This is a genomic window from Hydrogenophaga sp., assembly GCF_026125785.1.
In the GTDB taxonomy this organism is placed as follows: Bacteria; Pseudomonadota; Gammaproteobacteria; order Burkholderiales; family Burkholderiaceae_C; genus Hydrogenophaga.
The window spans coordinates 113,885-170,263 of record NZ_JAHCKL010000006.1 but is presented as its reverse complement, the minus strand read 5'-3'; the positions used below and the strand labels follow the sequence as shown (position 1 = coordinate 170,263).

Below are 56,379 nucleotides of genomic sequence, written 5' to 3'. Positions count from 1 at the left end.
TGATCGGGCTGGGGTTTACCGGCTATTACCTGGCGAGTTTTCTGGATTTCTGGGGCTTGCAGTTCATCAGCGCCAGCCTGGAGCGGCTGATCCTGTACCTCAATCCCACGCTGGTGCTGATCCTGGGCTGGCTGATCTTCAGGCGGCGCATCACGGGCCTGCAGGCGGTTGCCATGGCGGTGAGCTATGGCGGGGTGCTGCTGGTGTTCGGCCATGAGGCGGGCTTCCAGGGACCCCATGCCGTGCTGGGTGCGTTGCTGGTGTTCGGCAGCGCGTTCAGCTACGCCATCTACCTGGTCTACAGCGGCGAGATGGTCAAGCGCCTCGGGTCAATGCGGCTGGTGGGTCTGGCCACCAGCGTGGCGGCCGTGTTGTGCCTGGTGCAGTTCGTGTTGTTGCGGCCGCTGAGCGCGGCGGTGGTGGCGCCGGAGGTGCTCTGGCTTTCCCTGCTCAACGCCACGCTGTGCACTTTTGCGCCGGTGGTCATGGTGATGATGGCGGTGGAGCGCATTGGCGCCGGGTTGTCGGCGCAGGTGGGCATGATCGGCCCCATGTCCACGCTGGCCATGGGTGCGCTGATTCTGGACGAGCCGTTCAACGCGTGGATCATCGGCGGTACGGTGCTGGTGGTGTCCGGGGTGTTTCTGGTGACGCGCTTTGGTGCGGCGGCGGCCGCGAGCCGGTGAGGTGTTTTCTGTTGTCGAGGAGTTGAGCGATGGATCTGGGTATCAAGGGCCGCTGGGCACTGGTGGGTGGCGCGAGCAAAGGCCTGGGCCTGGGCTGTGCGCAGGCGCTGGCGGCCGAGGGCGTGAACGTGGTGATGGTGGCGCGCGGCGAGCCCGAATTGGCGGCGGCTGTGGCCGGTGTCCGTGCGGCCACGGCCGGTGCGGTGCAGGTGCTGGGCGTGGCGGCGGACATCACCAGCGCCGCAGGGCGTGATGCGGCGCTGTCTGTGAGCGGTGGGCCGGGGCAGGACTTCGACATCCTGGTCAACAACGCCGGCGGGCCGCCGCCCGGCGACTTCCGGAACTGGGACCGCGATGCCTGGATCAAGGCACTGGACGCCAACATGCTCAGCCCGATCGAGCTGCTCAAGGCGACGGTGGATGGCATGGCCCAGCGCGGTTTCGGCCGCGTGGTCAACATCACTTCGGGGGCGGTGAAGGCCCCGATCGACATCCTGGGTCTGTCCAATGGCGCGCGCAGCGGCCTCACAGGTTTCATTGCGGGCGTGGCGCGCAGCCCGCTGGCCGCTAAGGGCGTGACCATCAACAACCTGCTGCCCGGTGCTTTCGACACCGACCGCCTCAAGACCACCATGCAAGGGGCTGCGACCAAGACCGGCCAGCCCATCGAGGCGATCGCCGACGCACGGCGCAAGACCATTCCGGCGCAGCGTTTCGGTACCCCGCAGGAGTTCGGGGCGGTGTGCGCCTTTCTGTGCAGCGTGCACGCGGGCTACATCACGGGGCAGAACATCCTGGCCGATGGCGGTGCCTACCCGGGCACGTTCTGAGGCGCCTCACCGCCGCGAGGACACGAGAATGCCGCCGACGATGAGCACGAAGCCGACGGCGTGGTAGAGCCTGGGTGGTTCGCCCAGCAGCAGGGCGGACAGGAGTGCCGCGAACAGCGGCGTGAGGTTGGAGAAGAACGAGGCCATGGCCGGGCCCATGCGTGTCACGCCCGCACCCCAGCAGCGGTAGGCCAGCAGAGAGGGGCCTATGGCCACGTAGGCCAGGGCGGCGAGGAGCGGCCATCCCCATTGGATGTGCGAGGCGCCTTCGGGCAGCGGCGGCAGCGAGAGCCATTCGCCGGCCGAGAACAGACCGGACCAGGCCACGCCCATGACCACCTGCGCGAGCAGGAAGGCCGCCCAGTCGGCCTTGATGTGCGAGGGCTCCTCGCCCGGCTTCGGACGTGCCAGCAACCAGCTGTACCAGGACCAGAGCAGGGTGGCCAGCAGCATCCAGGCGTCGCCTGGCACGAACTGCAGCGCGCGCAGTTGCGCGGGCTCGCCACGCGACAGCACCACCAGCACGCCGGCAATGGACAGCGCCGCTCCCAGCGCGGCACGGCGCGAGACCGGCTCGCCATAGAGGAGACGGCCCACGAGCAGCATCCACACCGGCATGCTGGCCGCCACCAGCGTGACATTGATGGGCGTCGAGGTCTTGAGCGCCAGGTACTGCAGCGAGTTGTAGCAGCCCACGCCCAGCAGGCCCAGCAACGCGAAACGCCGCCAGTGGGGCCAGAGCCCGCGCGCCCCGGGCCGCAGTACCCAGCCGGCCAGCGGCAGCAGAAGCACCAGCGCGATCAACCAGCGCAGGAAGTTCAGCGTGATGGGGGGCACCACGCCCTGCATCATGCGGCCCACCACGGCGTTGCCGGCCCAGAGCAGGGGCGGCGTCAGCAGGAGCAGGGTGGTGGCGAGGGTCAGGCGCTGGCGAGACGAGGGTGCGGACATAGGCTGTGGACTGTAGCGCCAGCTGCATGCCCGCCGGATGCCAGGGGGTGCTCGTCCTGGATGGGAGCGCCGGCGTGTTTCGTGGCAGCATCGCCGTTTTCAACCGACACACCCGATCGAGGAGACCTGACATGAGCGAACAGAGCAGCCGCGCGGTGCGCATCCACGCCACCGGCGGGCCGGAGCAACTGGTGATCGACTCCGTGAGCGTGGGCGACCCAGGCCCGGGACAGGTGCGCATCCGCCACCATGCGGTCGGCCTGAATTACATCGACGTCTACCAGCGCTCCGGCCTGTACCAGCTGCCCCTGCCGCTGGCGTTGGGCATGGAGGGCGCGGGCGTGGTCGAGGCGGTGGGCGAAGGCGTGACCCACCTCAAGGCGGGCGATCGTGCGGCCTACGCGGCCAATCCGCCGGGCAGCTATTGCGATGTGCGCCTGATGCCAGCGATGAACGTGTGCCGCCTGCCCGATGGCATCGACTTCGAGACCGGTGCGGCCATGATGCTCAAGGGTCTGACGGCGCAGTACCTGCTCAAGCGCACGCGACCGGTCGAAGGGCTGGAGGCGGGCGACTTCGTGCTGTTTCACGCCGCGGCTGGCGGTGTGGGCCTGATCGCCTGCCAGTGGGCGAAGGCGCTGGGCCTGCGCCTCATCGGCACCGCGGGTTCGGACGAGAAATGCGCGCTGGCCCGCGAGCATGGCGCGGCCTTCACCATCAACTACCGCTCCGAGGACTTCGTCGCGCGCGTCAAGGACATCACCGGCGGCCAGGGCGTGAAGGTGGTCTACGACTCGGTGGGCAAGGACACCTTCGAGAAATCGCTGGACTGCCTGCGGCCTTTCGGCCTGATGGTCAGCTTCGGCAACGCGTCCGGACCCGCACCCGCGTTCGCCCCCGCCATCCTGGCCGCCAAGGGCTCGCTCTACGTCACGCGCCAGACCCTGTTCTCGCACATCACCACGCGCGAACGCACGCAGTCCATGGCCGACGACCTGTTCGCGGTGGTGCAAAGCGGTGCGGTGAAGATCCGCATCGACCAGCGGTTCGCGCTGGCGGACGTGCAGGCGGCGCACCGGAGCCTGGAGGCGCGGGCTACCACGGGGTGCACCGTGCTGTTGCCTTGAGGTTCTGTTTCTGTTTTGGGTTTGGGTTTCACAGACCCCTGGCCCCCCCCTATCCCCCCCCGCCCCTTTCCGCCCCCCGCCGGGGCGGAAAGGGGAGCCTTGGATCTGGTTTCTTCACGCCGGCTGCGGGCTACTGGCGTGAGGTCGGCCACGGGTCTGGGCGCCACGGCCCGGGCCTGCGGTTGGGGCCGCCGGCTGACGGTGTGGCACCCACCCGCTCGCGCGCTTCGCGCTGGCTCGTGACTGGCACGCGAAGCGGCCAGCGTTGGCATGTGGGTTTGTCGGCCGGCGGCCCCAACCGCAGGCCCGGGCCGTGGCGTGAAGCAGCGTACCTGGCGCACCGCCCGTAGCCCGCAGCCGGCGCGCCCAGGTCAAATCCAAGGCTCCCCTTTCCGCCCCGGCGGGGGCGGAAAGGGGCGGGGGGGATAGGTGGGGGGCAGAGGTCCATGAAAAAACAACCCTCCCAAACCCAAAGCCAGGACATCAAATCACCCCATCCCGCTCCATGTCCTGGATGGCCGAGCGGCCATAGCCCAGCAACTCCCCCAGCACGTACTCGTTGTCCTCGCCGTACAGCGGCGCGCCACGGTCAGGCAGTCCGCCCATGTAGGCCGGGGTCGCGGACAGGCGGAAGGGCATTTCGGTCACCGGCCAGGTGCCGATGCGCGGTGCGCTCACTTCGGTCATCCACTGCTGCTGCGCGAGCTGCGGATCGTGGTCGCAGCGGTCTTCGGCGGTCTGGCAGACGCCCGCGCTCACGCCAGCGGCCTGCAGCAGCGCCATGCAGGCGTACGGCTCCTGCGTGCGGGTCCACTGCTCGACCTGTTCGTCCAAAGCGTCCTGGTGGGCCAGCCGGCCGGCCAGCGTGGCGAAACGGCCGTCCCGGTCCAGGCCACTGAGGCGTGCGAACGCATTCCAGGCCGGTTCGGTTTCGCAAGCGATGGCGATCCAGCGGTCTTCACCCTGGCAGCGGTAGGCGCCGTGGGGCGCGCAGGTGTCCCAGGGTGCCCGGTTGCCCTGGCGGCGCCAGGCGCGCCGGTGCAAGGCCCAGTCCAGCACGCCCACGCCGCAGACCATGAGGCCGCTCTCGCACTGCGAGGCGTCGATCCACTGCCCCTGGCCGGTGCGCGCGCGGTGCAGCAGGCCCCCCAGCACGGCCTGCGCGAAGCTGTAGGCGCCGATCCAGTCGAGGTAGGAGAAGCCCCAGCCGGCGGGCGGTGCGGGTTCGGGCAGGCCGGACATTTCCGACAGGCCCGTGAAGGCGGCGGCAATCGGGCCCACGGTGCGCATGCGGCCGTACAGGCCGTGCGCGCCCATGCCGGACTGCTGCACGTAGACGATGTCCGGGCGTATGGCTTTCATGGCGTCGTAGCCCAGGCCCCAGCGCGCCATCACGCCGGGCGAGAAACCCTCGGCCACCACGTCGCTCATGGCCACCAGCCGGCGCGCGATCTCCAGGCCGCGCGGATCGCGGATGTTGAGCGAGAGCCCGCGCTTGCCGGCGTTCTTGTGGTTGAAGTGGCCACCCATCTCGGGCAAGGGGCTGCCAGGCAATGGTCCCTTGGCCATGCGGCGTGCCTCGCGGCCGCCCTCGGGTGCGTTGGCGCCCATGCGTGCGTCGGCGTTCGCCTTCCATTCGACCTTGATGCACTCGGCGCCCAGCGCGGTCACCATGCGCGTGCCACCGGCCGAGGCCAGGAACCAGGAGAAGTCCAGGATGCGGATGCCCTGCAGGGCGAAAGGTTTGCCTCGCGCGGACAGGCGCGCCGGTCGCGGCGCCGTCGGCGGGGCCGCGGCGTCGCGCGTGGCGCCGCCGCACCATTGGGCCAGCACCTCGGCCGTGTGCTCGCCCAGCCCAGGGGCACGCCGGCGCGCCTGCCAGGCGGTGGTGTTGGAGAGCCACTTGCCGCGCGGGTAGGGCAGGGCGCGCCCCAGTTCGGGATGGTCGATCCAGGCGTAGCTGCCGCGGGCCTGCCAGTGCGGATCGTCCAGGTTCTCGTGCGGCTTGCGCAACGGCGACCACATCAGCCCTTGCGCCTGCGCGGCTTGCCAGGGCAGGTCTTTGTAGAGGAAGCAGCGCACGAAGCGCTGCACCACCTCGAAGACATGCGCGCGATGTTCGTCGAAAGGCACGGCACCAGGGACGTCGCGCTTCTTCGGGTCGCGCTGCCCGTCCGGCATCTGCAGGTCGTGGTCCATGCCGTGTTCCTGCAGGAAGCGCACCAGGTTCGCCTCGTCGCCGGCGGTGACCATCCATCCCAGGTTCCAGCGCCCGTCCTTGGTCTGTGCCAGCGGAGACGCGCGGTTGGGCACTTCGGCGGAGTGGCGGCAGGTCTGGCGATACTGCGTGGCCGCACGCATGACCCAGTTCATCAGATCCATCTCGGTGGAGGTGGCCACGGCCGTGTGCACCGCGCAGCCCACGTCCTGCCCGCGCCCGCTGTGCTCGCGCGCCAGCAGCGCGCCCAGGATGCCAACCACCGCCTGCTCGCAGGCAATGTGGCTGGCGTGGAAGGCCTGCGGCGCGATCGGCGGCACGTCGTAGCGCCCGGTGGGGTCGGCGTCGTAGCCGCAGTTCATCATCACCCCACCCAGCGCCAGGTGCACGAGGTCGCTGCCCTTGTGGTCTTTCCAGGGGCCGTCGTCGCCGAAGGGCGTGATGCGCGCGGTGATCAGCGCGGGAAACCGTTCGCCCAGCGCGTCCACGTCCAGGCCGGTGGCGCTGGCGACGGATTCCCGCGTGTCGGCCAGCAGCACGTCGGTGTGCGCCAGCAGGCGCAGCAGGGTCTCGCGGCCCTCCCCGGTGCCGGCATCAAGCACCAGAGAACGCTTGTCGCGGTGGTAGGTCCAGAAGTAAAGCGACTCCTGCGGCGATGCCTCGGCAAAGGGCGCCATCCTGCGCGAAGCGCTGCCGCCTGGCGGCTCGATCTTCACCACGTCGGCGCCCATGCCCGCGAGCAGCAGGCCCGCGTAGTCCAGCGTGGGCCCACCCATTTCAAGGACCTTGAGGCCATGCAGCAGGCCGGGCGCATCCGCAGGCTGGAACGCGGCGGGGTCCTGGTGTTTGTCACTTGTCTCCATTTTTTCTTTCAATCATTGATTGGATGGACCAATTAGACTACGATACGGGTCCACTGTGCATGAACTTGAAAAGGCCGGAGACATGAAGAACTTTTTCCCCAAGCTTTTGTTCGGCGCCGGCGCCCTGCTGGCCATGGCGAGCACCCCGTTGCATGCCCAGCAGCCGGCGACCTACCCGATCAGGAGCGTGACCATCGTGGTGCCGTTCACCGCCGGAGGGGCCACCGACGTCTCCGCGCGCCTGATTGCCGCGCTGCTGACCAAGCAGCTCGGCCAACCCTTCGTGGTGGAAAACCGCACCGGCGCCAGCGGCATGATCGGCATGAATGTGGTGGCGCGGGCTGCGCCCGATGGCTACACCCTGGGCTGGGGAGGCAACAGCCCGATGTCGGTGGCGCCGCACCTGAGCAAGACGCCCATGTACGACCCGCTGACGGCCTTCGCGCCGGTGAGCCTGGCGGCCATTTCGTCCTGGATCATGACCACGCGCCCGCAACTGCCCGTCTCCAGCGTGGCGGAACTGGTGGCGCTGGCCAAGTCGCAGCCGGGCAAGCTGACCTTCGCTTCGTCTGGCAATGGCAGCGCACCGCACCTCATCGGTGAGCTGTTCAAGAGTTCGGCCGGCATCGATATGTTGCACGTGCCGTTCAAGGGCGAGATCGATGGCTTCAACGCCATGATGTCCGGGCAGGTCGACATGATGATGGGCTCCACCTCGGCGGCGTCCCAACTGGTCAAGGCCGGCCGCCTCAAGGGGCTGGCCGTGACCACGCCCAAGCGAGATCCCGCGGTGCCCGACCTGCCCACCGTGACCGAGGCTGGCGCGCCGGACCTGACCTTCGAGATTTTCTTCGGCATGCTCGCGCCGGCCGGTACGCCCGCGCCCGTGGTGGCCCGGCTGGCCGAAGCCATGAAGGTGGCGGTGGCCGATCCCAGCTACAAGGAGACCATGGCCAAGGCCGGCGTGATCGCCACCAGCAGCACGCCCGAGGAATTCCGCGCGCTGCTGGTGCGGCACAACGACCGCTGGAAGGACATCATCCGCCGCAACAACATCTCCACCGACTGAGCGACACCCCATGCCCGATCCCCAAGCGGCCGTTCAGGCCGACACCTATGCGCTGCGGGACCTGAGCTTTCCCCGCGTGCTGGCTCGCCAGGTCGCCGTGCGGCCGGACAAGGTCTTCCTGACCGAGACCGCGGGCGGCCGCCGCTTCACCTACCGCGAGATGGACAACTGGTCCAACCGCGCGGCGCACGCGCTCGCCGGCTTCGGCGTGACGCGGGGCAGCCATGTGGGCGTGTTTCTGGGCAATTGCGCGGAGCACATCGCGCTCTTCCTGGGCATCGGCAAACTCGGCGCGGTGTCGGTGCCGGTGAACACCGCCGCGCGCGGCGAGCTGTTGCGTTACTACCTGAGCCAGTCGGACTGCGAGTCGGTGGTGGTGGAGGACACGCTCGTCGAGCGCCTCAACGAGGTGCTGCCGGACCTGCCCGGGATCCGCCGGGTGATGGTGGTGGCCACCGGCGAGGCCGGGGCCGCGCCGGTGCGCGCCGATGGCCGCCCGGTGGCCGACTTCGCCGAGCGTGTGGCGATGTCCGACGATGCGCCGTGCGGCCAGGACGTGCGCTGCTCGGACCTGCTGATGCTGGCCTACACCTCCGGCACCACCGGTCCTTCCAAGGGCAGCATGCTGTCGCACGCGGCGGCGCTCACCTACGGCACCAGCGCGGCCGAGGCGCAGGGGTACCGCGCGTCCGACGTGTTCTATGTCTGCCTGCCGCTGTTCCACAACAACGCGCTGCTCGCGGCCACTGGTGCGGCCATGGTCTGCGGGGCCTCGGTGGTGCTGTCGCGCCGCTTCTCCGTCACGCGCTTCTGGGGCGAGATCAGGGATCACCGCGCGACCATCACCAACTTCCTCGGTGCCATGTCCAGCTTTCTCTGGAGCCAACCCCCCAGCCCCCAAGACGCCGACAACGACCTGCGTCTGGTGAGCATGGCGCCCACGCCCAAGTACGCGGCCGAATTCGAACAGCGCTTTGGCCTGCGCGCGATGAACAACTACGGCCTTTCGGATTTCGGCATGGTGACCTCGTTCACCGAGCACGATCCGCGCGACAAGCTGGGCTCCATCGGCCGCCAGCGCCGCGGCTTCCAGGTTCGCATCGTGGACGACGACGATTTCGAGGTCGGCCCCGGCGAGGTGGGGGAGATCGTGATGCAGAGCGACGAGCCCTGGCGTGCGGCCACCGGCTACTACCGCATGCCCGAAGCCACGCTGGCCGCGCACCGCAACCAGTGGTTTCACACCGGAGACCGTGGCATGCGGGACGAGGACGGCTTTCTCTGGTTCGTCGATCGCAAGAAGGACTGTATCCGCCGGCGTGGAGAGAACATCTCGGCTTTCGAGGTGGAGCAGATCATCGCCACCCACCCGGCGGTGGCCAACGCCGCCGTGGTGCCGCTGGCCACGAGCAACAACGACGAGGAAGTCGGGGCGGTGGTGGTGCGCAGGGACGGCAGCGCGCTGGACGAGCGGCAGATCATCGAGCACTGCCAGCGCAACATGGCCTACTTCATGGTGCCGCGCTATATCCAGTTCCGCGCTGAACTGCCGACCACGGTGAACCAGAAGGTGGAGAAGTTCAGGCTGCGCCAGGAGCTCGAGCGCGACCTTTCTTTGGCGTGGGACCGCGAGGCGGCCGGCGTGCAGGTTCAGCGCTAGCGGCGGGCGCGGTCGATGCCGGCTTGCCCGGCGGCAGACCACGCGCCTTGACCATGTAGCCCTGCTGGAGCTTGGTCAGGGCGGAGGCCATTTCCTTCACGGCCTTCTCTGCATCGCGCTTGCGCAGGTGGTTGAGCAGCCGCTTGCGTGAGGGCAGGGTGTAGTCCTGGTCCTCGGTCGGGCCGATGGCCTTCACGAACTGGCGCGTGATTTCCATGATGCCCTCGGTCGTGGCCAGCAGGATGGGGTTGTGCGTGGCCTTGGCGAGCAGCACGTGAAAAGCCTGGTGGTACTTGGTGCGCTCCTCGAAGCTGCCGGCCTTGTGCATCTCCTCGGCCATGGCCACGTTGCGCTCCAGTTCGGCCAGGTCCTCGTCGGTCATGTTCTCGCAGGCCATGCGGATCACGGCTGAGCTGATGGAAATGCGCGCCGCCGTGAGGTGCTCGGGGGTGATGGCGCCCAGGAAGTACAGGTCGCGCATGCCGTTGACCACCGCGTTGGAGCTGCCCGGCAGCACGAAAGCGCCACCGGCGGAACCCAGCTTGAGCTCGATGAGGCCGCTGAGTTCGAGTGCCCGCAACGCCTCGCGCATGGTGTTGCGGCTGACGCCGAACATCTGCGCCAGATCGCGCTCGGGTGGCAGTTTGTCACCGGGCCGGAGCTTCCCTTCGGAAATGTTGCGCCGCAACTGGCTCGCCACTTCCTGGTAGATGCGTTGGGGACTTATCGGCTGGATGCCGAAGCTGGAGGTGGGAGCGGATGTTTTCATGTCGCAATCGTAGTGGCAAAGGATGGTTGTTGCCCGGGCAATTTCTATTGCTTCATTGGTTGGTCCAATGATATATTGACGAGATGCTTGACGCGATACTTTCCCAGACGGTCAACGGGCTGGTGCTGGGTTTTCTGTTCATCCTGATCTCGATCGGGCTGTCGATAGTCTTTGGGCTGCTGGGCATCGTGAACGTGGCGCACGGGGCATTCTTCGCTCTGGGCGCTTACTTCGCGCTGACGCTGCAGCGCGAGTTTGGCTGGGCGGCGGTGGTGCTCGCGCCCCTTGGGGTGGGGCTGGTGGGCATCGTGGTGGAGCGCGTGCTGGTGCGCCGGCTCTACGGCAAAGACCCGCTGATGACGCTGGTGCTGACCTTCGCGCTCTCGCTGTTCATCGAAGCCGTGATCCGCACCACCTGGGGCTCCAGCGCGCAGCCGCTGTCGCCGCCGGAGCTGTTCTCCGGCTTCGTCGAGTACGGACCCATTCTCACCACCACCTACCGCCTGGCGGTGCTGTGCATCACCGTGGCGCTGCTGCTGCTGCTCTGGGCCTTCCTGGTCTTCACGCCCTACGGCCGCATCCTGCGCGCGGGCAGCCGCGACCCGCAGATGGTCGGCATGCTGGGCATCAACCTGCCTCTGGTGCTCACCGGCGCCTTCGGCGTGGGCTGCATGCTGGCCGGCGCGGCCGGGGTGCTGGCCGCGCCCCTGTGGTCGGTCACGCCCAGCATGTCCGCGCAGGCCATCATGCCGGCCTTCGTCATCGTCACCATCGGCGGCCTGGGCTCCTACGGCGGCGCGGTGGTGGCCGGCCTGCTGGTGGGCCTGGTCACGGCCATGAGCACCCAGTTCTTCCCGCAGGCCGCCGGCGTGGCGATGTACCTGCTGATGGCCGCCATCCTGCTGGTGCGTCCGCGTGGCCTCTTTGGCGAGCATTGGGAACACTTCTCATGATCCGAGTCTTGAAACATCCCGTGGCGCAAGTGGCGGCCGCGCTGCTGGTGCTCAGCCTGCTGACCCTGGTGACCACGCTGCCGCTGGGCCGTGTCACCCAGATCGCCATCTATGTGCTGTATGCGGCCGGCATCGGCCTGCTGGTGGGCTACCTGGGCCTGGTGCCCTTTGGTGGCTCGGTGTTCTTCGGCCTGGCCAGCTACGCGGCCGCGCTCTCGCTGCTGCACTGGTTCGCCGATCTCAACGAGTTCGTCGGCCTGGCGTTCGCGGTGGTCTTCACCGCGCTGGTGGCGCTGCCGGTGGGCGCACTCATCCTGCGCCGGCGCGGGCTGTACTTCTCGCTGCTGAGCCTGGCCTGCGCCATGATCACCTACGAGATCGCCTACAAGTGGACGGACTTCACCGGCGGCGAGAACGGCCTGCAGCGCGTGCCGCGCCCGGTGCTGGAGTCGGACCTGGCCTTCCACCTTTTCGTGGTGGGGGCCGTGCTGGTCACGCTCTGGCTGATGTGGCGCCTGGCGCATTCGCCGCTGGGCCGGCTGTTCCAGGCCATCCGGGACAACGAGCAGCGCGCCTCCAGCCTGGGCTACGACGTGCAGCGCGTCAAGCTGGCCGGCTTTGTGCTCTCGGCCGCGATCACCGGGCTGGCCGGCGGGCTGCTGACCCTGTTCATGCGCGGCGTGTACGCCAATCCGCTGAGCTGGGAGCACGCGGCCGACGCACTGCTGATGACGGTGCTGGGCGGCATGCACCACTTTGTGGGCTCGCTCTGGGGCGCGGTGCTGTTCATCGTGCTGGAGGACCAGCTCAGCACCCTGATCAACAACTGGTGGCTGGTGTTCGCGCCCATCATCATCGTGGTCGCGCTGGCCGCGCCCGAGGGGATCCACGGCCTGCTGCGGCGCGCCATCGGGCTCAAGGGCTGGACGCTGGTGCGCGAAGGCATTCCCGAGCGCCCGGCGCGGATCACGCCCTATGTGCCGGCGGCCGCTGCCCACGCGGGCGCCTCGGCTGAGCCGCTGCTCAGCGTGCGCGGGCTGAGCAAGAAGTTCGGCTCGCTCACGGTTGCCGCGGGCTACGACTTTGACGTGCACGCGGGCACGCTGCACAGCTTCATCGGCCCCAATGGCGCGGGCAAGACCACGTTCTTCAACATGCTCAGCGGCGTATTGCCGGCCGATGGCGGGGTGGTGCGCTTCCTGGGGCAGGACATCACCCGCCTGCCGATGCACAAACGCATCCGCCTGGGGCTGGCGCGCTCGTTCCAGATCGTGAGCGTGTTCACCCACCTCAGCGCGTTCGAGAACGTGCGCCTGGCGGTGCAGGCCACGCGGCCGGCGGCGCACGCGCCCTGGCGCGACGCGCACGCCGACGAGGAGGTCAATGCGCGCACCTGGTCGGTGCTGGAGGCGGTGGGCCTGAGCGCGCGCGCGGGTGAGCTCTGCACGGATCTCTCGCACGGCGAGCGGCGCCTGCTGGAGATTGGCATCACGCTGGCCACGGAGGCCCGGCTGCTGCTGCTGGACGAGCCGCTGGCGGGTCTGGCCGAGGCGGACCGCGAGCGCGTGGCCGGCCTGATCCAGGCGCTGGCGCGTTCGCACGCGGTGGTGCTGATCGAACACGACATCGACCGCGTGCTCGCGCTCTCGGACCGCATCACCGTGCTGCACCAGGGCCGTCTCATTGCCGATGGCAAGCCGGCCGAGGTGGCGGCCAACCCGGAGGTGGTGCGGGCCTACCTGGGCAGCCCTCCGCAGGAGCGCGGGGTGTCGGCGGCCACGGCCGCGCCGGTGCGTGCCGATGCGCCGGTGCTGCTGCAGGCCAGCGGGCTGGCCGCCGGCTATGGCGGGGGCCGCATCCTGGACGGCGTGAACCTCACGGTGCGCGAAGGCGAGGCCGTGGCCCTGCTGGGGCGCAATGGCGTGGGCAAGACCACGCTGCTGCGCGCGCTCTACGGCATGCTGCCCGCCGACGAGGGGCGCGTGGTATGGGGCGGGCGCGAGATCCAGGCCCTGCGCCCGTTCGAGATCAACCGGCTGGGCATGTCCATGGTGCCCGAGGGCCGGCGCCTGTTCCCCAACCTCACGGTGCAGGACAACCTGCTCATCGCGATGCGCAAGGGCGGGATGTCGCTGGAGGAGATCTACGAGCTGTTTCCGCGCCTGGCCACGGTGCGCCGCTCGCGTGCGGAGAACATCTCCGGTGGCGAGCGCCAGATGGTGGCGATCGCGCGCTCGCTGCTCACGCCCAGCCGCCTGATCCTGCTGGACGAGCCTTTCGAGGGCCTGGCGCCGGCGGTGGTCAACGAGGTGATGGCCGCGGTGCTCAAGCTGCGCGGGCGCGTGGCCATGGTGCTGGTGGAGCACCACGCCGAGCAGGTGCTCTCCATCGTCGACCGCGCCGTGGTGCTGGTCAATGGCCGCGTGGCGTTCGAGGGCCAGGCCTCTGCTCTGGCCGCCGATTCCGCTCTGCAGGCTCGCCTGCTCGGCATCGTCGAGGCTGCGCCAACCGCTGTTTCCCAGGCCGAGCCTGCCTGATCCGCGTTTTCGTTCAGGGCTCACTTCACTCATCCAACAGGAGACAACCATGTCACGTGATTCGCACTTCTCTCCCGATCGCCGCCGCCTGCTGCAGACGGCGGGGGCCGGGGCGGCCATTCTGGGCGCACCGGCGCTGGTGTTTTCGCAAGGCAACGCGCCCATCAAGATCGGCAGTGTGCTGCCGCGCCAAGGGCCGTTCGCGCTGCAGGGCGAGGCGGCGACCCTGGGCATCAAGATCGCGCTGGACCAGGCCAACAACCAGGTGCTGGGCCGGCCCATCCAGTGGGTGGCGTACGACGAGCCCAACCCGCTGGGTGCGCAGCAGAACATGCAGAAGCTGATCCAGGAGGACAAGGTGGCGGCGGTCATCGGTGGCAGCAACAGCGCCACCGGCCTGGCCATTGCCTCCACCGCCGCGGCCGGCAAGATGCCCACTATCATCAGCGCAGCCCTGGCACGCGAGATCACCGGCAAGAACTGCAACCGCTACGTCTTCCGCAACAACGCGCCGCCGCCGGTGTACGCCAAGCTGCTGGCGCGCCAACTGCTGCCCATCGGCAAGCGCTGGTACTTCCTGGTGGGGGCCTACGCCTACGGCCAGGAGGCTTACCAGATGCTCAAGAAGGAGCTCGAAGCCGCAGGCGGCACCGACCTGGGCGTGGATTCGGCCGCCGTGGGCACGACCGACTTCAGTTCCATCATCCTCAAGATCCGCCAGGCGCGGCCCGACGTGGTGGCCCTGGGCATCGCCGGCACCGACCTCACAGCCTTCCTCAAGCAGTACAACGAGTTCGGTCTGCGCGGCCGCATTCCGCTGGCCAGCCTCACGGCCACCGACGAGGACGTCTGGTCGCAGAGCAACATCTCCGGGATCATGGGCAAGTACTGGCATTTCAACAACCCGGCCAACGGCCCGGCCGAACTCGCCTTCAACGAAGCCGTGCGCAAGATCAAGGGAACGCCGGCCTCGGCGAGCATGGCGCAGGGCTGGGTGTGCATGAACATGGTCCTGGCGGCGATCGAGAAGGAAAAGTCGGCCGCCGCGCCGGCCATCGTGCGCGGCCTGGAAACGGTGCGTCCTGCGCACGTGCCGGGCTACTTCCGTGAATGGGACCACCAGTTCATCACCCGCTTGCCGGTGGTGAAGGTGCGCGACAAGGTCACCGATCGCTACGACATGCTGGAGATGCTCAATGCCGACATGAAGATGGCCGATTTCGAGGCGCTGTACGGCACCAAGGAAGAGATCGGCTGCTCCATGGGCGGCCTCTGAGCGTGGCGCCGACCGCCTTGCAAGGCCAGGTGGCCATCGTCACCGGCGCGGCGCGCGGCCTGGGCCGCGCCTATGCGCTGCGCCTGGCCGCGCTCGGGGCCGACGTGGTGATCGCCGACATCGACCTGGAGTCCGCCAGGCAGTTTGACGAAGCGCTCACCGCCGCCAGCGTGCCCGACGAAGTGCGCGCGCTGGGTCGGCGCAGCCTGGGCGTGCAAGGCGACCTGACGCAGCGCGAGGCGGCCGACGCCCTGGTGGCGCGCACGCTGGCCGAGTTTGGTCGAGTGGACATCCTGGTCAACAACGCCGGTGGCGCCTTCTCTCCGGTGGAGCGCAGTGCCGCGTCGCGCTTCCCCGACGAGGACATGGCGCAGATGTTCGGCGTGAACTACCTCAGCGCGGTGCATTGCTGCCAGGCCGTGGCCGAGCCCATGCGCGCGCAGCGCAGCGGCGTGATCGTCAACATCGCGACCATGGTGGCGCTCGACGCCTCCAAGTCCGGCGCCAACCTCACGCCGTACTCCGTGGCCAAGGCCGCCGTGCTGCACTACACGCGCCACCTCGCCGCCGAACTCGGCCCCGACGGCATCCGCGTGAACTGCCTCTCGCCCGGCGGCATGCTCACGCAGCGCATCCGCAAACAGTCCGAAGGCCGCAACATGCACACCGAAAAGGAAATGCGGCGCATCCCGCTGCGCCGCTTCGGTGAGGTCGAAGACTGCGCCAACGTGCTCGAATTCCTGGTCACGCCCCTCTCGGGCTACGTCACCGGCCAGTGCATATCGGTCTGCGGCGGTGCGGTGCTGACGCCGTCGTAGGGAGGGCGGCCACCCCGCCCAATCTCAGAGACGCCAAGGGCCCGACCTCACCACCCCAGCGAGCGAAGCGAGGCGTGCAAGCCCAGAGATGCCGAGGGTCCGGCTCCGCCGGCCCAAGGCATCGTCCCCCCTCGAAGCGCCGAAGGCGCGCTACGGAGGGGGGGAAGCCGCGCAGCGGCGCAGGGGGTGTCCTCAGCCCCCAAAATTGAGTTTCAGACCCGGCCGGTCCCAGGTCATCGCGACCAGTTCGCCGCGGTGGGCCAGGGTGATGTAGGCGGTCTTCATGTCGGTGCCGCCAAAGCAGATGTTGGTGGTGTGGCCGTCGGGCATGGGCACGTGGTTCACGGTCGCGCCGTCGGGGGACACGGTGGTGATGCCGCCCCGGATCAGCGTGGCGCAGCAGACCGTGCCATCGGCGCAGACGGCCATGGAGTCCAGCATCTGCAGGCCGGGCAGACCCACCACCAGGCGGCCGCCGTTGGGCGAGGGCCGGGGCTGCTTCGCCACCTCACCGGGACCGGTGATATCGAAGGCCCAGAGGCGCCCGGTCTCGGTTTCGGCCACGTAGAGGGTCTTCTCGTCCGGCGACAGGCCCACGCCGTTGGGTTTGGAGATCGGAAAGATCACCTCCTTGAGCAGGCTGCCGTCGGCGCGCGCGTAGTACACGCCGCCGCGGTCCATATCGCGCGCGCGGGTCTTGCCGAGGTCGGAAAACCAGAAGCCGCCCTGGCGGTCGAACACCAGGTCGTTGGGACCGCAGAGGCGGTGCGGGCCGGTGTGGGTGTAGAGCACCTCGCTCTTGCCGGTGTCGAGATCGACGCGCTCGATGCGGCCCCCCCGGTAGTCGGCGCTGGGCCCGACCACATGGCGCTTGCCGTCCTCCACATGCCAGGCGAAACCGCCGTTGTTGCAGACATAGACCTTGCCATCGGGCCCGATCGCAGCGCCGTTGGGCCCATCGCCCAGCTCGGCCACGGTCTGCTTGCTGCCGTCGGGCCGCACACGTGTCAGGCGCCCGCCAGCCACCTCCACCACCAGCACGGAACCGTCTGGCAGGGCCACCGGCCCCTCAGGAAAGTCCAGGCCACTGGCCACGACGCGAATATCAGGTTGATGCATGTCTTTCCTCCATGACGCCGAACGTCCTTCTCAAGAGATCACCCCAGCGAGCGAAGCGAGGCGCCCAAACCCAGAGATGCCGAGGGTCCGGCTCCGCCGGCCCAAGGCATCGTCCCCCCTCCCAGCGCCGAAGGCGCGCCAGAGAGGGGGGAAGCCGCGCAGCGGCGCAGGGGGGTGTTCCCCATCACCTTTCCAACACGATGCCGCTGCGCTCGCGGTCCCAGACGGTGTCGAGTGCGGCTTCCATGCCTTGCTTGAGGCGGAACTTCTCCACCTTCTGGTTCACCGTGATGGGCAGCTCCGGCAGGATCTGCACGTAGCGCGGCACCATGAAATAGGACATGTTGCGGGCGCAGTGCTGCACGAGGTCGGCCTCGCTGAGGACCTGTCCCTCGCGCAGCACCACGCTGGCGCCCACCTCTTCGTCTCCCTCGGGTGTCTTGACCGGAAACACCGCCACGTTGGCGATGGCGTCGAAGCGCGCGATCACCTGCTCGACCTCGTAGGCCGAGATGTTCTCGCCGCGCCGGCGTATGCAGTCCTTCTTGCGGTCCACGAACCAGAAGTAGCCGTCGGCGTCGCAGCGTGCGCGGTCGCCGGTGTGGAACCACTGGTTGCGGTGCGCCGCCAGGGTGGCTTCGGGCATCTTGTAGTAGCCGGTGGTGGCGCGCCAGGGTTCGTGCGAACGGATCACGAGCTCGCCCACCACGTCCGGCGGGCATTCGAAGTCGTCGTCGTCGACAATGCGCAGCTCGAAGTCGCGCCGTGCCATGCCGATCGAGCCGAGCTTGCTCGGCGGCGCGCCCGGCACGAAGGCGCTGACCGTGCCGAAGTCCGAGAGACCGTAGTTGCTCATGGCCTTGAGGCCGAAGCGGGTCTCGAACGCCTGCACGAAGCCTGGCATGGGCGACATGCTGACCAGCCGGAGCTGGTTGTCGGCGTCGTCCGGGCGCGGCGGCTGGCTCCAGAGGAAGTTGGACATGGCCCCCAGGAAGTTGGTGATGGTCGCGCGCGAATGGCGGATCTCGTCCATGAAGCGCGAGGCCGAGAAGCGCTGCGACAGCGCTACCGAGCCACCGCAGACCAGCGCCGCGCAGAAGGCCGCAAGCAGCGCGTTGTTGTGGAACAGCGGCAGGCAGATGTAGAAGATGTCCGAAGTCCGGTAGCCCTGGGCTTCGGCCGCGCTGGTGCCGTAGGTGAGGGCGGCGGCGTGGGGCAGCATGCTGGCCTTGGACGGGCCGGTGGTGCCGCTGGTGAAGGCCAGCATCAGCAGGTCCGAGCACTTGACGTCCGCGTCCGGCGCGGTGGTGGGCGCGGCAGCCAGCAGCGCCGCCAGGTCGTGGGCGGGCTTGGGCAGCTTCAGGCTGTCTGGCGCGGCGGCTCGGCCATCGGCGCCCAGCACGATCACACCGCGCACCAGGTCGAGTTCGGGCAGCACCTCGGCCAGGCGGGGCGCCAGCGCCTCGTCCACCAGCACCAGAGAAGCATCGCCATGACTCATGTAGTAGCGCAGCAGGTCGCCGCGCGCGGCGGTGTTGACCGGCACCGACACCGCACCCAGCTTGCCCAGGCCCAGGAAGATGGCGAGGTGCTCGGCCGAGTTGCCCAGCATCAGGCCCACGTGCTGTCCCTTTTGCACGCCCACGGCCCTCAGCGCGTTCGCGGCGCGGTTGGCGAAGTCGTCGAGTTCGGCGTAGGTCCACTGGCGCCCGGTCCACAGCTCGGTGAGCAGGACCTTGTTGCCAAAACGCTGGCGCTGCTTGTGCAACACCTGGCCGATGGTGAGTTCGCGCAGGGCGAAGTTGTCGCGTTGGTAGGTGTCGGTCATGAAAGAACTCAGGGCATGTAGGTGCCGCCGTTGATGTCGAAAATCGCACCGGTGATGAAGGAAGATGCGTCGGACGCCAGGTAGGAGACCGCCGAGGCGATCTCTTCCGGGTCACCATACCGGCCCAGGGGCACGCTGCGGGTGAAGGCGGCGCGCACCTCGGGCGAGGAGCCGGCGGTCATGGCGCTCAGGATGGGGCCGGGCGTGACGCTGTTGGCGGTGATGCCGTCGGGCGCTCCCTCCAGCGCGGCGATGCGGGTGAATCCGATCAGGCCGGCCTTGGTGGCGGCGTAGTGCGCGCTCGCCACCGGCGAGACGGTGCGCCCGCCGCGTGAGGAGATGTTGATCACGCGGCCCCAGCGGTGGCGGCGCATCAGCGGCATCACCAACTGGCAGAACAGGAAGGGGGCGGTGAGGTTGATGGCCAGCACGTCCCGCCACTGCGCCGACGGTATCTGCTCGATGGTGAACTTGCCGCCGTCGCGCTTGGGGTGGATGCCGGCGTTGTTGACCAGGATGTCGCAGCGGCCGTGGCGCTGGTCCACCTCCGCGACGGCGGCGCGGATCTGCGCTTCGTCCGCCACATCGCAGACGATGGCATGGGTGCGGCCTTCCAGTTCGTCGGCAACGCGCTGCACCTCAGCCGACCGGTCCAGCATCACGGTGGTGATGCCGTCGCGCACGAACTGCGTGGCGATGGCCAGGCCGATGCCGCTGGCCGCCCCAGTGACCAGAGCCACGCGTGGCGCGGTGGCGGGAGCGGCGCTGCTCATGGCTTCACCGGTGCGGGCAGGGCCAGTTCGGCGGGCAGGCGGTAGGCGCGCACCGCGCTGCCGGCGAAGAGATCGTTCTTCTCGGACTCGGAGAAACCCTCGGCCATGCGCTTGAATGCATTCCACAGCACGCGGTAGGTACAGCAGGACTTGTCGACCGGGAAGTTGCTCTCGAACATGGCGCGCGAGGTGCCGAAAGCCTCGATGCAGGTCTGCACGTAGGGGCCCCAGGCCTTGGCCAGTTCCTCGGAGGTCGGTGGCAGGTCACGGTCGTGGAAGTCGAAGCCGCCCAGGCGCATGCCGATGCCGCCGAGCTTGACGGTGACGTTCGGGCGCTCGGCCAGCGCCTGGATGGAGGCCTTCCATTCCCGGAACACCTCGTCCTGCCGGCCCGCGTAGGGTCCCAGGCCGGCGCGACCGCCCAGGTGGTTGAGTACCACCGGCGTGTGCGGATGCAGATCGATGAGCTCGATGAGCTGCGGCAGCTGCGGGTGGTAGACCCACGCGTCGAAAGAAAGGCCCATCTGGCCCAGCACTGCGTAGCCTTCGCGGAACGCGGGGTTGCGCAGCAGGTCTTGCGGCGGCGGACGCAGCAGCGTGCTCACCTCAGGGCTGGCGTCCCAGGCCGCCATGTGGCGGATGCCGCGAAAGCGGTCGGGTGCGCGGTCTTTGCAAGCCTGCAGGACCTCTTGAGCGAAGGCGCCCAGCGTCAGGTCCACCTTGCCGATGATGCCGGCGCAGGCGCGCACCGCGCCATACACGCCGCTGGCGCTCATGGCGCCCACACCATTGACGAACTCGACTTCGCCCACGCAGGCGAAGCGCGGATCGCCGTCGGCGCGGTACATGGAACTGCATTCGGCGAACACCGTGCCGCGCACGTGGTGGCCCGTGTTCAGGTCCGCCAGCAGGTCGGGCAGCAGGTAGCGGTGGTGAGGGCGGTCCCAGAGGTGGTGGTGCGGGTCGACGATGGGTCGCCCCGGGTCGAGCACGGGTTCGTCGCGCAGGGCCAGCCAGGCTTCGTCGATGTGGTGGTGCGGCGGTGCGCCGCGTTTCGGGGCTGTCGTCGTGCTCATGCGTGTCTCCCTCTCAGCACATGAAGGTGCCGCCGTTGACGTCGATCACGGTGCCGGTGAGGTAGCCCGAATCTTCCGATGCCAGGAACTCCACCACGTGGCCGATCTCGTCGGGCGTGCCGATGCGGCCCACCGGGATGCGCCCGACCAGCATGGCGCGCTGCTCGGCGCTGCCCTGCTCGGTCATGGGCGAGACGATGCGCCCCGGGGCGATGCAGTTGGCGGTGATGCCATGCGGCGCCACCTCCGCCGCGATGACCCGCGTCATGCCGATCATGCCGGCCTTGGCCGCGGCGTAGTGGATACCGGCGGTGTCGACGAGCGTGCGGCCCGCGCGCGAAGACATGTTGACGATGCGGCCCCAACCGTTGCGCTGCATGAGGGGCGCGACCTCGCGGCACAGCACGAAGGCGGCGGTCAGGTTCACGCCCAGCACTTCGTTCCACTGAGCCGTCGTCATCTTCAGGAAGCTGTTGCGCTCGCCGTTGACCTTGGGGTGTATGCCTGCGTTGTTCACCAGCACGTCGAAGCGCCCATACCGCGCATCCACGTCCGCCACCATCTTTTTCACGGCGGCCTCGTCGGCGATGTCCAGCACCACGGCCTGCGCCTGGTGGCCCTCGCTGGCAATGGCCGCGGCGGCGGCGTTCACCTTGTCGTCACGGTCGATCGCGATCACCTGGTAACCCGCCCGCGCCAGACGCTGCGCAATGCCCAGACCAATGCCACCGCCCGCACCCGTGACGGCAGCGACCCTTTGCAGTTTCGTGTTCAAGAGGTATCTCCTAGATCAGTGTTCAAACGATGAGGCACAAGGCACCAAGCCAGCGAAGCGAAGCAAGGCGAGGCGTGCAAACCCAGAGATGCCGAGGGTCCGGCTCCGCCGGCCCAAGGCATCGTCCCCCCTCCCAGCGCCGAAGGCGCGCCAGAGAGGGGGGAAGCCGCGCAGCGGCGCAGGGGGGTGTTCCACCCTCACACCGTGCCCACAGGCATGGGCGGCGAACCGACCAGGCCCGGCAGGCGCAGTGGTGGCGCGGTCAGCAGGAAGCGGCTGCGCCCGTGCTGGCGCAGCCAGGGGCCGATCTGGCCGAAGTACCAGATCTCGCCCAGGAAGATGCCCAGCTTGAACAGGCAGTGCTCGTGCAGGGGCATCATCGAATGCTTGGGGCCGCCGCCCGCGTTGGCGGCGCTGGTGACGGCTTCCACGCCCAGGTTGTCGGCGCAGATGGCGACCAGGCCGCTGTCGGTGATCCAGTTGAGCAAGGCCTTGTCGTTGCCGTCGAGTACCGCGCAGGACTTCTTGAGGCGGTCGAAGTCGGGTTGCTTGTTCATGGCCAGCACCATGTCGGCCCAGCCGGTGTAGAGGCAGAGGAAGTCGCCGGCCTCGACGACGGTCTTCTGGCGTTCCAGCGCGCGCATGAGGGCGTCGTAGCCCACGGCCACCTGCTGCTCACCGTAGATGGCCGCCAGGTCCACCATCACGCCGCGCCCTTGCGCGCCGGTTTCGGCCAGGGTTTCCATGCCGAGCTTGCGGGCGAACGGGCCACCGGGCTGGTCCGGTCCGAGCACATGCTCACCCGCGCGCCAGCCGTTGTAGTAGACGGGCTCGGCCACGCCGTCGCCGTCGGCGTCGAACTCCTGGCCCCAGTGCGCCAGCGAGTCCCATTGCGTGGAATACTGGGTGCAGATGGTCACCGCGTCGTCCGAGGTGATGTCGAACAGCGAGTGGTTCTGGCAGGAGAAGCAGAAGTTGTAGCTGTACTCGCCGGTGGCGCGGCGCGTGGCCTCGATGCGCGGTGCTCGCCGGCTGGGCACGAGGTCCGCTCCGCCGGGGTAGTCCAGCGGCAGGCTCAGGGAAAAGGCCAGTCCTTCGGTCACTTCGCGCACCGCGGCCAGCCGCCGCGCAGGGGTGATCAGGTTCATGCGCCCGATCTGGTCGTCGTCGCCGAAGTCGCCCCAGTTCGAGCCTTCGGGCCGGTTCTTCCATCGCATGTCGAGGTGTCTCCTGGTTGATTTGCCGGAATGAGTATAGATCGTATGCTAGTATTGGTCCATCCATTTGAACAATGAACTTATTCACCATCCAGGACGCCCGATGACAGACAACTCATTGAGGGGGCGCGTTGCCATCGTCGGCATCGGCGAGACCGCCTACTACAAGCATTCCCAGTCGCCGGACGCGGAGTTCAAGCTCGCGCTCAAGGCGGTGCTGGCGGCCGCCAAGGACGCGGGCATGGACCCGCGCGACATCGATGGCGTGGCCTCGTACTCCAACGACCGCAACGACCCGTCGCGCCTGGCCGCTGCGCTGGGCATGAAGCAGTTGCGTTCCACCACCATGCAGTGGGGCGGCGGCGGTGGCGGCTGCTGCGGCGCGGTGGCCAACGGCGCCGCAGCCATCGCATCCGGCCTGGCCGACTGCGTGGTGGCGTTCCGGGCGCTGGCGCAAGGCCAGTTCGGCCGCTTCGGCAAGGCGCCTACCGCGCCCACCATCTCCAGCGACATGGCCTACCAGGCGCCGTACGGCGTGCTGTCCCCGGGGCAGAAGTTCGCCATGAAGGCGCGCCGCTTCATGCATGAGAACGGCGTGAAGCAGGAAGCGCTGCGTGCCATCGCCATGGCTTCCTACCACCATGCGCAAGCCAATCCGCGCGCGGTGATGCACGGCAAGCCGCTGGACGCGGACAAGTACGACAACTCGCGCTGGATCGTCGAGCCCTTCCACCTGTTCGACTGCTGCATGGAGAACGACGGTGCGGCCGCCGTGATCATGGTGCCGGCCGAACGCGCGAAGGACTTTCCCAACCGCCCGGTGTACATCCTGGGCGCCGCGACCGGATCGGACTACCGCGTGGGTGCCAACGCGCACAACCAGCCCAACTACGCCAGTTCCAGCTTCTCCACCGTGGCGCCCAACATGTACCGTATGGCCGGCATGGGCCCCAAGGACGTGGGCGTGGTGCAGAGCTACGAGAACTTCACCGGTGGCGTGCTCATGGCGCTGGCCGAGCACGGCTTTTTCAAACCGGAGGAGGCGAACGACTTCCTGCAACTGGAGAACCTGATCGCGCCCAACGGCAAGCTGCCGCTCAATACCAGCGGCGGCAACCTGGCCGAGTGCTACATGCACGGCTTCGAGCTGGTGCTGGAGGCCGTGCGCCAGGTGCGCGGCACCTCCACGTCGCAGGCGCCGCGCAACGACGTGGCCCTGGTGATCGGCGGGCCCATGGTCACGCCGGTGAGCAATCTTCTTCTGGGTTCGGAGGCCACGCTGTGAGCGCCACCATGAGCAATACCAACGTCACCAACGAGTCCTACCTGCCGGCCGGCCTGCCGATCCCCGTTTCCGAGGGCGACGGCCTGTCCGCGCCGTTCTGGAACGGCCTGCGCGAGAACCGCGTCATGGTCCAGCACTGCAAGGCCTGTGGCACCTGGCAGCACGGTCCCGAGTGGATCTGCCATGGCTGCCACGCCATCGACCCGCCGTTCGAGGCGGTGGCACCGCGCGGCCGCATCTACAGCTGGGAGCGCGTCTGGCACCCGGTGCATCCCTGCCTGAACGACCATGGGCCCTACCTGGTGGTGGTGGTCGAGATCGATGGCGCGCCAGGCGTGCGGATGCTGGGCAACCTGCTCGGCGACCCCAAGGCCGAGGTGCGCATCGGTGCCGTGGTGGAAGGCGTGTTCGAGCACCATGCCGACGCACAGCCGCCCTATACACTGCTGCAGTGGCGGTACGTGAAATAGGCTCTTCCATTCCCCTTCGGCTGATCGGCCTGCTGGTGCTGGGCCATGTGGCCTTCGCCGGCGGGCGCTTCACGCTGACGCTGCAGGCGGTGGCGCTGCAGGCCTCGCCCGCCGCCATCGGCCTGGTGATGGGGCTGCTCATGGTGGTGCCCATGTTCCTGGCGGTGCGCATCGGCCGCTGGTCCGACACCCTGGGTTTCATGAAGCCCGCCTCGGCCGGCCTGGCCATGGGGGGCGCCGGGGCGCTGCTGGCGGCGTGGTGGCCCGGCATCCCGGTGCTGTGCGTGGCCAGTGTGCTGATTGGCACCGGCTACATGCTGGCGCACGTCGCGGTGAACAACGCCATTGGCCAGCAGTCACGTCCCGAGGAACTCACCCGCGCTTTTTCCTGGCTGGCCATGGGCTTCTCGGTCTCGGGCCTGGTCGGGCCGCTGATGTGCGGCCTGGCCATCGACCATCTGGGCTACCGGGCCGCCTTCACGCTCGCCGCGGTCTGTTCGCTGGCTTCTCTCTATGCGCTGGCTTCCATGCGCCAGGGGCAAGCCGTGCGGCCGCGGGTGCCTGCCGGCGAGGCGCGCCGCTCGGTGGTCGACCTGCTGCGTCACCCGCCGCTGCGCGCGGTGTTCGTGGTCAGCGGGCTGCTGTCCATGGGCTGGGACCTGTTTTCCTTTCTGGTGCCGCTGCACGGCGCGCGCTCCGGACTGAGCGCCACCGCCATCGGCCTGCTCATGGGCGCGTTCGGCGTCGGTACTTTCGTCATTCGCATCTTTTTGCCCTACCTGTCGGCGGGGCCGGGGCAGTGGCGCACGCTGCGCTGGGCGCTGTTCGTCACCGCCGTGGGCTACCTGTTGTTTCCCATGGCCGACAGCTTCGCCGCCATGTTGCCGGCGTCCTTCGCGCTGGGACTGGCGCTCGGCTGCGGTCAGCCGATGGCCATGAACCTGCTGCACGTGACGGCGCCCGCGGGCCGCGCGGGTGAGGCGGTGGGCGTGCGCTCCACGCTGACCAGTGCCAGCCAGACCTTCCTGCCCCTGGTGTTCGGTGCGCTGGGCGCCGCGCTGGGCGTAGGCGTGATGTTCTGGATCGGCGCGGTGGTGCTGGCAGGCGGTGGCGTTTACGCCGGCCGCCACCGCTGAGCCTGGTTCAACCCGCTGCAGAGGGCCGGCGGGCGAGCGCGCGGGCGAATGCCCAGCCGGTGAGCAGCAGGGCGCCGGCAGCGGTCAGCAGCATGGGGGCGTAGCCCAGGTGGTCGATCGTCCAGCCCGAGAGCGTGACGCCCAGCGCCTGGCCTCCGAACAGGCAGAACGCGAACAGCGCCACCGCCGTGCCGCGCGAAGCCGGTGCCATCTGCGTCGCATGTGTCTGCAGTGTGTTGTGGAACAGGTAGGTGCCAAAGCCCATCAGCAGGGCGATCGGGCCGGCGGCGATCCACCAGGGCGAGAGCCACAGCGAAAGGTAGGCCGCGGCCATGAGAATGCCGCCCACGAACACCATGCGGCGCTCGCCCAGCGAAGCCACCAGACGGCGCGCGCTCAAGGCATAGACCAGGCCGCCCACGGCGTAGAGCGCGATCAGGCCCGAGGCCAGCGCCAGCGTGAGGCCGTGGCGGGTGTGCAGGTAGGTGGGCAGGAAGGCCATCGGACCGAGCAGGAAGACGCCTTCGGCAGCGACCGCGAGCAGCACACGGCGCGCCCAGGGAATCTGCAGCACGGCCTGCAGATTGCGCAGAAAGAAGAAGGCGCCGCCCGTGTGCGTGGCGCTGGTCTGCTGCGTGGGCATGCGGCGCACGCGCGAGAGCAGCAGGCCTGCCACCAGCGTGAAACCGGCGGCGAGTGTGAAGAAGGCGCCGCGCCAGCCGGCCGCCAGATCGGCGAACAGGCCACCCGCGAGCTGTCCGGCCATCATGCCGGATAGGGTGCCGGTGAGGAAGCGTGCCAGCGTCGCCTGGCGTTGGGCATACGGCACGTTGTCGCCGATCCACGCCATGGCCAGCGGGATCACCCCGGCGGCGGCCATGCCCCAGGCCATGCGCGACCAGACCAGTGCGTCGAAGCCCGGTGCCAGCGCCGAGGCGAGCGCGCCCGCCGCGCAGCCGAACAGGGCCAGGCACATCAACCGGGCCTTGCCGTAGCGGTCGCCCAGGGGGCCGAACACCAGTTGCATCAGGCCATAGGCCACCGAGAAACTGATCACCACCTGGCCGGCGGCACCAGGGGTGATGCTGAAGTCGCGCGCCAGCCGGGGCAGCAGGCCGTCGCTGATGCGCAGGGCGGCGCCGCTGAAGAAGGCCGCGCAGGCCATCAGCAGGATGGTGCTGTCGCGCTGCGCGTCGTCGGCGGGCGACGACGTGGCCGTGGTGGCGGGCTCGCTGCTCACGCCCAGCGTGCCTTCACGTCGGCCGCCGTCGCCGCCGCCGAGGGCGTGGGGCCCTGGATGGCCGAGGGGGTGCGGGAGAAGCGGGGTGCGGGCGCCGGATGGCTCACGCCCTCCACGTCCACGAAGGCCTGCCGGGCCACGTTGTGGGGATGGGCAGGCACTTCGCTGAGTGGCAGCACCGGGGCGAAGCAGACGTCGGTGCCCTCCAGCAGATCCACCCACTCGGTGCGCGTCTTCGTGCGGAAGATGCGCTCGAAGGCGGCGTGCATCTCGGGCCAGCGGGAGCGGTCGGTCTGCACGCCATGCAACTCGGCTGGCAGGCCGACGCGCTCGCACAGTTCCTTGAAGAACTGGGGTTCGATGGGGCCCACGCAGATGTGCTGGCCATCCGAGGTCTCGTAGGCGCGGTAGTAGGGTGAGCCGCCGTCCAGCATGTTGCTGCCGCGCTCTTCCTTGAACAGGCCGCGGCGCTGGTGCGAGATGAAGTTGCTCATGAGCGAGATCGCGCCGTCGGTCATGGCGGCATCCACCACCTGGCCCTTGCCCGAGCGCTGGGCTTCGTGCAGCGCTGCCAGCACGCCCACCACCAGGTACAGGCTGCCGCCCCCGTAGTCGCCTACCAGGTTCAAGGGCGGCGTGGGCGCGCCGCCGGCCGGGCCGATGGCGTGCAGCGCGCCGGTGAGCGCGATGTAGTTGATGTCGTGCCCGGCCGCTTGCGCCAGGGGACCTTCCTGGCCCCAGCCGGTCATGCGGCCATAGACCAGGCGCGGATTGCGCGCGGCGACCACGTCGGGCCCGAAGCCCAGCCGCTCCATCACGCCGGGGCGGAAACCTTCGATCAGCACGTCCGCGTGTTCCAGCAGACCCATGACCTCTTCGCGCGCGGCGGGGTCCTTGAGATCGGCCATCACGACGCTGCGGCCCCGGCCGGTGATGTTGTTGGCATCGCCCAGCTTGCGCGTGGGGCGGTCGATGGTGACGACGTCCGCGCCCATGTCGGAGAGCAGCATGCAGGCGAACGGGCCGGGGCCGATGCCAGCGAATTCGATGACGCGCAGGCCGGCCAGTGGGCCGCGGGTGGACAGGGTGGAGGCCATGGTTGAAGTCCTTTCAGTGTAGGCAGTTCAGGTGGGGCCGCGCTGGAGCAGGGCAATGCTGCCCAGGAACAGCGTGGTGAGAGTGAGGTACAGCGGGGCGAAGACGCGGTTGAGCCTGAGGGTCACGGTCGTGATCGGGTAGCCGAAGTAGCGGCTGGCCATCAGCGCCATCATGGAAAACGGCGTGGCATAGCTGGCCAGGCCCCAGACCACCATGATCGTGGCCATGTGGATGATGGGTGGCAGCCCCACCATCTCCGGTGGAAACGCCGACCCCACCAGCACCACCGAGAGCACCGGATGGACCGCCATCATCGCCAGGGCGAGGATGAAGCCCATGAGCGCCAGACAGGCCAGGAAGGGCGAGAGGGCCAGCACCCCGCCGATGGCGCTGATCCAGTTGGCGGGGATCACGCTGGCGATCACCGTGCCGCCGCAGCCCGCGGCCATGAACAGCGCGGCCTCGCCCGCCAGCGCCGGCAGCTTGAGGTAGTCCTCGCGCAGGCGTTCGGTGGCCTGCGCCAGGCGCCGGGGCGCTGGCGACTGCAGAGTGTGCAGGCCCAGCACCACCAGCGGGATCAGCAGGATCAGGCCGGCCACCACCGGCACGTGCAGTGTGTGGGTGAAGGTGATCACCAGCGCGAGGAAGCCCGCCATCGCCAGCACCATGGGTACCAGGGCGCGCAACAAGGGCCCGCGCGGCAGCGGCGCGCGGGCGGGGTACACCCGGCCGCGCTGGCGCCAGAGGTCGAGCAGGGTGCCCAGAACGATGGCGCATCCCGCCATGGCCAGGCACAGCGGCAAGGCCAGCGTCCATTTCAGTCCCGGGTAGAGCGCCAGCAGGATGGTCAGGTTGCTGAACATCGGGCTCCACAGCGTCGCGGCGGCCAGGCTGCGCATGAGCGCGGCCACCATGGCCTGCCGGTCCTCGTCCACCGGGACCTCGCCCTTGGCGGCCATGTCCATCAGCATGCTCACGCCGGCCATGCCCATCAGGCCGCCGAAGAGCTGGCAGGCCAGCGAAAGCACCAGGTAGCGGCTGCGCAGGCCCGAACCGAGCAGGTAGCGCGCCACCACGTCGGTCTTGGGGCTGTTGAGCGCTGCGCGGGCCATCAGCGTTACCGAAGCGATCACGGAAATCATCATGCCGCCGATGGCCACGCCTCTGCTCAGGCTCTGGAACGGCTCATTCGCCAGCGGCAGCAGCACCACGGTGAGGATGCCCAGCACGGTGGTGACGCGGCGGATGCTGGGCGGCATGCGCCAGCGTTCGCGCACCAGAAAGCCCAGCGCGGCCACCCCCACCAGGGCCACTGCGCCCGGGTGGGGGTGGAACAGATTGACCAGGGTGCCCAGCATCACCGCCACCAGCAGCACCGCGCTGCGGGTGGCGCGCCCGGCCGCTGGTGCGTCGGGGCCGCTGGCGTCGGCTGGCGAACTCACTCGAGCAACAGCAGCGCGGCTTCCTTCGCCGTCTGGCCCACCTTCACACCCTTGTCGCGCGCCGGCTGGTTGCAGGCACTGATGACGCCGTCGAAGTAGGTGCTCTGGCCGTCACCCATGCGTGCGGTGAGTGCGCTCACCGAGGCGCCGGGAATGCCGTCGGGTTCGACCGCCTCCAGCGCGGACACGCCGGAGTCGTTCTTGCCCACGCCGCCATCGGAGCAGATGAAGGCCCAGGGACGGTAGTCGCGGAAGTAGCCGATCACGCTGCGCCCGGTATGACCGGCGGTGCACAGCACGTTGCGGTTCTTGTCCTCGGGCAGGGCGTAGGCGATGGAGTCGGTGCAGACGATGCTGCGGCCGTTGGACGCGGTGTGGATGACGCGGCGGCGGGTCGGCTCGAACACCGCCGGCTTCTTCTCCCGGGTCTGGAAGTAGCGGGCGACATCGCTGGCCTTCATGCCAGGTTCGATGCCCAGGGCCTGCGCGGCATCGTTCACCCGGCTCACGATGCCGTTGTCGTAGAGGTCGCTGCCGTTGCCCATTTCCGCGGTCATCACGTCCACGGCCGCGGAAGGCACGCCCAAGGCTTCGTAGTACCAGAGCCCGGCAATGCCGGCGCCGTCCTTGCCGATGGCGCAGTCCAGGCCGATCACGGCACTGGGCTTGGCCGACATGACCATGCGGGCGCAGAGCACGCCGCTGTAAGACGCATTGACCACCACGTCGCCGATGGTGCCTGGCGCGGAGGCCACGTAGGACTCCACATAGGTGGCCGAATCGAAGACGAGCACGCGGCCATGGGCGGTTTCGACGATGCGCGGGGCGTGGGTGGCTGCCATGAATTTCCTTTGGGTACCGAGGGTTCAGGAGATGGTCGTAGACCTTGCTAAATGCTGTAATGGTAAGTCCATTTGGGAAAATGGCTGCGCCAACCCCCTCAGGAGAGGGATGCGCCCACCCCGTACTGCTATGCTGTCGCCCACCGTTGCGCGGCCCGCGTACGGAGCACAGAGAGGAAGGATCAACCGCATGGAGCCGACGCAGGATCTCGCATTCCAGCAAATCAAGACCCGCCGGGTGTTCGAGGAAATCTGCGAGCAGATCCGCAACCGCCTGAGCACCGGCGCCCTCAAGCCCGGCGACAAGCTGCCGGCCGAGCGAGAACTGGCGCTGGAATTCAAGGTGAGCCGGCCCGCCGTGCGCGAGGCACTGCGCACGCTGGAGATCTCCGGCGTGGTGTCCTTGCAGAAGGGCGTCAAGGGCGGCACCTTCATCCGCGACGGCAACCCCGCCATGCTCACGCAATCGCTGCAGGACCTGATGTTCCTCGGGCGCGTGACGCTGCGCAGCCTGGCCGAGGCGCGCGTGCTCATCAACGGTCTGGTGATCAAGCTGGCCTGCGAACGCGCCACGGAGGAGGACTTCCGGGCGATCGAGGAGAACATCGCCTTCATAGAGAGCAGTGACGAAATCCTGCACCGGGCCAATGCGGGCGTGATGTTCTTCCGGCTGATCGCCAAGGCCACGCGCAACGAGGTGCTGATGATGCTGGTGGATTCGCTCAGCGACATCATCCGCGTGGTGATCGACCGCACCGGCCGCGTGGCGCGGCCCGAACTGGTCGCCGTGCGCAAGCGCATCCTCAAGGCCATGCGCGCGCGCGATGCCGACAGCGCCACCAAGGCCATGAACGAGTACCTGTCGGTGGTGCACCAGGGCATGGACGCCGACCCGATTGAGGTGATGCGCCCCGGCCGCGCCGTGGCCGCCGTGGCCAAGGACTCCCTGCCTGTGGGCAAGGCGGCGCCCAAGGCCGCCACCACCCGCCGGGCGCCTTCCAGGCCGGCGACCAAGGCGGTGCGCGGCGCTGGCGCGCGCTGAACCCGGGCCCGCTCACACCCCCGGTTCAACGCCAGACACCCCGCAGACGCCGTGCGTCCGCGGGGTGTTTCGTTTTGTGCCCAACCGCCAGGCGTGGCTTGACAGGGCTTCGGTCAGGCTTCTAAAATGGTCATACCATTCAAACCGAATGCCCGATCAACCACCACGAGGATCTCTCACCATGAGCGAAATTGTCGTCAACGAAGCCAATCAATGGCGCCTGAACACGCCCGGCGCGCAAGGCTGGGACAAGTCGGCCCAGCCCGGGGCTGCCAACAAGTACCTGATGATTTCGTCCGATACGCATGCCAACGAGCCCGGCAATCTCTGGGCCGAGCGCATCGACGCCAAGTACCGCGACCGTCTGCCCAAGGTGTGGATCGATGAGAAGGGCGTGCAGTGGCGCAAGATGGAAGCCTCCGAGCAGCCGGACCGCCTGATCCTGGCCAAGCTGGAGGGCGAGGATCTGGCCCGCTCCAAGGCGGGCGCCACCGCTTCCGAGCGCGGCCCGAGCGTGGAACAGCGCATCAAGGATCTGGACATGGATGGCATCGACGGCGAGGTCATCTTCCCTGGCAAGGGTCTGGGCATGTGGTACACGTTCGACCCCGATTTCGCGCACGCGCAGTGCGAGGTCTACAACACCTGGGCCTGGGAGAACTTCGGTCCCTACGTGGACCGCCTCTCGCCGGCCGCCGCTCTGGCCACCGGCAACATCGAAGCCACGATGAAGGAAATTGACCGCTGCCTGAAGCTGGGTTTCCGCCACTTCACGCTGCCTTGCAAGCCGCTGTTCGGCCCGCCCAAGACCAATGAGCTGAACTACAACAAGGTGGAATTCGACCCGATGTGGGCCCGCTTCGTCGAGGCCGATGTGCCGGTGTCCTTCCACGTCTCCACCGGCAAGGACCCGCGCACCACGCGCGGCCTGGGTGGGGCCGTGGTGAACTATGTTGTGCACTCGCTCTCGCCCACGCTGGAGCCCCTGGTCAACATCTGCGCCTCCGGTGTGGCCGAGCGTTTCCCCGAGCTGAAGTTCGGCAGCGTCGAGGCCGGCATCGGCTGGGTGCCATGGATGCTGGATGCCATGGACGAGGCTTATCTGAAGCACCACTTCTGGGTGCGCCCCAAGCTCAAGGCACTGCCTTCGGACTACTTCAAGGCCAAGGGCTTCGCCACCTTCGGTGAAGACCGCGCCGGCCTGGCCCTGATGGAAGAGCATGGCCTGCAGGACAACTTCATGTGGGCCAACGACTACCCGCACCATGAAGGCACCTGGCCGCATTCGGCCCAGGCCATTGAGCGGCAGATGGGCGGCATCAGCGAAATCAGCCGCGCCAAGGTGCTGGGCACGAACGCCGCCAAGGTGTTTGGCTTCAAGGAAGTGCTCGCCAAGTACGAGGCCGCCAGCAAGAAGGCCTGATGCCCTCTTCGCGGCGCCGGAACATGGTCTTGCCGTGTTCCGGCGCTTTTGCACGTCTGATTCCCTGCAACCTCAAGGAGACATGCCGCCATGGCCGCGTTCACGCCTTTCCATCCCCAGCACGAGAAGCTGGGCGAGGACGAATCCCGCTACGTCGATGTCCAGAGCATCCCCTGGAAGCCCACGCCTACGCCGGGCATCGACATGAAGATCCTGATGCAGGACGACGCCAGCGGCCTGCTCACCGCGCTGTTCCGCTGGCAGCCGGGGACGCAGCTTCCGCTGCACGAACACGTCGAGATCGAGCAGACGTACGTGCTCTCGGGCAGCATCGTCGATGACGAGGGCGAGGTGCGCGAAGGCGACTACGTCTGGCGTCCCAAGGGCAACCGCCACCTCGCACGCTCGCCTGGCGGCGCGCTGGTGCTGTCGTTCTTTCTCAAGCCCAACAAGTTCCTGGAAGGCGAGCACGCGGGCAAGGAACTGAAGTAAACGTTCCCGCCACGCTCTTGCTCGCATCCGCCAACATGCCGCCCTCCGAGGCGGCTTTTGCGTTGACGTACCTATCATTGGATCCCTCATGAAACTCGTCCGGCGTGTCTTCCTTGCCTGTGCGGCTGCCCTGCTGGCAGGTGGGCCCGTCTTGACGCAAGCCGCCAGCGGCTTTCCGGCCAAGCCGATCCGTATCGTGGTGCCTTACCCCGCCGGCGGGCTGTCGGATTTCCAGATCCGTGCCATGGCCGAACCTCTGGGCCGCCTGCTGGGCCAGACCGTCATCGTGGACAACAAGCCCGGCGCATCCGGAGCCATCGGCACCCAGGCGGTGGCGACCTCCGCGCCGGACGGCCACACGCTGGTGTTCGTGAACAACGGCTTCGTCATCACGCCGCTGCTCAACCCCAAGGCCGGCTACGACGCGCTGCGCGACTTCACCGCCGTGTCGCTGGTGACCACTTCGCCCATGGTCCTGGTGGTCAACAACGAGGTGCCTGCCGACAACGTGGCCGAGTTCATCGACTACATCCGGTCACGCCCCGCCGGCATCGAATACGGTTCGGCGGGTACGGCGTCCTTTGGCCACATGGCCACGGCGCTGTTCTCCCAGGCCACCGGCCTGAACATGGTGCATGTGCCCTACAAGGGCGAGGCCCCCATGACCATGGCCTTGCGCACGGGTGAGGTCAAGGCGCTGATCACCACGCCCTCCCCGACGATGATGAGCGCCGTGCGTACCGGGCAGTTGCGCCTGTTGGGTGTGGCCTCGCAACGCCCGGCCCCGCTGCTGCCGGGGGTGCGCCCGATCGCCGAGACGGTGCCTGGCTATGCGGCCGAGGTCTGGTTCGGCCTGTTCGCGCCGGCCGGAACGCCTCCCGAACATGTGGCCCGTCTCAACGAGGCGCTGGCCAAGGTGCTGGCCCTGCCGGAAATCCGCGAGAAATACGCCGGGGTCGGGGCACTGGCGACGCACAGCTCACCGGCCGCCTTCAACGAGATCGCGCGCAGCGAGTCCGCCCGCTGGGCCGACCTGATTCGCCGTACAGGACTGAAAGCCGAATGAAACTCGAATGCGATGTGCTGGTCGTTGGTGCGGGCGCCTCCGGGCTTTCCGCCGCCATCGAGGCCGCGGACCACGGAGCCGGCGTCATCGTGCTGGAGAAGAATTCCATGCCCGGTGGCAGCAGCCGCCTCTCCGTGGGGTCGATCAATGCGGCCGGCTCCAGCCTGCAGAAGCGGGCCGGCATCGTGGACACGCCGGACGAGCACTTCGCCGACATGGACCACTTCATGGGCCCGTTTGCCGGCAAGGACAACCTGGCCCTGCGGCGCCTGCTGGTGGACAACGCGGCGGCCTCGCTGGAGTGGCTGATGTCGCACGGCCTGTGCTTCTACGGCCCGACGGCGGATCCGCCACACCGGCATCCGCGCATGCACAACGTGCTGCCCAACTCTCGCGCGTATCCCTATTACCTGGGGCGCGCGGCGCGCCGCCGGGGTGTGGACATCCGGCTGGACGCGCCGGTGTTGCAGATCCTGCGTGATGAGGGCGATGGCGGCGTGCGCGGTGCGCTCGCGCGCATCGGAGGCCAACCGGTGGAGGTACTGGCACGCTCGGGTGTGGTGCTGGCTTCTGGCGACTACAGCAACGACCCCGAGATCAAACAGCGCTTCCGCCCCGAACTCGCGGCCATTCCGGCCATCAACCCCACAGCCACTGGCGATGGCCACAAGCTGGGCGAGGCGTTGGGCGCACGCATGGTCAATGGCGAGGTGGTCTACGGTCCGGGGCTGCGTTTCATGGAACCCAGCCAGCCCAGCCTGGTGCGGCGCCTGCCGCCGTCATGGCTGCTGGGCAAGCTCATGCAGTGGGCGCTCAACAGCTTGCCGGCATCGTTGTTCCGGCCCTTCGTCATGTCGTTCATGACCGCGTCGCTCGGACCGGAAGCTGCGCTGTTGCGCGCGGGCGCCGTGCTGGTCAACCGGGAAGGTCGCCGCTTCGTCGACGAACTGGTGCAGCCAGGCCTGGCGATCGCGCAGCAGCCCGCAGGACATGCCTGGCTGGTGTTCGACAGCCGCGTGGCGCAGATGTTTTCCGGGCCTCCGCACTATGTGTCCACCGCGCCGGGCGTGGCGTTTGCCTACCTGCCCGACTACCAGCGGCATCGCCCGGACCTGTACCACCGCGCCGACAGCCTGGAAGCCTTGGCCAGCAGCGTGGGCCTGCCGCCGGATGCCCTGCGCCAGGCCATCGACAGCCACAACGCGGGCCTGGTGACAGACACTGCACGGGCCGGTGGTGTGGTCCAGGGGCCTTTCCATGCGCTGGGCCCGCTGGAGAGCCGCATCGTCATCACCGACGGCGGGCTGGCCGTCAACACCAGCCACCAGGTGCTGCGCGGTGACGAGGTGGTTCCCCGCCTCTATGCGGCGGGCGCCGTGGGGCAGGGAGGGGCGCTGCTGGCCGGCAATGGGCACCACATCTGCTGGGCCGTGACTTCCGGCCGGCGCGCCGGGCGCTTCGCTGCGCAGCGGCTTGCGCCGCAGCCCCTGGCGTGAAGGCGCCTTGAACGCTCAGGCGGCCTGCTTGCGCGAGTTCCAGAGATCCAGGTACTTGGTCTCCAGGCGCTGCAGGAACTTGGTCATCTCGGCTTCCGCGGCGTCGGCATCGCGGTCCCGCAGGTGCTTGAGCAGGCGCTTGCGCGAAGGCAGCGTGTAGGCGTTGTCGCTGGGGCCGATGACGCTGATGAACTGGCGCATGAGTTCGCTCATGCCTTCCACGGTGATCTGGATGATGGGGTTGCGCGTGGCGCTGGCCAGGATGTTGTGGAAGTCGCGGTGCAGCTCGGCGCGCAGCTCGAAGTTGCCCGCCTTCTGAGCCGCGGCCGCCGCCGCCACGTTCTCCTCCAGCGCCTGGAGGTCCTCGTCGGTCCGGCGTTCACAGGCCACGCGGACCACGATGGCGCTGATCCAGGTCCGTGCTTCGGTGAGATGCTGGGGCGTGATCGCGCCGAGGTGGTAGAGGTCGCGCAGGCCGTTAACGATGACGCCGGAGCTGCCGGGCAGCACGAAAGCACCGCCTGTGGCGCCCTTGCGCAGTTCGATCATGCCCGAGAGCTCCAGGGCACGCAGCGCCTCGCGCAGCGTATTGCGGCTCACATTGAACTTGGCCGACAGCTCGCGCTCGGCCGGCAGGCGGTCACCCGGCTTGAGCTTGCCGGTGGCCACCAGTTCCCGGATCTGGTTGGCGATCTCCTCGAAGGCGCGCTGCGGCGTGATCGGGGCGAAACCTAGCGCGGATGCGGGTGCGTGGTTCATGCGTGTAGTCGGAGTGAACGGTGCGCTCATTTTACCGACCGGCCGGTTGGCGATGGTCGCCGAATACACACGCCACGCGCGCGCGGGGTGACGCGGGTCACACCGAGAACGGCACGGCCATCAGCAGCTCGTTGCTGATCTTGGCCACCACCGGACCGTCCTTCTCGCTCTCGGCCAGTGCCTTGGCCCACTCAGGGTCGTTGCGGAAAGCCACCCAGGCCTTGTCGCGCTGCTCGTGCGAGTCCCATTCCAGGATGTACTTGATCTGCAGGTTGTCGTCGCCCACGGCCACGGTGAACAGGGGGCCGCGCCGAAAGCCGTGTTTCTTGAACAGGCCCAGGGTGGCGGTCTCGAAGCGCTTGAGCACGATGGGCAACTTGCCCGGCAGGCAGGTGTAGGTACGCAGTTCGTAGAACATGCTTGTCTCCGTCAGGTTGGAAAAATGGGGGGGTGTGGCTTCAAGCCGGCCGCGAGGCGAACAGCGGGCCATCCTCGTACTGCAGCACGACCAGTTCCATGGGGATGCCCGGCTTGAACTCGATGCCTTCGCGCTCGATCATGCGGGTGGCGATGCGCAGGCCGATGTCCAGGTCCACCACGCAGACCGCGTACGGCGACTCCTCGGTGAACACTTTGGGCGCGGCATGGATGCGGGTCCATGAATAGAGCGTGCCGCGTGCACTGAGGTCCTTCCAGACCATGTCCTCGGACCAGCAGTGCGGGCAGACCTTTTTGGGCGGAAAGGTGAACTTGCCGCAGGCCTGGCAGCAGGTCGACTGCCAGCGCCCCTGGGACAGGCCTTCCCAGAAAGGTTGGGTGAACGCGGAGACGCGCGGCGGGTAGGCCCGCTTGCGGGCGACGGGAATCAGTTCGAGGGTCATCGCACGGCCTCCAGCACGTGAATCAGGGCGGCGTTGTAGTTGCCGAGTTCGCCCGTGGCCAGGCCCAGGCGGGCGTCCTTGACCTGGCGGTCGCCGGCACGGCCGCGCAACTGGTCGGCCACTTCGACCATGTTGTAGAGCGAGGTCACGTAAGCCGGGTGGCCACGCGAGGTGAGGCCGCCAGACGTGGAAATGGGGATGCGTCCGCCCAGGCGCGTCTGCCCTTCCAGCGCACCCGGCGCACCCTGGCCGCGCTTGAAGAAACCCACCGCCTCGCTGACCAGGATCTCGACGATGGTGCAGGGGGCATAGAACTCGGCAAAGTCGATGTCGTCCGCGCCGATGCCGGCTTCCTTGTACGCGGTGGCCGAAGCCTGCTTGGCCGCGATCAGCTCGGTCATGTCGTTGGGGACTTCGTTGATCTGGTGCGAACCATCGTGGAAGAAACCCCGGCCTCGCACCAGCACATACGGGCGTCCGAGCGACTTGGCGACCTCTTCAGAGGCCAGCACCAGGCAGGCTGCGCCGTCGCTGCGGCCGGGCACGTCGTAGAGGCCCAGCGGCTCGACGATGGGGCGCTGGGCCACCACCTCTTCCAGGGTGATGGGCTTGCGGTACTGCGCCAGCGGATTGAGCGAGGCGTGGTGGCGGTTTTTCACCGCCACCGACCCGAACTGTTCACGGGTCGCGCCATGGTCGTGCATGTAGCGCATGGCGTCCATGGCGTACCAGGAAATCGGGATGAAGCCGGCGGTGGCGTGGAAGTCCACGTCGCCCGTAGAGCGCATGCTGCTCATGGCATGGTCCACGGACGGCGTGGCGGCCTCCATGTTGATGCCCAGGGCCAGCGCCACGTCGGTGCGCCCCAGCATGATCTCGTTGCAGGCTTGGTCGAAGGCCAGCGCGGCGGTCATGCCATTGCCCATCACCTCCATCACGTTGCCCGTGCAAGGCAGGCGCAGGTGACTCACCAGAAAGGTGTGGAAGTACTTCTGCAGCGTGTAGGGGCGGGTGACGGTGAAGATCAGGCTCTGGATGTCCTTGCGGTCCACGCCCGCATCCTTCACGGCGTCCACCACCAGCTTGCTCATGATTTCCTGTTCAAGCACCTGCAGCGGCTCATCCGATCTGGTCTGGTGACGACCCACCGGAATGGCGCTGGTGCCGACAATGGCAACCCGTCTCGTCATGCTGTGTTCCTCTTGTTGGTTGACGGTTCAGTATATCTGCAATGGACTGACCATTCGAGGAAAAAACCGTTCGCATGTGTTCTTTCAGATGCCATGCATATGTATTGGTAATACCATTGACGAAAATAGGCGGTAGGGCCATAATGCCCCGATGCGTCCTGCCGGCGCACTTCCCATCAGGAGACATCCATGTCCGAATCCGCCAGCCAGGTCGCCGAGAAGCAAGAGGTCAGCCTCTTCGACGTGCGGGCTTTCCGCAATGCGCTGGGGGCCTTTCCCACCGGAGTGGCGATCATCACCACGGCCGGCGCGGACGGTCGCCCCATCGGACTGACGTGCAATTCATTCAGTTCGGTGTCGCTTGAGCCTCCGCTGGTGTCCTGGGGGCTGCGCATCAACAGCAAGAGCCTGGAAGCCTTCCGCAGCGCCGGCGCCTTCGCCATCAACATCCTGGCCGAGGACCAGAAGGATCTTTCCAACCGGTTCGCCAGCGGCCAGATCGCCGACAAGTTCGAGGGCGTGGCCTGGCGTGCGGGCCACCGTGGGCTGCCCATCATCGAGGACTGCGTCGCCACCTTCGAGTGCGACAAGTTCGCCGAACATCTCGCGGGGGACCACGTGCTCTTCCTGGGGCAGGTGGCCAAGTTCGATCACGGCCGCCACGAGGACTCCCTGGTGTTCTACAAGGGGGCCTACATGATGCTCACGCAGTCCCTGCGCGAACTGGCATCGCGCGGGCGCATGGAGCCGCAGAACCTCGACCAGGCTCGGCGCCTGGTGAACTGCATGCTCCTGCGCCTGGCCTGCGAAAACGGTGTGGACGAGGACTTCGATGCCATCGAACACAACATTCTGCAGATCGAGCAACTGGTGGCGCCGGAGGAGCGCGAGCAACGCGCGGAGGCCAGCCTGGAGTTCTTTCGCCTGATCACCCGTGCCGCGCACAACGAGGTGCTGGTCGTGGTCTCCGAGACGCTGACCAACATCATGCGCCAGATCCTCAAGGCGGATTCTTCGCTGCGTTACCGGCCTGACCTGGTGCCGGTGCGCAAACAGATCCTCTCGCACCTGCGCCGCCGGGATGCGGACGCCGCGGAGGCCGCCATGTCGCATTATTTCGACGAGATGCGCCGTGGCACCGTGGCCAACCAGACTTCCACCGCAGCGCCATGAGCCAGGCCGAGCCGACCTCCTTTGCCGAATGCGACGTGCTGGTCATCGGCGCGGGCGCTGGCGGCCTTTCCACCGCCATCACCGCGAAGCACCACGGGCTGGACGTGGTGGTGGTGGAGAAGGCAGACACGTTCGGCGGAACCACCGCCTTCTCGGGTGGGGTGCTCTGGATCCCCGGCAATCCGCACGCGCGCAAAGCCGGCATACAGGACAGCCGCGAGGCCGCCATGCGCTACATGCGCGCGGAAACAGGAGCCTTCTTCGACCAGCCCGCGGTAGAGGCTTTCATTGACCGCGGCCCGGAGATGGTGGCGTTCTTCGAACGCGAGACCTCGGTGAAGTTCGTCCCCACGCTGTACCCGGACTACCACCCGGACGTAGACGGGGGCGTCGATATCGGGCGCTCCATCCTGGCCGCGCCCTACGACATCCGGGGACTGGGCCATGACATGGCCCGGCTGCGGCCGCCGCTACAGACCATCACCTTCATCGGCATGATGTTCAACTCGTCGAACGCCGATCTCAAGCATTTCTTCAACGCCACCAAGTCGTTCAAGTCGGCGATGTACGTGTGCAAGCGCCTGCTCAACCACGTCAAGGAACTGGTGCTGTACCGGCGTGGCGTGCAAGTGACCAGCGGCAATGCGCTGGCCGCGCGGCTGGCCAAATCCGCGCTGGACCTGAACATCCCCATCCACACCTCCACGCCCGCGAGCGGGCTCATCGTCGAACAAGGGCGCGTGGTCGGCGCGCGCGTGGCGGGACCGCAGGGCGAGCGCGTGATTCGTGCGCGCAAGGGCGTGGTGCTGGCCGCTGGCGGCTTTGCTCACGACAAGGCACGCATCGAGCGAGCCTACCCGCACCTGCGGCGAGGCGGCGAGCATTTTTCTCCGGTGCCGGCGGAAAACACCGGCGACGGCGCACGCATGGCCGAACAGGTGGGCGGCACGGTGCCGATCCGCTTCACCTCCGCCGCGGCCTGGATGCCTACCTCCAAGGTGCCGCGCAAGGACGGCAGTTTCGGCGCCTTCCCGCACCTGCTGGACCGCTACAAGCCGGGCATCATCGGCGTGCTTCGCAATGGCCGGCGCTTCACCAACGAGTCGAACTCCTACCACGACGTGGGCGCGGCCATGATCGAGGCTTGCCGCGACCAGCGCGAGACCGCGATGTGGCTGGTCTGCGACCAGGCCACCATCGGCAAGTACGGCTTGGGCTACGCCAAGCCCGCGCCGATGCCGCTGGGTGGTTTCGTGCGCAACGGCTACCTGGTCAAGGGCCGTACGCTGGCTGAACTGGCGCGCAATGCGGGCCTGGACCCGGTGGGCCTGGAGGAAACGGTGCGCCAGTACAACGAAGGTGCTGTGCGCGGTGAGGACCCCGCGTTCGGCCGCGGCCGGACGTCCTTCAACCGGTACCTGGCCGACCCCGAGCACAAGCCCAACCCTTGCGTAGCGCCGATCGGTGACGGACCTTACTACGCGCTCAAGCTGCTGGTGGGCGACCTGGGGAGCTTCGACGGCATCACCACCGACCTGGCGGGCCGCGTGACCGGCCCGCACGGAGCGCCGGTTCCCGGGCTGTTCGCCGTCGGCAACGACCGCGCCAGCGTGATGGGTGGCAACTACCCCGGCGCAGGGATTACGCTGGGCCCCATCCTGACCTTTGGCTACCTCACCGGGCGCTACCTGGCCGGGTTGGAGCCCATGCTGGCTCAGGACCAGGCCTCCCGGACCACAACGGCCGAGCCGGCCTGAGCGCTTTCCTTTCCAACGAATCCCCCACGACAGGAGACTCTTCCCCATGCTTTCCCGCGAAGACAACGAACTGCTGGTGCGCGTCGGCCCCGATGCGCCCATGGGCAAGCTCATGCGTTTGTACTGGTTGCCGTTCCTGCCTTCGACGGATCTCGAAGCGAATGGGCAGCCGGTGCGCGTGCGCCTGCTGGGCGAAGACCTGATCGCGTTCCGCGATGGCGAAGGCCGCCTGGGTCTGGTGGACCATGTGTGCCCGCACCGCGGTGCGCCATTGATCTTCGCGCGCAATGAAGACTGCGGCCTGCGCTGTGTCTACCACGGCTGGAAGTTCGATGTGAACGGCCAGGTCGTGGACATGCCCGCCGAGCCCGAGGACAGTCGCCTCAAGTCCAAGGTGAAGATCAAGAGCTACCCCTGCGTGGAGCGCAATGGCGTGGTCTGGGCCTACATGGGGCCCGACCAGGACGCGCCGCCGCCGCTGCCGGCGCTGGAGTGGAACATGGTGCCGCAGGAGAACGTGCACGTGAGCTTCCGTGTGCAGGAGTGCAACTGGCTGCAGGCGGTCGAGGGAGAGATCGACTCGGCTCACGCGGCCATCCTGCACGGTCGCATCGACTCGCAGGGTGCCATCAACGAGTGGGTGGCCAAGAAGGACCTGCGCCCGGTGTTCGAGTGCCAGCGCGGTGACCAGGGCATGAGCATCGCCTCTCGCCGCGTGCTGGACGAAGACACCTGGTACTGGCGCGTCAACCAGTTCCTGCTGCCCTTCTACACGCTGGTGCCTCCGCAATCCAAGTACCCCGAGCTCAGCGGCCATGCCTGGGTGCCGATCGACGACGAGAACACGATGTGCATCATGTTTTCGTACCACCCCTCGCAGCCGCTGTACGAGAAGACCCGCAAGCTCTTCATCGAGGGCCACGCGGGCCGCGAGACCGGCCACGCCAGCGAGCATGCGTTCGCGCCCCGGCCGGTGAGTGTGCCCTTTGCCAAGTACTGGACCAAGTTCAACCTCGAAAACGGTTTCCGCTTCAACTACGACACGCAGACCAAGACCTGGTTCTCCGGTCTGCCCGGCCTGTGGGTGCAGGACGCCGCCTGCCAGTCGGGCGTGGCACCCATCTACGACCGCAGCCAGGAGCACCTGGGCATCAGCGACACCGGCATCGCCATGACGCGGCGCCTCCTGCTGGAGACCGTGCGCAACCTCGACCAGCGCCAGACGCGCCCGCCGCGCTACGCCGATCCGGAGCTCTGGATGGTCCGTGCGGTCTCGCTCACCTTGCCGGCCAAGGCTTCCTGGCAGGAACAAGGCGCCGAGCACATGCGCGCGCGCCTGGGTGCGGACTTTGGCTACGCGCCTTAAGGACCGCATGGCCGATCAGTCCCTGAAGGTACGCCTGCGCCAGATCCGCCTGGAGGCGCAAGGCATCGTGTCCCTGGAGTTCGTGGCCGCCGACGGCGGGGCCTTGCCCGGGTTCACCGCCGGCGCCCACGTCGATTTCCTGTTGCCCGGCGAGAAGGTGCGCAGCTACTCGCTGCTCAACGACCCGCGTGAGACCCACCGCTACGTGATCGCGGTGCTGCGCGAGGCCGAGGGCCGTGGCGGTTCGGTGTGGTTGCACGACCGCCCGCGCGTCGGCGACGTGCTGGAGGTTCGCCCGCCGGTCAACGATTTCGCGCTGGCCGACACCCCCTCGGAATCGGTGCTCGTGGCCGGCGGCATCGGCATCACGCCGCTGCTGTCGATGGCGCGGCAGCTCGAACGCGAGGGCCGACCCTGGCGCCTGCACTACGCGGCGCGCTCACCCGCTCATGCAGCCTTTCTGGACGAATTGCGCGCGCTCGACGCCGGCCGTGGGCGCGTGACGCTGCACTGTGGCGAGGCCGGGCAGGTGCGGCTGGACATGGCTGCCGCCGTGGCCGCGGCGCCAGCCGATGCGCACTTCTATGGTTGCGGACCGGCCCGCATGATCGAGGCCTTCCAGGCGGCGTGCGCGGCACGCCCGTCGGCACAGGTGCATCTGGAGCGTTTTGCCGCCAGCAGCGAGGCCGCCACCGCCGGCGGTTTTGAACTGGTGCTTCAGCGCAGCGGACAGCGCATCGCGGTGGCTCCGGGCAAGACCATCCTGGACGCGCTGCTGGACCACGCGGTGTCGGTCCAGTACGCCTGCAGCGCGGGTGTCTGCGGCACCTGCATGACGGGGGTGATCGAAGGCGAACCCGATCACCGCGACGAGTACCTGACGGATGAGGAGCGGCGCGAGAACCGGCAGATCATGATCTGCTGCTCGGGATCGAAATCGCCGACGCTGGTGCTCGACCTGTAGCGAGCGCCGTCAGCGGCCACCGTGCCCTGGGCTGCGGACTGGGGCGCGCTGGTGCTGCTTCTGTGTGTCGTGCCGGGCCTGGCCCGTATGCTGCCGCTCTACCTGCCGCCGCTCGGCTTCCATGCTTTGCTTGACCTGCTCCAGCACCGACCGGTAGTGCGGCGGGAGGAACCTGTGGGCGCTGGCGTCGTTGCATCCGTAGCCCGGTCTCGTGGCCGTGTCCTGGCGAAACTGCCGGCGGTCTGCCGCAAAGGCCGACTCGCTGTCGGCATGGGCGGAAGGCACGGTGCTCACGATGCCACAGGGTGTGCCCCGGGTGCGCAGCAGGCGGCGCACGTCGGGCGCGTGGCCGGCGCCCATGACGGCGACGACGAGCGCATCGGGGTGCCGCCCACGCAGCGCCTGGATGGCGCTGGCCATGTCCTGGTCTCTCTGGCCGTTGCAGGCCTCGACGAGGCGGTTGCCTTCAGACGGGTTGTCGTCTAGGGCAGCATTGCCAACGACCCACACCGCATGCTCCGGCGTGTAGCTGCGTTCCAGCGCTGCCGACTCGCCGGTCGCGGGCGGCACGGTCCCGTGAGTGCCCTGCAACTCGCGTTCATAGCGCACGGCCACCGGAAGACCCTGTTGCTCGCAATAGGCTTGCAAGGCCTTGACATAGGCCGTGCGCCGCTGCGGATGCGTGTGGGCTTCGGTGACGATGAGCACGTCGCCGGCCTGGGGGGTGGACCGTTGGCCCGGAAACGCCGCCTGCAGGCGGATGTCCCTCAGCGGGCCGGCTAGGCCGAGCGCATCCGGCGCGATGGGGGAGGCGAGGTCGAAGCCAGCCGGCGTTCTGGGGGCATGGGCCCCGCCCGCGGCGCCGGCCCGCGCGGGCGGCCCGGCGGTGTAGCCGGGGCCGCCCAGGTGTGGGTCTTGGTGTGCCTCAAGGTCTTGGGCGGCGGCCGCGCCCTGGGCTTGCGCTTCGGCGGCCAGGGCAGCGATGGTGAGGTAGCGCAGCGCGGCGAGTGGCATGAAGGACTCCTTCGTTGTGAGCGGGTCGTTCATTGAACGCCTGCCGCGCGCGCGGGTGCTTCGTTTTCGCCGGGTGGGACCTGGGTGTACCGAACCGTGGGACGGCGACCACCAAATGCCGTACCCCCGCTCAGCCCTTGGGCTCCAGCCAGCCCAGCCTCACCAGCCCGGTCGACAGGGCGGTGCCGCAGACGATCACCAGGCCGCAGCCCAGCATCAGCGGTGTGATGGTCTCGCCCAGCAGCAGCGCGCCGTAGATCAGCGCGAACACCGGTATCAGGAAGGTGACGGTGAGTGCGCGCGCAGGCCCGGCCCGCTCGATCAGGCGGAAGTACAGGATGTAGGCCACGCCGGTGCAGAGCACCCCGAGCGCGGCGATGGCGGCCCAGGCGGTGGCACCCGGCGCGGAGGCGGGCCAGAGCCACAGGGCCGGCGCGGCCAGGCCCAGCACCGCGCCGAGCTGGCTGCCGGTGGCGGTCACCATGGAGGGCAGGCCGCTCAGGTAGCGCTTGGTGAAGCTGGCGGCAATGCCGTAGCACAGGGTGGCGAGCAGGCAGGCCAGCACCGCCCAGGCCGGCGCGATGCCGGTGACCGCATCGGGCTTGAAGCTGGCCTTGCCGCTGGCCAGCACCACGATGCCGGCGAAGCCGATCACCAGGCCCAGGATGCGCGAACCGTTGGGCCGGTCCTTGAGCCAGAGCCAGGCCACCACGGCGCCGAACAGCGGCACGGTGGCGTTCAGGATGGCCGAGAGACCCGTGGTGATGGAGAGCAGCGCGAACGAGAAGCAGGCAAAGGGGATGGCCGAGTTCAGCACGCCGACCAGGAAGACGGATTTCCAGTGCTGCAGCAGCAGGCGTCCCTGGCCCTTCCAGAGCAGGATGGGCAGCAGGAAGGCGGAGGCCACCGAGACGCGCACGAAGGCGGTTGGCAGGGCGCCGAAGTCCACCACCGACAGGCGCATGAAGAGGAAAGAGGCGCCCCAGAGGGCGCCCAGCAAGACGAATTCAAGGGCGAGCGCGGTGTTCATGGGCGCACAGTATGGGGGTGCCGGTCGGTGGCCATTGATGTCCGTTGGCGGGGGGATTGATGCGCGTCATGGGTGGACGGCGCGCTGCTCCAGCGCCAGCAGCGCAGTCTTGCGGTGCAAGCCCCCGGCATAGCCGGTGAGCGAGCCATCCGATCCCAGCACGCGGTGGCAGGGCACGACGATGCTCAGCGGATTGCGGCCCACGGCGGCGCCCAGCGCTCGCACGGCGGCGGGCTGGCCGATGGCCGCGCTGAGCGCGCCGTAGCTGGTGGTCTGGCCGGCGGCGATGCCCAGCAGCGCCTGCCAGACGCGCTGCTGGAACACCGTGCCGGTGCCCAGGTCCAGCGGCAGTTCGAACGCTAGGCGACGGCCGTCGAAGTAGGCAGCAAGCTGGTCCATGGCCGCGCGCAGCAGGGGGTGCCGGTCGTCGCGCGGCCAGGCCGAAGTGTCCGGCTCGTGGCGCTGGCCGTCGAACCACACGCCGCAGAGGCCCTGTGGCGTGGCGGCCAGGGTCATGGCGCCGAGCGGTCCGGACCAGGCGGCGCGGACGGGGGTGGGGCGGGTGTGTTTCATGGTGTCGATCCGGTCGGGGTGGAGAGGGTGCCGGCGGCCCAGGCACGGACCACGGCATAGCTGCGCCAGGGTCGCCAGGCCTGCGAGGCGGCTTCGGCCGCGCGCGCGGGCTGCCGCATGCCCTGCACGCCGAGCGACTTGTGCAGGGCCACGTCGCCAGCGGGAAAGGCGTCCGGCCAGCGCAGGGCACGCATGGCGATGTACTGGGCCGTCCAGTCGCCGATGCCCGGCAGGGCCTGGAGCGCGGCCAGTGTGGCAGGAACGTCCGCGCTGCCGTGCAGCGCCAGGCCGCCATCGGCGACAGCGCGGGCCAGCGCGACGATGGCCGCCTGGCGCTGGCGCACGATGCCGAGTTCACCCAGCGCATCGCCTTCGGCCTGCGCCAGGACCTGTGGCGTGGGAAACAGGCGTGTGAGGCCGTCGAAGGGCGTGTCGACGGCCTCGCCGAAACGCCCGACCAGGCGCTGCGCGAAGGTGCGCGCGGCCGCCACCGTGACCTGTTGTCCGAGCACCGCGCGCACCGCGAGTTCGAAGCCGTCGAGCGCGCCGGGCACGCGCAGGCCGTCACCGTGTGGAAAGCTGCCGTGCAGCGCCGTGTTGATGGCCACGGGGTCCGCATCCAGGTCCAGCGTGGCGCGCAGCCGGTGGATGACCTGCGGCAGCACTTCGCGCAGGGAATCGCTCACGCGCAGCAGCACCTGGTTGCGCGCCGGCTCGAATTCGGCCAGCAGCCAGCCGGTGTGCACGCGGGGGCCGGCCTGCAGGCGCAGGGTGTGTCCCAACTGCCGGTCGTGCGCGACGAAGGCCACGCCGTCGATCAGGCGCTGGCGGAAGAAGGCCAGCGTGGCCGCCACGTCGTAGGGCGGCCGGTAGCCCAGGCGCACCGTGGTGGTTCCCTGGCCGGCGGCGGCTTGCTGCCCCTTGGGGTTGTCCTGCCGCAGTTGCGTGGGGTTGAGGCGGTAGTGGTCGAGAAAAGCGGCGTTGAAGCGCCGCACGCTGGCGAAGCCGCTGGCCAGGGCCACCTGGGTCACCGGCAGGTCGGTGTCGGCCAGCAATTGCTTGGCGGTGAGCAGCTTGCGCGTCTGCAGGTACTGCAGGGGAGACACGCCCAGGTGTTCTTCGAACACGCGGCGCAGGTGGCGGTCGCTCACGCCCAGACGCTCGGAGAGGCGCTCGCCCATGGCGCGCACGCCGTCACCGTCCTGCCAGTGGCGCGGATCGTCGAGCCATTGCGTGGCCTGTTGCACCAGGATGGCCGACGCGTCTTCCGTCGACCAATGCCGCTCCAGCGGCGCGAGTTCGGGCCGGCAGCGCAGGCAGGGGCGAAAGCCGGCGCGTTCGGCCTGCGCCGCGTGTTCGAAGAACCGGCAGTTCTCGCGCCGCGGGGTGCGCACGCGGCAGACCGGGCGGCAATAGATGCCGGTGGAGGTGACGGCGGTGAAGAAGCGGCCGTCGAAGCGCGCATCGTGCGAGCACAGCGCGCGGTAGCAAGCGTCGTCGTCGATGGGGGATGGGGCGCGGCTCATGTCAGCCATGGTAAGGACTGTGCGGTATTTGGGCTGGCCGTTTCCGGACATGTGCATTTTTCGACACCGGCGTCGCGGAGGCTCCCCCTAGAATCGATTTTTCCTTTCTTCGAACCAGGGAACCCCATGCAAGTTGCCGCGTCCATCTTCAAGGCCTATGACATCCGTGGCGTGACGCCGACCGACCTCAACGAACCGGTGGCCGAAGCCCTGGGCCTGGCCTTTGGCACCCAGGCCATGGCGCAGGGTGAGCGCACGGTGGCCGTGGGGCGCGACGGGCGCCTGAGCGGCCCGGGGCTGTCGGCGGCGCTGATCCGAGGACTGGTGGCCGCGGGCGTGGACGTGATCGACATCGGCATGGTCACCACGCCCATGCTGTACTTCGCGGCCAGCACCCTGTGCAGCAGTGGCATCCAGGTCACGGGCAGCCACAACCCGCGCGACTACAACGGCTTCAAGATGGTGCTGGGCGGGCGTGCCATCTATGGCCAGGACATCCAGGCGCTGCGCCAGATCATGGAGGCCGGCAGCCACCGGCTGGCCGAGGGCGGGCGGGTGCGCCTGGTCAACGTGGCGGCGGCCTACCAGGCGCGCATCGTGGGCGACGTGAAACTGGCGCGCCCGATGAAGCTGGTCGTGGACTGTGGCAACGGCGTGGCTGGCGCGTCGGCGCCCGCGATCTTCCGGGCCCTGGGCTGCGAGGTGATCGAGCTCTACAGCGAGGTCGACGGCCATTTCCCCAACCACCACCCGGACCCGAGCAAGCCGGAGAACCTGCAGGACGTGATCCGCACCCTGCGCGAGACCGATGCCGAGTTGGGCCTGGCCTTCGACGGCGATGGCGACCGCCTGGGCATCGTCACCAAGGACGGCAACACCATCTACCCGGACCGCCAGATGATCCTGTTCTCGCAGGATGTGCTTTCGCGCGTGCCGGGTGGTGACATCGTCTTCGACGTCAAGTGTTCTCAGCGCCTGGCCCCGGCCATCGAGGCCGCGGGCGGCGTGGCGCACATCTACAAAACGGGCCATTCGCTGATCAAGGCGCGCATGAAGGAGCTCGGCAGCCCGCTGGGCGGCGAGATGAGCGGGCACATCTTCTTCAAGGAACGCTGGTTCGGCTTCGACGACGGCACCTACGCGGGCGCCCGCTTGCTGGAGATCCTCAGCCGCAGCGCGGATGCCAGTGCGGTGCTCAATGCCCTGCCCACCAGCCACAGCACCCCGGAACTCAACGTGGCCTGCGCCGAAGGCGAGCCGCATGCGGTGGTGGAGAAGCTGGTCGCGCTGGCGCGGTTCGACGCGCCGGCCCGGGTGTCCACCATCGACGGCGTGCGCGTGGACTGGCCCGATGGGTTCGGCCTGATCCGTGCCTCCAACACGACGCCGGTGCTGGTGCTGCGTTTCGAAGGCCATACGCCCGAAGCCCTGCACCGCATCGAGGCGGCCATGTTGACCCTGCTGCGCCTGGGCAAGCCGGATGCGGTGCTGGGGGCTTCCGCGCACTGACCGCCGCGCGCGAGCCAGCCAGGGCTCAGGCCGGCAACAGCCCCAGCACCCGCGAGATCACCACCTCGGCCTGGGGGTCGGACCGTGCCGCCGTGTCGCGGGCATGCGGTTGGGTCCAGACGGCCGACACCGCGCGCACCACCGCGTCGGCATCGGGAACCGGGCGGCTGTGCCCCAGGGCATCGAGCCTTTCGTAACTCTCTGAAAAATTCCACACGTTTGGGCCATGCAGCACGGCACAACCCAGGGCCAGCGGCTCATGCGGGTTGTGGCCCCCGACAGGTGCGAACGAGCCGCCTACCAGGGCGATGGGCGCCAGCCGGTACCAGAGCCCCATCTCGCCGATGCTGTCGGCCACATAGACCGGTGCCTGCGTGGCGAGCGGGATGCCCGCGCTGCGCAACGGGGCCTGTTGCGCCAGTGCGGCCACTTCCGCTCCGCGTGCCGGCGCGCGCGGAGCGATCAGCAGCAGGGCATCCGGGTGTCGCTCGCGCAGACGCGCATGGGCCTGCAGGGCCAGCGCCTCTTCCCCCGGGTGGCTCGATGCCAGCAGCCACACCGGGCGTACGCCCAGGGCCTCGCGCCAGGCTCCGAGCTCGTCCGCATCGCAGCCCAGCGGCGGCACCAGCGACTTGATGGTGCCCGTGACCGTGATGCGCTCACGCGGTGCGCCCAGCGCCACCAGCCCCTGTGCACTGGCCTCGTTCTGTGCAAACACGTCCTTGAATCCCGGCAGCAGGGCCCGGTAGAGCCAGCGGCCCCAGCGCCGCTTGGCCAGGGATTCGGGCGAAAGCCGCGCATTGACCAGCACGCGGGGAATGCCTCGTGCGTCGGTGCCAGCGATCAGGGCGGGCCAGAGGTCCATTTCGCACCACAGCGCCAGCGAAGGCCGCCAATGGTCGAGGAAACGTGAGACCGCATCCGGGGTGTCCACGGGAGCGAACTGGTGCTGGCAGCGCGGCGGCAGGCCGGTGCGTTTCAGTGCGTCGCCCGACGTGCGCGCGGTGGTGGTGATCAGGAAATGGCAGTCGGGCCGCAGCGGTGCCAGCCGCGCGAACAGGCCCGCCAGCGCCATGGCCTCGCCCACGCCCACCGCATGGCCCCAGACCATGTTGCCCGGCGGGCGTTCGGCGTATTCGCTGCCCAGCTTCTGGCGCACGCTGCGCGGCGTCTCCTTGCCGCGCCGCAGCCTGCGCTCCAGGCCCCGGCGCCACACGGGCGCGAGCACAGCCGCCAGCGTCAGGTAGGCGCGCAGCGCCCAGGGGCTTCGCGGCACCGCCCCGCTCACCGGGTGGCCTCCAGCCAGGGCTGCAGCGTGGCCATGTGGCGCGCGGTGGCGCCACCGTGTTCCGCGTAGAACGCCTGCGCGCCAGCGATGGCGGCGGCGTAGGCGGTGGGAGAGGTCAGCAAGTGCACCAGGGCGTCGGCCAGGCTGGGAATGGTCATATGCTGCTGCAGCACGCCGGCGGCCAGCGCTTCCACGCCGGGGTATTCGATACCCCAGATGCTGTGGCCCACCATCACCGGCTTCTTCAGCGCCAGCGGTTCGATGACGTTGTGGGCGCCCAACGGCACGAACGAAGCACCCACCACCACCACCTGAGCCAGCGCGAGGTAGAAGTACATCTCGCCCAGCGAGTCGCCCAGCAGCACGTCGATGCCGGCCATGTCCGGGGCGTCGGGCGTGGGCCTGAGGTCCGCGTCGAGCATGCGGCTGCGGCGCGCTACCTTCAGTCCGGCTCCCTCGATCAGGCCGGCCACTGTGTCGAACCGCTGCGGGCTGCGCGGCACGTAGACCACCAAGGGTTTCGGCAGGCCGGCTTCGGCCAGCCCAGCCTGCACGCGGGCCATGGCGTCGATGAACTGCTCGTCCTCACCGACGATGGCGCTGGCGAAGCAGAGCACGGGGCGTCCGCCGGGCCTGCCGGTGGCCAGGTTCCAGGGGTCCAACAGGGCGTGCGCGGCCGCCAACTGCGTGGGCGATACCGGCAGATCGAAACGCGTTTCGCCAGCCACCACCACACGCTCGCAACCCACGTCGCGAAAGCGCTGGGCATGCGTCTCGGACTTGCACAGGACCAGTTCGTAGGCCTGGAAGATGCCGGCGCGAAAACCGCCCCAGCGGCGGTCGCGTTCGATGCTCTTCTTGGGGTACTGCGCGTTGGCGATGCACAGCGGCACATGGCGGCGGCGGATGGTGGTCAGCAGCACCGGCCAGGTGTCGATCTCGGTCATCATGGCCGCGCGCGGATGGACGCGACGGATGAAGCGGCGCACCGCCCAGCCCAGTTCCAGCGGCACGAACGCGACCTGCGCCCGGCCCTGCGCGATGGCGTCGGCGAACAGCGTGCTGGCCGCGGTGCGGCCAGCAGGGGTGAGCGTGGTCACCAGGACCGGGTAACCCGCGGCGAGCAGGGCGCGCACCAGCGGCGCGGCGCCGCGGATCTCGCCCATGGATGCCGAATGCACCCACAACGGGTGCCGCAGGTTCGTCGAAACGGCGCCGAAGCGCTCGCCCCAGTGCTGGCGGTACAGGGGCTCGCGTTGGCCGCGCCGCCACAGGAACAGCAGGAAGAGCGGCAGCAGCAGATGCCACAGCAGTTCATAGAGCGCGATCATCACCGGCAGGCGCCAGCCTGGCGGAAACGGTCGGGGCGATGGGCGAGGGGAGGAGGGCTGGTCCATCGGGCAAGGCAGGGGCGTGCGCGCCGGGCGACCGGCAAAAGGCATTCAGTATAGTTACGCACCCGCCCCCGCCAGCCCGGCGCCCTGGGGGCTCGCACCACAGGAACCCCACCCATGACCCTTTCCTCTTCGGCCTGGACCGCGGTCATCCCGCTGCGCGCCGGCTCCAAGGGTCTGCCCTCCAAGAACATCCGTCCGCTGGCGGGCAAGCCGCTGTACCGCCACGCGCTGGACCAGGCGCTGGCTGCGGGCGCGGCGCGGGTGGTGATCACCACCGACATGCCCGAGGTGCTGGGCGCCCCATTGCCCGATGCGGTGGTCCTCGTCAGGCGGCCTGCCGACCTGGCGGGTGACGGCGTGCCCATGGCGCCGGTGCTGCAGCATGCCCTGCAGTCGGCGGGGGTACGGGGCACCGTGGTGCTGCTGCAGGCCACCTCTCCGCTGCGCCTGCCGTCCGATATCCAGTCCGCGCTGGCCGTGTTCGGTCGGGGCGGTTTCGAGCTTGTGATGTCGGTGACGGAGGCGGACCGGGGGGTGCTCAAGTGGGGACGGCTGCAGGGAGAGCGCTTCCTGCCGTTGTCGGAACCGGCGCATTGTTTTGCGAACCGGCAGAGCCTGCCTCCCGTGGTGCGGCCCAACGGCGCGATCTATGTGATGGACGCGGATGGGTTCGTCGCGCGCGGCAGCTTCGTCAGCGAGCACATCGGCGTGCTGCAAATGCCCGCCGAACGCAGCCAGGACATCGATTCACAAGAGGACTTCGAGCGCTGCGAGGCGGCGCTGATGGCCTCGACCCAGAAGGAAACCCTTTCATGAAGATTGCCCACCGCGAGATATCTCCCGCCCATGCGCCACTGGTGGTGGCCGAGATCGGCATCAACCACGGCGGCAGCCTGGACGTGGCCAAGGGCATGGTGCTGGCGGCGCACCGCGCCGGCTGCGAGATGGTCAAGCACCAGACGCACTTCGTCGAGGACGAGATGACCGACGAGGCCAAGGCCATCTTCCCGCCCAATGCCGACAAGTCGATCTGGGACGTGATGGCCGAGTGCGCGCTGTCCAAGGACGACGAAATCGCGCTCAAGCGCTATGCCGAATCGCTGGGCATGATCTACATCTCCACGCCGTTCTCGCGCGCGGCCGCCGACTTCCTCGCCGAGATTGGTATCCCTGCTTTCAAGATCGGTTCGGGCGAGTGCAACCACGTGCCCTTGATCCGCCACATCGCCAGCTTCGGCAAACCGGTGATCATGAGCACCGGCATGCAGACCATCGCGGGCATGCGGCCGTCGGTGCAGGCGCTGGACGACGCTGGTGTGGAGTACGCGCTGCTGGAGTGCACCAACCTCTACCCCTCGCCGCCGGAGATCGTGAGCCTGCAAGGCATCACCGAACTGCGTCAGGCGTTTCCGCGTGCGGTCATCGGTTTTTCCGACCACAGCATCGGTCCTGAAATGGCGCTCTCGGCGGTGGCGCTGGGCGCCTGCATTCTGGAGCGGCATTTCACGGACACGCGCTACCGCAAGGGACCGGACATTCCCTGTTCCATGGACCCCGCCGAACTGAAGTTCCTGATCGACCGTTCGCGCGAAATCCACACCGCGCTGCACAACCCCAAGGTGCGCACCGCACCCGAGGAAGATGTCTACCGCTTCGCGCGCGGCTCCATGGTGGCCGACCGCGACCTGGCCGCGGGCCATGTCATCACCGCCGCCGACATCTGGGCGCGGCGCCCGGGCTCCGGCGAGATATCGGTGCAGCATTTCGACCGTCTGGTTGGCGCCCGGCTCACGCGCGCCGTCAAGCGCAACCAGCAACTGCTGTGGAGCGATCTGGACGGCGTCCAGCCGCTGGCCAATACGTGATGGCGCACAAGCTGCTTTTCGTCACTGGCACGCGGGCCGACTTCGGCAAGCTCGAACCCCTGGCGCTGGCCGCGCAGCAGGCGGGCATGGGTGTGAGCTTCTTCATCACCGGCATGCACATGATGCGCCGCTATGGCGAGACGCGGCTGGAGGTGCGGCGGTTTCCCGGAGCCGAGTTCTTCGAGTTCGTCAACCAGCGCGAGGGCGATGCGCAGGACTTCATCCTCTCCAAGACCATCCTGGGTTTTTCGGATTTCGTGCACGAGCACCGGCCAGACCTGGTGGTGATCCACGGCGACCGCGTCGAAGCGCTGGCCGCCTCCATCGTCTGCGCCATGAAGTACATCCCCTCCGCGCACATCGAGGGCGGTGAAGTCTCCGGCACCATCGACGAGAGCATCCGCCACTGCAACACCAAGCTTTGCGCGCACCACTTCGTGAGCTCGGAGGGCGCGCGCCAGCGTGTGCTGGCGCTGGGAGAGCCCGCCAACCGCGTCTACAACATCGGTTCGCCCGAACTCGATACCCACGCCCGACCGTCCGGCGTCACGCTCGCGCAGGTGAAGGCGCGCTACGCCATTCCCTTCGACGACTACGGCATCGCGATCTTTCATCCGGTGACGTCCGAGGCGGACACCATCGGTGCGCAGGGGCAGGCGCTCTTCTCGCGGCTGGAAGCCAGTGGCCGCCATTTCGTGGTGATCTCACCCAACAACGACCCGGGCACCGAGGACATCTTTGCGGTGCTCGATCGCCTGCCGCGCGAACGCTTCCGCCAGATTCCCTCGATGCGCTTCGCCTACTTCTCCGAACTGATGCGGCATGCCTCAGCCATGGTGGGCAACAGCAGCGCGGGCGTGCGCGAGGCGCCATTCCTGGGCTTGCCCAGCTTGGACGTGGGCACGCGGCAGAACCGGCGCGCCAGCGGTCCTTCCATCACGGCCTGCGCCGCCACCGACCAGACCGTCATCGACCACTTCCTCCGCTCTACCTGGGGCAAGCGCTTCACCCCGGACACGACCTTCGGCAACGGCCACGCCGCCGAGGCCTTCGTCGAAGTGCTGAACCGGCCCACGTTCTGGGAGCAACCCTTGCAGAAAGCCTTTGCCAGTGACTGACGCGCCCGCTCCAACGGTGCTTGACCGTTTCCAGTCCACCATGGACCAGACCGCACGCTGGGCGGCCGTGACGCTGATGCTGGGCGTGCCCACCTCGATCGCGCTGGTCAACATCTCGCTGTTGCTGATCCTGGTGGGATGGTTTCTCTCGGGCCGCTTTGCCGAGAAGTGGGCGCTGATCCGGCACCATCCGATCACCTGGCCCAGCCTGCTGTTGTTCGGGTTGGTGCTGGTGGGGATTGCCTACACCGACGCGCCGCGCTCCACCATCGGTTCGCACCTCTACGTCTACAGCAAGTTTCCGATGATGCTGATGCTGCTGACCTTGCTGCACGAGCCACGCTGGCAGCAGCGGGCCTTGCTCGCCTACGTGGCCGGGGCACTCATCACGCTGGTGTCCACCTACGCCAACGTCTGGGTGGAGGTGCCCTGGTCGGACACCCACGTGCGTGGATTCGGCGTCAGCCACAACGTGTTCAACGACTACATCGCCCAAGGCCTGGCGATGTCGGTGTTCACCGCCATCGCCGTGGTCTTCGCGCTGGAGGCGCGTACCTTGCTGGGGCGCCTGGGCTGGGGCCTGGTGGTGGCGCTGACCGTCTTCAGCATCACCCATCTCCTGGAGGGGCGCACCGGCCAGGCCGTGCTGCTGGTCATGTTCAGCGCGCTGGCGCTGGTGTCGGTTCCGGTGGCCTGGCGCTGGCGCGCGCTGGCCGGGGTGGTCCTGGTGATGGTGGTGTTGTTTGCGTCTTCGCCTTTGCTGCGCGAGCGCGTGCTTTCCGGCATCCATGAGTTCACGCAGTACATGCAGGGCGGCGTGGTGGCCACCTCGATCGGCGCGCGGCTGGACATGTGGAAGAACGCGCTGGACATGTTCCTCTCCAGCCCGGTGTGGGGCCATGGCACGGGCGGCTACCGCGTGCTCTCGCTGCAGATCTACAACGACGCTGTGCAATGCGCCGTTTCCTGCGTGCACCCGCACAACCAGTTCCTGTTCTTCGCCGCCGAGCACGGCATCGTCGGCGTGCTGGCCTACGCCTGGCTGCTGTGGGCGGCTTTTCGTGCGGGGCTTTCTCTCGAAGGGCGCTACCGTTTGCTGGCGGTGGCCTTCATGGCCATCCTGTTCGTCGACAGCTTCATCAACGGCCCGTTCTGGGTCACCACCGAGCGCCACCTGTTCGCGTCGGTGATGCCGCTGCTGCTGGCCGGCTGGCGACCGAGGCCGTCGGCACCGGAGGCACGTTCTTGATACCTCGCTGGAAAATCGAACGCGAGTTCGAGACGTTCAAGCAGCAACTGCAGGCGCTGCCCGAACGCCTGATCGGGCCTGCGCGCCAGCGCCGACTCGACGCACGGTTCCCGGCCGACTACCGCGTGCTCAATGGGGCCGCA

Annotated in this window: 50 protein-coding genes (2 of these 50 only partly in view); 27 read left to right on the top strand and 23 right to left on the bottom strand. The window is 68.4% G+C overall.

Annotation, left to right across the window (positions count from 1 at the left end):
• On the top strand, positions 1–686 hold the 3' portion of the coding sequence (locus tag KIT53_RS08770) for a DMT family transporter (RefSeq protein WP_297750729.1). 256 nt of this gene lie to the left of the window's left edge; the window shows 686 of its 942 coding nt (coding positions 257–942); its start codon lies off the left edge, out of view; its stop codon occupies positions 684–686.
• Between the two features lie 29 nt (positions 687–715).
• Entirely contained in the window at positions 716–1,516 is an 801-nt protein-coding gene (locus KIT53_RS08765; RefSeq protein ID WP_297750726.1) for an SDR family oxidoreductase, read from the top strand.
• A gap of 6 nt (positions 1,517–1,522) precedes the next feature.
• Here the strand turns inward: KIT53_RS08765 and KIT53_RS08760 are convergent, their stop codons facing one another.
• Positions 1,523–2,467, bottom strand: coding sequence for a DMT family transporter (locus tag KIT53_RS08760; protein WP_297750723.1), 945 nt, complete (start codon positions 2,465–2,467; stop codon positions 1,523–1,525).
• 131 nt (positions 2,468–2,598) lie between these two features.
• Between KIT53_RS08760 and KIT53_RS08755 the strand changes: the two genes are divergently transcribed.
• A complete protein-coding gene (locus KIT53_RS08755; RefSeq protein WP_297750720.1) occupies positions 2,599–3,594 on the top strand; it encodes a quinone oxidoreductase in 996 nt (331 codons plus the stop codon).
• Positions 3,595–4,077: 483 nt separating this feature from the next.
• On the opposite strand, the gene KIT53_RS08750 is transcribed toward KIT53_RS08755, so the two are convergent.
• Positions 4,078–6,675, bottom strand: a complete 2,598-nt coding sequence (locus KIT53_RS08750; RefSeq protein ID WP_297750717.1) for a CoA transferase — start codon at positions 6,673–6,675, stop codon at positions 4,078–4,080.
• Between the two features lie 82 nt (positions 6,676–6,757).
• On the opposite strand from KIT53_RS08750, the gene KIT53_RS08745 reads away from it, so the two are divergent.
• Both KIT53_RS08745 and KIT53_RS08740 read left to right on the top strand, forming a co-directional pair.
• Positions 6,758–7,744 carry a tripartite tricarboxylate transporter substrate binding protein gene (locus KIT53_RS08745; RefSeq protein WP_297750714.1) on the top strand — a complete coding sequence of 329 codons (987 nt, stop codon included), beginning with the start codon at positions 6,758–6,760 and terminating at the stop codon, positions 7,742–7,744.
• A 10-nt stretch (positions 7,745–7,754) separates the two neighbouring features.
• On the top strand, positions 7,755–9,404 hold the full coding sequence (locus KIT53_RS08740; protein ID WP_297750711.1) for an AMP-binding protein: 1,650 nt from the start codon (positions 7,755–7,757) through the stop codon (positions 9,402–9,404).
• Here KIT53_RS08740 and KIT53_RS08735 read toward each other — a convergent pair.
• Entirely contained in the window at positions 9,325–10,173 is an 849-nt protein-coding gene (locus KIT53_RS08735) for a FadR/GntR family transcriptional regulator (protein ID WP_297750708.1), read from the bottom strand. The two genes, KIT53_RS08740 and KIT53_RS08735, sit on opposite strands and share 80 nt — an antisense overlap.
• 83 nt (positions 10,174–10,256) lie before the next feature.
• Here KIT53_RS08735 and KIT53_RS08730 point away from each other — a divergent pair, with 83 nt between their 5' ends.
• From KIT53_RS08730 to KIT53_RS08715, 4 genes are read left to right on the top strand one after another with little or no spacing between them, the layout of a single operon-like run.
• Complete coding sequence (locus KIT53_RS08730; protein WP_297750705.1) at positions 10,257–11,126, top strand: branched-chain amino acid ABC transporter permease; 870 nt, start codon at positions 10,257–10,259, stop codon at positions 11,124–11,126.
• 8 nt (positions 11,127–11,134) lie between these two features.
• The gene (locus KIT53_RS08725; protein WP_297750702.1) at positions 11,135–13,663 is read left to right on the top strand and encodes a branched-chain amino acid ABC transporter ATP-binding protein/permease; all 2,529 of its coding nucleotides are present in this window, start codon (positions 11,135–11,137) and stop codon (positions 13,661–13,663) included.
• A gap of 49 nt (positions 13,664–13,712) precedes the next feature.
• The gene (locus KIT53_RS08720; RefSeq protein WP_297750699.1) at positions 13,713–14,939 is read left to right on the top strand and encodes an ABC transporter substrate-binding protein; all 1,227 of its coding nucleotides are present in this window, start codon (positions 13,713–13,715) and stop codon (positions 14,937–14,939) included.
• 2 nt (positions 14,940–14,941) lie between these two features.
• Positions 14,942–15,757: an SDR family NAD(P)-dependent oxidoreductase gene (locus KIT53_RS08715; protein ID WP_297750696.1), complete on the top strand. Its 816-nt coding sequence runs from the start codon at positions 14,942–14,944 to the stop codon at positions 15,755–15,757.
• A 192-nt stretch (positions 15,758–15,949) separates the two neighbouring features.
• Here KIT53_RS08715 and KIT53_RS08710 read toward each other — a convergent pair whose 3' ends face one another.
• The 6 genes from KIT53_RS08710 to KIT53_RS08685 form a co-directional block, all read right to left on the bottom strand.
• A complete protein-coding gene (locus KIT53_RS08710) occupies positions 15,950–16,876 on the bottom strand; it encodes an SMP-30/gluconolactonase/LRE family protein (protein ID WP_297750693.1) in 927 nt (308 codons plus the stop codon).
• A 184-nt stretch (positions 16,877–17,060) separates the two neighbouring features.
• Positions 17,061–18,704, bottom strand: coding sequence for an AMP-binding protein (locus tag KIT53_RS08705; RefSeq protein WP_297750690.1), 1,644 nt, complete (start codon positions 18,702–18,704; stop codon positions 17,061–17,063).
• 8 nt (positions 18,705–18,712) lie between these two features.
• On the bottom strand, positions 18,713–19,477 hold the full coding sequence (locus KIT53_RS08700; protein WP_297750688.1) for an SDR family NAD(P)-dependent oxidoreductase: 765 nt from the start codon (positions 19,475–19,477) through the stop codon (positions 18,713–18,715).
• Positions 19,474–20,553 carry an amidohydrolase family protein gene (locus tag KIT53_RS08695; protein ID WP_297750685.1) on the bottom strand — a complete coding sequence of 360 codons (1,080 nt, stop codon included), beginning with the start codon at positions 20,551–20,553 and terminating at the stop codon, positions 19,474–19,476. The genes KIT53_RS08700 and KIT53_RS08695 overlap by 4 nt, the downstream gene beginning before the upstream one ends.
• A 13-nt stretch (positions 20,554–20,566) precedes the next feature.
• Entirely contained in the window at positions 20,567–21,328 is a 762-nt protein-coding gene (locus KIT53_RS08690; RefSeq protein WP_297750682.1) for an SDR family NAD(P)-dependent oxidoreductase, read from the bottom strand.
• Between the two features lie 197 nt (positions 21,329–21,525).
• Complete coding sequence (locus KIT53_RS08685; protein ID WP_297750679.1) at positions 21,526–22,545, bottom strand: cyclase family protein; 1,020 nt, start codon at positions 22,543–22,545, stop codon at positions 21,526–21,528.
• A gap of 103 nt (positions 22,546–22,648) precedes the next feature.
• On the opposite strand from KIT53_RS08685, the gene KIT53_RS08680 reads away from it, so the two are divergent.
• The 3 genes from KIT53_RS08680 to KIT53_RS08670 are packed head-to-tail and all read left to right on the top strand — an operon-like array spanning position 22,649 to position 25,436.
• Complete coding sequence (locus KIT53_RS08680; protein WP_297750676.1) at positions 22,649–23,830, top strand: acetyl-CoA acetyltransferase; 1,182 nt, start codon at positions 22,649–22,651, stop codon at positions 23,828–23,830.
• Between the two features lie 8 nt (positions 23,831–23,838).
• Entirely contained in the window at positions 23,839–24,300 is a 462-nt protein-coding gene (locus tag KIT53_RS08675) for an OB-fold domain-containing protein (protein WP_297750673.1), read from the top strand.
• Positions 24,282–25,436, top strand: coding sequence for an MFS transporter (locus KIT53_RS08670; protein WP_297750670.1), 1,155 nt, complete (start codon positions 24,282–24,284; stop codon positions 25,434–25,436). Before KIT53_RS08675 ends, KIT53_RS08670 begins: the two co-directional genes overlap by 19 nt.
• A gap of 7 nt (positions 25,437–25,443) precedes the next feature.
• Here the strand turns inward: KIT53_RS08670 and KIT53_RS08665 are convergent, their stop codons facing one another.
• The 4 genes from KIT53_RS08665 to KIT53_RS08650 are packed head-to-tail and all read right to left on the bottom strand — an operon-like array spanning position 25,444 to position 30,058.
• A complete protein-coding gene (locus tag KIT53_RS08665) occupies positions 25,444–26,676 on the bottom strand; it encodes an MFS transporter (RefSeq protein WP_297750667.1) in 1,233 nt (410 codons plus the stop codon).
• Positions 26,673–27,773 carry a CaiB/BaiF CoA-transferase family protein gene (locus KIT53_RS08660; RefSeq protein WP_297750664.1) on the bottom strand — a complete coding sequence of 367 codons (1,101 nt, stop codon included), beginning with the start codon at positions 27,771–27,773 and terminating at the stop codon, positions 26,673–26,675. Before KIT53_RS08660 ends, KIT53_RS08665 begins: the two co-directional genes overlap by 4 nt.
• Positions 27,774–27,800: 27 nt before the next feature.
• Complete coding sequence (locus KIT53_RS08655; RefSeq protein ID WP_297750661.1) at positions 27,801–29,216, bottom strand: hypothetical protein; 1,416 nt, start codon at positions 29,214–29,216, stop codon at positions 27,801–27,803.
• Positions 29,213–30,058: a hypothetical protein gene (locus KIT53_RS08650; protein ID WP_297750658.1), complete on the bottom strand. Its 846-nt coding sequence runs from the start codon at positions 30,056–30,058 to the stop codon at positions 29,213–29,215. The genes KIT53_RS08655 and KIT53_RS08650 overlap by 4 nt, the downstream gene beginning before the upstream one ends.
• Positions 30,059–30,248: 190 nt before the next feature.
• Here KIT53_RS08650 and KIT53_RS08645 point away from each other — a divergent pair, with 190 nt between their 5' ends.
• The 5 genes from KIT53_RS08645 to KIT53_RS08625 all read left to right on the top strand — a co-directional run bounded on the left by KIT53_RS08645 (position 30,249) and on the right by KIT53_RS08625 (position 35,577).
• Entirely contained in the window at positions 30,249–31,100 is an 852-nt protein-coding gene (locus KIT53_RS08645; protein ID WP_297750655.1) for a GntR family transcriptional regulator, read from the top strand.
• A 181-nt stretch (positions 31,101–31,281) separates the two neighbouring features.
• The gene (locus KIT53_RS08640) at positions 31,282–32,523 is read left to right on the top strand and encodes an amidohydrolase family protein (RefSeq protein ID WP_297750651.1); all 1,242 of its coding nucleotides are present in this window, start codon (positions 31,282–31,284) and stop codon (positions 32,521–32,523) included.
• Positions 32,524–32,613: 90 nt separating this feature from the next.
• Positions 32,614–33,015, top strand: a complete 402-nt coding sequence (locus tag KIT53_RS08635) for a cupin domain-containing protein (protein WP_297750648.1) — start codon at positions 32,614–32,616, stop codon at positions 33,013–33,015.
• 88 nt (positions 33,016–33,103) lie between these two features.
• Positions 33,104–34,081, top strand: a complete 978-nt coding sequence (locus KIT53_RS08630) for a tripartite tricarboxylate transporter substrate binding protein (protein ID WP_297750645.1) — start codon at positions 33,104–33,106, stop codon at positions 34,079–34,081.
• Positions 34,078–35,577 carry an FAD-dependent oxidoreductase gene (locus tag KIT53_RS08625; protein WP_297750641.1) on the top strand — a complete coding sequence of 500 codons (1,500 nt, stop codon included), beginning with the start codon at positions 34,078–34,080 and terminating at the stop codon, positions 35,575–35,577. The genes KIT53_RS08630 and KIT53_RS08625 overlap by 4 nt, the downstream gene beginning before the upstream one ends.
• Positions 35,578–35,592: 15 nt before the next feature.
• On the opposite strand, the gene KIT53_RS08620 is transcribed toward KIT53_RS08625, so the two are convergent.
• From KIT53_RS08620 to KIT53_RS08605, 4 genes are all read right to left on the bottom strand, one after another.
• Positions 35,593–36,336: a FadR/GntR family transcriptional regulator gene (locus KIT53_RS08620; protein WP_297750638.1), complete on the bottom strand. Its 744-nt coding sequence runs from the start codon at positions 36,334–36,336 to the stop codon at positions 35,593–35,595.
• A gap of 97 nt (positions 36,337–36,433) precedes the next feature.
• Positions 36,434–36,754 (bottom strand): NIPSNAP family protein, encoded by a 321-nt coding sequence (locus KIT53_RS08615; protein ID WP_297750635.1) that lies wholly within the window; start codon positions 36,752–36,754, stop codon positions 36,434–36,436.
• A gap of 40 nt (positions 36,755–36,794) precedes the next feature.
• On the bottom strand, positions 36,795–37,217 hold the full coding sequence (locus KIT53_RS08610) for an OB-fold domain-containing protein (protein WP_297750632.1): 423 nt from the start codon (positions 37,215–37,217) through the stop codon (positions 36,795–36,797).
• Positions 37,214–38,407 (bottom strand): thiolase family protein, encoded by a 1,194-nt coding sequence (locus KIT53_RS08605; RefSeq protein ID WP_297750631.1) that lies wholly within the window; start codon positions 38,405–38,407, stop codon positions 37,214–37,216. The genes KIT53_RS08610 and KIT53_RS08605 overlap by 4 nt, the downstream gene beginning before the upstream one ends.
• Before the next feature lie 189 nt (positions 38,408–38,596).
• Between KIT53_RS08605 and KIT53_RS08600 the strand changes: the two genes are divergently transcribed.
• From KIT53_RS08600 to KIT53_RS08585, 4 genes are read left to right on the top strand one after another with little or no spacing between them, the layout of a single operon-like run.
• Positions 38,597–39,580 (top strand): flavin reductase, encoded by a 984-nt coding sequence (locus tag KIT53_RS08600; RefSeq protein WP_297750628.1) that lies wholly within the window; start codon positions 38,597–38,599, stop codon positions 39,578–39,580.
• A complete protein-coding gene (locus tag KIT53_RS08595; RefSeq protein ID WP_297750625.1) occupies positions 39,577–41,337 on the top strand; it encodes an FAD-dependent oxidoreductase in 1,761 nt (586 codons plus the stop codon). The genes KIT53_RS08600 and KIT53_RS08595 overlap by 4 nt, the downstream gene beginning before the upstream one ends.
• Before the next feature lie 46 nt (positions 41,338–41,383).
• Positions 41,384–42,703 carry a Rieske 2Fe-2S domain-containing protein gene (locus KIT53_RS08590; protein ID WP_297750623.1) on the top strand — a complete coding sequence of 440 codons (1,320 nt, stop codon included), beginning with the start codon at positions 41,384–41,386 and terminating at the stop codon, positions 42,701–42,703.
• A 7-nt stretch (positions 42,704–42,710) separates the two neighbouring features.
• Positions 42,711–43,667: a PDR/VanB family oxidoreductase gene (locus KIT53_RS08585; protein WP_297750620.1), complete on the top strand. Its 957-nt coding sequence runs from the start codon at positions 42,711–42,713 to the stop codon at positions 43,665–43,667.
• Between the two features lie 9 nt (positions 43,668–43,676).
• Here the strand turns inward: KIT53_RS08585 and KIT53_RS08580 are convergent, their stop codons facing one another.
• The 4 genes from KIT53_RS08580 to KIT53_RS08565 form a co-directional block, all read right to left on the bottom strand.
• The gene (locus KIT53_RS08580; protein ID WP_297750617.1) at positions 43,677–44,681 is read right to left on the bottom strand and encodes a hypothetical protein; all 1,005 of its coding nucleotides are present in this window, start codon (positions 44,679–44,681) and stop codon (positions 43,677–43,679) included.
• Positions 44,682–44,811: 130 nt separating this feature from the next.
• A complete protein-coding gene (locus tag KIT53_RS08575; protein ID WP_297750614.1) occupies positions 44,812–45,711 on the bottom strand; it encodes a DMT family transporter in 900 nt (299 codons plus the stop codon).
• Positions 45,712–45,777: 66 nt separating this feature from the next.
• Complete coding sequence (locus KIT53_RS08570; RefSeq protein ID WP_297750611.1) at positions 45,778–46,284, bottom strand: methylated-DNA--[protein]-cysteine S-methyltransferase; 507 nt, start codon at positions 46,282–46,284, stop codon at positions 45,778–45,780.
• Positions 46,281–47,810, bottom strand: a complete 1,530-nt coding sequence (locus tag KIT53_RS08565) for an Ada metal-binding domain-containing protein (RefSeq protein WP_297750608.1) — start codon at positions 47,808–47,810, stop codon at positions 46,281–46,283. The genes KIT53_RS08570 and KIT53_RS08565 overlap by 4 nt, the downstream gene beginning before the upstream one ends.
• A gap of 126 nt (positions 47,811–47,936) precedes the next feature.
• On the opposite strand from KIT53_RS08565, the gene KIT53_RS08560 reads away from it, so the two are divergent.
• Complete coding sequence (locus tag KIT53_RS08560; RefSeq protein ID WP_297750605.1) at positions 47,937–49,319, top strand: phosphomannomutase/phosphoglucomutase; 1,383 nt, start codon at positions 47,937–47,939, stop codon at positions 49,317–49,319.
• A 25-nt stretch (positions 49,320–49,344) separates the two neighbouring features.
• On the opposite strand, the gene KIT53_RS08555 is transcribed toward KIT53_RS08560, so the two are convergent.
• Both KIT53_RS08555 and KIT53_RS08550 read right to left on the bottom strand, forming a co-directional pair.
• Positions 49,345–50,595: a 3-deoxy-D-manno-octulosonic acid transferase gene (locus tag KIT53_RS08555; protein ID WP_297750602.1), complete on the bottom strand. Its 1,251-nt coding sequence runs from the start codon at positions 50,593–50,595 to the stop codon at positions 49,345–49,347.
• 8 nt (positions 50,596–50,603) lie between these two features.
• Entirely contained in the window at positions 50,604–52,004 is a 1,401-nt protein-coding gene (locus KIT53_RS08550; protein WP_297750600.1) for a glycosyltransferase N-terminal domain-containing protein, read from the bottom strand.
• A gap of 114 nt (positions 52,005–52,118) precedes the next feature.
• On the opposite strand from KIT53_RS08550, the gene KIT53_RS08545 reads away from it, so the two are divergent.
• The 5 genes in view from KIT53_RS08545 to KIT53_RS08525 are tightly spaced (at most 16 nt apart) and all read left to right on the top strand, a layout consistent with a single transcriptional unit that may run on beyond the window.
• Positions 52,119–52,820, top strand: coding sequence for an acylneuraminate cytidylyltransferase family protein (locus KIT53_RS08545; RefSeq protein WP_297750598.1), 702 nt, complete (start codon positions 52,119–52,121; stop codon positions 52,818–52,820).
• A complete protein-coding gene (locus KIT53_RS08540; RefSeq protein WP_297750594.1) occupies positions 52,817–53,869 on the top strand; it encodes an N-acetylneuraminate synthase family protein in 1,053 nt (350 codons plus the stop codon). The genes KIT53_RS08545 and KIT53_RS08540 overlap by 4 nt, the downstream gene beginning before the upstream one ends.
• Positions 53,869–54,987 carry a UDP-N-acetylglucosamine 2-epimerase gene (gene neuC, locus KIT53_RS08535; protein WP_297750591.1) on the top strand — a complete coding sequence of 373 codons (1,119 nt, stop codon included), beginning with the start codon at positions 53,869–53,871 and terminating at the stop codon, positions 54,985–54,987. Before KIT53_RS08540 ends, neuC begins: the two co-directional genes overlap by 1 nt.
• Positions 54,988–55,003: 16 nt before the next feature.
• Positions 55,004–56,236 (top strand): O-antigen ligase family protein, encoded by a 1,233-nt coding sequence (locus KIT53_RS08530; protein ID WP_297750588.1) that lies wholly within the window; start codon positions 55,004–55,006, stop codon positions 56,234–56,236.
• Positions 56,233–56,379, top strand: partial view of a rhamnan synthesis F family protein gene (locus tag KIT53_RS08525; protein WP_297750585.1) — the 5' portion only. Its footprint extends 945 nt past the window's final position; only the first 147 of its 1,092 coding nucleotides appear in the window; the start codon lies at positions 56,233–56,235; the stop codon falls past the right edge of the window. Before KIT53_RS08530 ends, KIT53_RS08525 begins: the two co-directional genes overlap by 4 nt.

What these genes read in the sequence shown, in the direction of transcription:
- KIT53_RS08765 (WP_297750726.1), top strand. Translation starts at nt 716, where the DNA reads ATGGATCTGGGTATCAAGGGCCGCTGGGCACTGGTGGGTGGCGCGAGC.
- KIT53_RS08760 (WP_297750723.1), bottom strand. Translation starts at nt 2,467, where the DNA reads ATGTCCGCACCCTCGTCTCGCCAGCGCCTGACCCTCGCCACCACCCTG.
- KIT53_RS08755 (WP_297750720.1), top strand. Translation starts at nt 2,599, where the DNA reads ATGAGCGAACAGAGCAGCCGCGCGGTGCGCATCCACGCCACCGGCGGG.
- KIT53_RS08750 (WP_297750717.1), bottom strand. Translation starts at nt 6,675, where the DNA reads ATGGAGACAAGTGACAAACACCAGGACCCCGCCGCGTTCCAGCCTGCG.
- KIT53_RS08745 (WP_297750714.1), top strand. Translation starts at nt 6,758, where the DNA reads ATGAAGAACTTTTTCCCCAAGCTTTTGTTCGGCGCCGGCGCCCTGCTG.
- KIT53_RS08740 (WP_297750711.1), top strand. Translation starts at nt 7,755, where the DNA reads ATGCCCGATCCCCAAGCGGCCGTTCAGGCCGACACCTATGCGCTGCGG.
- KIT53_RS08735 (WP_297750708.1), bottom strand. Translation starts at nt 10,173, where the DNA reads ATGAAAACATCCGCTCCCACCTCCAGCTTCGGCATCCAGCCGATAAGT.
- KIT53_RS08730 (WP_297750705.1), top strand. Translation starts at nt 10,257, where the DNA reads ATGCTTGACGCGATACTTTCCCAGACGGTCAACGGGCTGGTGCTGGGT.
- KIT53_RS08720 (WP_297750699.1), top strand. Translation starts at nt 13,713, where the DNA reads ATGTCACGTGATTCGCACTTCTCTCCCGATCGCCGCCGCCTGCTGCAG.
- KIT53_RS08710 (WP_297750693.1), bottom strand. Translation starts at nt 16,876, where the DNA reads ATGCATCAACCTGATATTCGCGTCGTGGCCAGTGGCCTGGACTTTCCT.
- KIT53_RS08705 (WP_297750690.1), bottom strand. Translation starts at nt 18,704, where the DNA reads ATGACCGACACCTACCAACGCGACAACTTCGCCCTGCGCGAACTCACC.
- KIT53_RS08700 (WP_297750688.1), bottom strand. Translation starts at nt 19,477, where the DNA reads ATGAGCAGCGCCGCTCCCGCCACCGCGCCACGCGTGGCTCTGGTCACT.
- KIT53_RS08695 (WP_297750685.1), bottom strand. Translation starts at nt 20,553, where the DNA reads ATGAGCACGACGACAGCCCCGAAACGCGGCGCACCGCCGCACCACCAC.
- KIT53_RS08685 (WP_297750679.1), bottom strand. Translation starts at nt 22,545, where the DNA reads ATGCGATGGAAGAACCGGCCCGAAGGCTCGAACTGGGGCGACTTCGGC.
- KIT53_RS08680 (WP_297750676.1), top strand. Translation starts at nt 22,649, where the DNA reads ATGACAGACAACTCATTGAGGGGGCGCGTTGCCATCGTCGGCATCGGC.
- KIT53_RS08675 (WP_297750673.1), top strand. Translation starts at nt 23,839, where the DNA reads ATGAGCAATACCAACGTCACCAACGAGTCCTACCTGCCGGCCGGCCTG.
- KIT53_RS08660 (WP_297750664.1), bottom strand. Translation starts at nt 27,773, where the DNA reads ATGGCCTCCACCCTGTCCACCCGCGGCCCACTGGCCGGCCTGCGCGTC.
- KIT53_RS08650 (WP_297750658.1), bottom strand. Translation starts at nt 30,058, where the DNA reads ATGGCAGCCACCCACGCCCCGCGCATCGTCGAAACCGCCCATGGCCGC.
- KIT53_RS08645 (WP_297750655.1), top strand. Translation starts at nt 30,249, where the DNA reads ATGGAGCCGACGCAGGATCTCGCATTCCAGCAAATCAAGACCCGCCGG.
- KIT53_RS08640 (WP_297750651.1), top strand. Translation starts at nt 31,282, where the DNA reads ATGAGCGAAATTGTCGTCAACGAAGCCAATCAATGGCGCCTGAACACG.
- KIT53_RS08635 (WP_297750648.1), top strand. Translation starts at nt 32,614, where the DNA reads ATGGCCGCGTTCACGCCTTTCCATCCCCAGCACGAGAAGCTGGGCGAG.
- KIT53_RS08630 (WP_297750645.1), top strand. Translation starts at nt 33,104, where the DNA reads ATGAAACTCGTCCGGCGTGTCTTCCTTGCCTGTGCGGCTGCCCTGCTG.
- KIT53_RS08625 (WP_297750641.1), top strand. Translation starts at nt 34,078, where the DNA reads ATGAAACTCGAATGCGATGTGCTGGTCGTTGGTGCGGGCGCCTCCGGG.
- KIT53_RS08620 (WP_297750638.1), bottom strand. Translation starts at nt 36,336, where the DNA reads ATGAACCACGCACCCGCATCCGCGCTAGGTTTCGCCCCGATCACGCCG.
- KIT53_RS08615 (WP_297750635.1), bottom strand. Translation starts at nt 36,754, where the DNA reads ATGTTCTACGAACTGCGTACCTACACCTGCCTGCCGGGCAAGTTGCCC.
- KIT53_RS08610 (WP_297750632.1), bottom strand. Translation starts at nt 37,217, where the DNA reads ATGACCCTCGAACTGATTCCCGTCGCCCGCAAGCGGGCCTACCCGCCG.
- KIT53_RS08605 (WP_297750631.1), bottom strand. Translation starts at nt 38,407, where the DNA reads ATGACGAGACGGGTTGCCATTGTCGGCACCAGCGCCATTCCGGTGGGT.
- KIT53_RS08600 (WP_297750628.1), top strand. Translation starts at nt 38,597, where the DNA reads ATGTCCGAATCCGCCAGCCAGGTCGCCGAGAAGCAAGAGGTCAGCCTC.
- KIT53_RS08595 (WP_297750625.1), top strand. Translation starts at nt 39,577, where the DNA reads ATGAGCCAGGCCGAGCCGACCTCCTTTGCCGAATGCGACGTGCTGGTC.
- KIT53_RS08590 (WP_297750623.1), top strand. Translation starts at nt 41,384, where the DNA reads ATGCTTTCCCGCGAAGACAACGAACTGCTGGTGCGCGTCGGCCCCGAT.
- KIT53_RS08585 (WP_297750620.1), top strand. Translation starts at nt 42,711, where the DNA reads ATGGCCGATCAGTCCCTGAAGGTACGCCTGCGCCAGATCCGCCTGGAG.
- KIT53_RS08580 (WP_297750617.1), bottom strand. Translation starts at nt 44,681, where the DNA reads ATGCCACTCGCCGCGCTGCGCTACCTCACCATCGCTGCCCTGGCCGCC.
- KIT53_RS08575 (WP_297750614.1), bottom strand. Translation starts at nt 45,711, where the DNA reads ATGAACACCGCGCTCGCCCTTGAATTCGTCTTGCTGGGCGCCCTCTGG.
- KIT53_RS08570 (WP_297750611.1), bottom strand. Translation starts at nt 46,284, where the DNA reads ATGAAACACACCCGCCCCACCCCCGTCCGCGCCGCCTGGTCCGGACCG.
- KIT53_RS08565 (WP_297750608.1), bottom strand. Translation starts at nt 47,810, where the DNA reads ATGAGCCGCGCCCCATCCCCCATCGACGACGACGCTTGCTACCGCGCG.
- KIT53_RS08560 (WP_297750605.1), top strand. Translation starts at nt 47,937, where the DNA reads ATGCAAGTTGCCGCGTCCATCTTCAAGGCCTATGACATCCGTGGCGTG.
- KIT53_RS08550 (WP_297750600.1), bottom strand. Translation starts at nt 52,004, where the DNA reads ATGGACCAGCCCTCCTCCCCTCGCCCATCGCCCCGACCGTTTCCGCCA.
- KIT53_RS08545 (WP_297750598.1), top strand. Translation starts at nt 52,119, where the DNA reads ATGACCCTTTCCTCTTCGGCCTGGACCGCGGTCATCCCGCTGCGCGCC.
- KIT53_RS08540 (WP_297750594.1), top strand. Translation starts at nt 52,817, where the DNA reads ATGAAGATTGCCCACCGCGAGATATCTCCCGCCCATGCGCCACTGGTG.
- neuC (WP_297750591.1), top strand. Translation starts at nt 53,869, where the DNA reads ATGGCGCACAAGCTGCTTTTCGTCACTGGCACGCGGGCCGACTTCGGC.